Genomic DNA, 56118 nt, shown 5'->3' on the forward strand with positions numbered 1-56118 from the left:
CCCGACGCAAAACCGAGCAAGTCATACACTCCCCCGACGCAAAACCGAGCAAGTCATACACTCCAGGCCCGAAAGCACCAGAATCCGACTCAAACCCGCAGGCGAGAAGAAGAAGAGGCAAGTGTCAATCTTAGGCGTGAAACCCCGGCACCGCAAACGCGGCAACCAGAAGATTTATGGCTAAGATCCTGTTCCCGCTTGAGGCCGGCCTGCGTTTCCGCTTCCAAACCTGTGGGGCAACAAGGAAGACATTACGCGGGAATCCCCGCACCCCGCAAAACGGTGACCACGCCGGGCGTGTCGCGGAGCGTGACGCGCAGCGTCACGAAAGGCGGCAGCCCCTAGCCCGGCAGACTCAGCAACCGCCACCGCTGCTGGAACAGCCCCGACAAAGGACCCCGGCCGCGCGAAGGCTCAGACCGGGGCCTTCAGTACAGGGGTTTCGACAGGCTCAACCAACGGGGTAGGGCTCAACCAACGAAGTAGGGCTCAACCAGCGGAGCAAGCGCCACTACGACGAAGGCCCCGGCCCGAGCAGATGCTCAGACCGAGGCCTTCCTCAGTACAGCGGTTTCGACAGGCTCAACCAACGGGTACGGCCAACCAGCGGAGGGTTCAAGCAGCGGAGTCGCGCCGGTGCGTGTGGCCCCTCAGTTGACGTCGTCGGGGTGCGAGGCGACGCGGCCCTCACGCTCGAGCGCAGTGATCGCGGTCTGCTCGGCATCCGTCAGCTCGAAGTCGAAGACGTCGAAGTTCTCTGCCATGCGTTCGCGGCGGTTGGACTTGGGGAAGACGATGTTGCCCTGCTGCAGGTGCCAGCGGATGACGACCTGTGCAGGAGTCTTGCCGTGCGCCTCGGCCGGCGCAGTGACCTCCGGCAGCTCGAAGAGGTTGTACTTGCCCTGGCCGAGCGGGCCCCATGCCTCGATCTTGATGCCGTGCTTCGCGCTGAGCGCGGTGGTGGCCGGCTGCTGGTGAGCGGGGTGCAGTTCGATCTGGTTGACGGCCGGCACGACATCCGTCTCGGCAAGAAGGCGGCTGAGGTAGGGCACCGTGAAGTTGGAGACGCCGATGCTGCGGGCACGGCCGCTCTCGCGGATCTTCTCCAGCGCCTTCCACGCCTCGACGAAGCGGTCGTTCGCCGGGGCCGGCCAGTGGATCAGGTACAGGTCAACCTCGTCGAGACCGAGCTGTTCGAGGCTGCGGTCGAAGGCGTCGAAGGCCGACTGCGTGCCCTGGTCGTCGTTCCACAGCTTGGTCGTGATGAAGAGCTCGTCGCGGGCGATGCCCGAATCGGCGATGGCCTTGCCGACGCCGGCCTCGTTGCCGTAGATGCGGGCGGTGTCGATGTGGCGGTAGCCCACCTCGAGGGCGTCCGTGACGATGCGCTCGGTCTCGACCGGATCGACCTTGAAGACGCCGAAGCCGAGCTGCGGGATGGTGTGGCCGTCGTTCAGCGTGACGGTGGGGACTGTCGTGTTCTCAGCTGCGATGCTCATTGCTTCATCCCATCACGGATGCCGCGGCCGCGGCCCAGCATTGCGAACCGTTTCGCCACCGGCGAAGTCGATTCCGCGGCATCCGGCACCAACCGACGATGCCGCTAGTGGTAGCGGCGCCCCTCGTCCCGGCGGAACAGCAGGAGGGCTGTGGCGAAGCCGAGCACCGTCCAGACGAGGATCCCGACCCAGACCCACCATTCCAGTTCCCCGCCCTGCACGGCCCAGATCACGAACTCGCGCGCCTGGCGAGACGGGGTGAACTTGGAGAGTGTGTTGAGCCAGTCGGCGAAGAGGATCGGCGGCAGGAACAAGCCGCCGGCGAAGGCGAGGGCGAACATCACGACCTGCACCACGGCGATCGCCGCTTTCGACGGCATCGAGTAGCCGATGCTGATACCGATGAGCATGAATGGCAGGGCGGAGACCGCGAGTGCCGCGAATCCGGCGAGGATACGCGCCGGTGACGCCTCGGCCGCGGTGAAGATGCCGCCGATCACGATGACGGGAATGATCGCGGCGAGCCCGAGCATGCCGGTGGAGAACACCTGGGCCAGCACGCGGGAGAGGCCGGGAGCCGGCAGGGTGCGCAGGTACGGATCCCACGGCTTCTCCCGGTTCTCGGCGATCGTCAGCCCGAAGCTGAACAGCGCGTTCGACATCACGGCGAACACGGCGAGCGAGATGACGGCCTGGGTGGCGAAGAGCGGATCGTTGGCGACGGTGCGCTGCGGCACGACGAAGAACAGCAGCGCCAGCGCGGGGAAGACGAGTGCGCCGATCAGTGCGATGGGGATGCGCGCGGTCTCGATCAGGTTGTACTTCGCGTGCAGCATGGCGAGTGACATGGTGCTCATCGGGCGACCTCCTCTGAATTCGTGGCGTGGGCGGCGGACGCCAGGCTCGAATGAGCCCTGTCCGATTCGGTGAGGGTGAGGAATGCCTCCTCCAGCGATGCTCCGCGCACGGAGAGGTCGGCGAAGCGGATGCCGGAGGTCACCAGTTCGCGGATCAGCTGATCGGAGTCGGCCGTGTAGAGCAGCAGCTCGCCGGCATCCGTCGCATCGGCACCGACCGTCTCGGCCCGCGCCACGCCGGGCAACGCACCGACGGCGATCGGCTCCGGGGTGCGGAGCCTGATCTGGCGCACGCCGACCTTGCCGACGATGGCCTGCAGCGTGTCGTCTGCGATGACCCGACCACCCGCCATCACCACGACCCGTTCGGCCAGCGCCTCGATCTCTTCGAGGTAGTGGCTCGTGACGACGACCGTCGCACCGGAATCGTGCTGGCGGCGCACCGCCTGCCAGAGCGTGTGTCTGGCGTCGATGTCGAGACCCGTCGTCGGCTCATCGAGCAACACAAGCTTCGGCCGCCCGACGAAGGCGAGGGCAACGCTGAGGCGACGCTTCTGCCCGCCGGAGAGTGCGCCGGCCTGGCGCTTGAGCAGCGGGGTGAGACCGAACTCCTCGGCGAGCGTCTCCGTGCGCATGGGCTGCTCGAAGTGCTTGCCGACGAAGTCGATGACCTCTCCGACGCGCAGGGTCGGCGGCAGCGCCGTCTCCTGCGGCGTGCTGCCGAGGCTCTGCCGCGAGCGCACGTCCTGCGGCGAGCGGCCGAGCAGGGTGACGGTGCCGGATGTCGGGCGGCGCAGTCCGTTCAGCAGCGAGATGAGCGTCGTCTTGCCCGCCCCGTTCGGGCCGAGCAGGCCGAGCATGCTGCCGGCTTCGATCTCGAGGGTGACGTCGTCGACGGCGAGCACGTCGCCGAAGCGGCGGCTGGCGTGTTCGAGCTGGGCGAGGGCGGTCATGCTGTACCTCCAAGGAGTTGCTTGAGAGCGTCGGTGTAATCCTCGAAGGCGCGGCGGCCGGCCTTGCTGAGGGAGATGTACGTGACGGGCGTCCGGCCCTGGTGCGTCTTCTCCACCTCCACATACGCGGCATCTTCGAGCTTGCGGAGGTGGGTGGAAAGGTTGCCCGGCGTCATGTCGAGCAGTTCCTGCAACCGCGGGAAGGCGATCCGGTCCCCGGGCGGAATCGTGGCGAGAGTCGCAGTGATCTTGAGGCGGGCGGCGGCGTGGATAACCGGGTCGAGTTCGCCCTGCTGCACGGGACTCATCGCTCAGCGCACCTGACGGAGTCGAACGGCGAAGACGACGGCGGCAATGAGCAACGCTCCCCCACCGAAGATCGCCATCACGAGGTTGTTCGTCGGCGCTCCGAAGAAGGGGGCGACCGCCCCGACGACGAGCATGATGATGCCGAGCACGAGCTGACTCACCTGGCGCCAGAGCGCGGCGCCGGCCAGGTAGAGCGTTCCGCACATCAGCGAGAACGCCGAGGGGAAGTAGATGCTCGCGAGCTCCTGCGAGAGGCCGTTCGCGATGAGGCCGACACCGAGGGCGGCGAAGGCGATGCCGCAGAGCGACCACGAGATTCCGTAGACGGCCCCCGCGAAATTCGACTCCCCTTTGACTCCCCGGCTGAGGCGGGCTCCGATGATGGCGGATGCCGCGATCGCGCCGGCGATCAGGAGGGCGAACACCGGGGCGGCGACGGCCATCGGGATCGTGAACATCGGGTTCCCGTCCGGGTATGCCGACCAGAGCAGGAGGAAGCCGACGAGCCACGCTGCGCCCCAGATGCCGAGCATCCACGGAATCGGACGCAGCATCAGCTGGTCGACCTTGCGCTGCTGCGTGGTGATCAGCGCGAGCATCTCGGCCGCGTCGTCGTGGGGTTCAACCGTGTTCGTCATAGTTACTTTGTAACGCAAAGTACTCTGCCAAGTCAACACCTTTGCAAGATCTCGTTCCGCTCAACCGACAGGCACTGTCGGGCAGCGGCGCAGGAAGACCGGCGGGGTGTCGAGTTATGGCGCTTTCGCCCGGGCCCACCCGCACGGAAACGCAAGCCAACCTCACCTCCGGGCCCGGGCGAAAGCGCCATTGTTTGAGCTGAGGAGCCGGTCTTCTTGCGCCGCGTGGAAACCGCGGGGTTTCGACAAGCTCAACCAGCGGGGGCGCTCAACCAGCGCGGGGAGGAGCCGACCCTCCCGCGCCGCAGACACCGGAGAGCCAAGTACGATGGAGGGCTGATGACTGACACCGCCGCCATCCCCGTGATCACCTACCCGCCCGAGCTGCCGGTGAGTGCGATGCGCGACGAGATCGCCGACGCCATTCGCGATAACCAGGTCGTGATTGTGGCCGGCGCGACCGGCTCGGGCAAGACCACGCAGATCCCCAAGATCTGCCTCGAGCTCGGTCGCACGAGCATCGGCCACACCCAGCCGCGCAGGCTCGCCGCGCGCACCATCGCCGAGCGCATCGCCGAAGAACTCGGCGAGGAGGTCGGCGGCGTCGTCGGCTATCAGGTGCGCTTCACCGACAAGGCGACGGCGAGCACCAAGATCAAGCTGATGACCGACGGCATCCTGTTGAACGAGATGCACCGCGACCGGTTGCTGCGCCGTTACGACACGATCATCATCGACGAGGCGCACGAGCGCAGCCTCAACATCGACTTCCTGCTCGGCTACCTCAAGGAGCTGCTGCCCAAGCGCCCCGACCTCAAGGTCATCGTCACCTCGGCGACGATCGACCCGGAGAGTTTCGCCAAGCATTTCGCCTCTGACAAGCAGGGTGCGGATGCCGCAGGCACCCCGGCGAAGATCATCGAGGTCTCCGGCCGCACCTACCCGGTCGAGATCCGCTACCGGCCGCTGGTGGCCGAGGAGTCCCTGGACGAGGACGACGAGGAGCAGACGGGCGCGGCGAACCCGGCCGACGACAAGGATTACCTGCAGGGCATCATCGAGGCGCTCGACGAGCTGAACCGCGAGTCGAGCGGCGACGTGCTCGTCTTCCTCTCCGGCGAGAACGAGATCCGGGATGCCGAGGAGGCCGTGCGCTCGCACTACGGGGCCGCGGGCGGAGGCCGCGGGGGCGTCACCGAGGTGCTCCCCCTCTACGGCCGGCTCTCGGCCGCCGACCAGCACCGGGTGTTCCAGCCGTCGACGATCGCCGGCGTGCGCCGCCGCGTCGTGCTGGCGACGAACGTGGCCGAGACCAGCCTCACGGTTCCCGGCATCAAGTACGTGATCGATGCAGGCACCGCCCGCATCAGCCGGTACAGCGTGCGCTCCAAGGTGCAGCGGCTGCCGATCGAGGCGATCTCACAGGCGAGCGCCAACCAGCGCTCCGGCCGCTCCGGCCGCACCAGCGACGGCATCGCCATCCGGCTGTACTCGGAGGAGGACTTCAACCGCCGCCCCGAGTTCACCGAGCCGGAGGTGCTGCGCACCAACCTCGCCGCCGTCATCCTGCAGATGATCGCATTGGACCTCGGCGACATCGCCAAGTTCCCCTTCCTCACCCCGCCGGACTCGCGCGGCGTGAAGGACGGCCTCGACCTGCTCTCGGAACTCGGCGCAATCCGTTCCGGGTCTCCTCGGTCTCGATACGGCGCTAGCGCGCCTACTCGACCGGCGGAGGGCTTGCCGCGCAGCGGCAAGCAAGGCGGCATCCAAAGTGCCGCGGCAGACTCACAAACCGGCCAGCAAAGCAACGATCGCGATGCAGCAGCGGAGACAGAGCCAGACGCTGAAACTCCCGCTGGTCGAGTAGCGAGGAACGAGCGTATCGAGACCAAGCGCGCGGCGACATCCGCCACCCCGAAGCTCACCCGCATCGGGCAGCAGCTCGCCAAGCTGCCGATCGACCCGCGCTTCGGGCGCATGGTGATCGAGTCCAAGACGCAGGGCGTGAGCCGGGACGTGCTGGCGATCGTCGCCGGACTCACGATTCAGGACCCGCGCGAGCGCCCGCTCGAGCGCCGCCAGCAGGCCGACGAGCAGCACGCCCGTTTCGCCGATCCGACGAGCGACTTCCTCAGCCTGCTCAACCTCTGGAACTACCTCGAGAAGCAGCAGCGCGAACTCGGTTCGAGCGCCTTCCGCCGACTCTGCAAGAACGAGTACCTCAATTACCTCCGCGTGCGCGAGTGGAATGACGTGTACCGGCAGCTGCGCCAGCTGGCGAAACCGCTCGGACTGTCGGTGCAGGATGGCGGCGGCCGCGGTGACGCGGCGTCTGACCCTTCGACAGGCTCAGGGAGCGGGGCAGGCTCAGGGAGCGGGGCAGGCTCAGGGAGCGGGGCAGGCTCAGGGAGCGGGGCGCCGAACCCCGACGGCATTCACCGGGCGCTGCTCAGCGGGCTCCTCAGCCACATCGGGCTGAAGGATCAGGCGCAGGCGGCGAAGGCGAGCGGCCCGCGTGGGTCGAAAGAGGCGGCATCCGCCCGCCGCGGCAAGGGCGAGTACATCGGCGCCAGGCAGGCCCGCTTCACGCTCTTCCCCGGCTCTGCGCTGGCGAAGAAGCAGCCGGATGCCGTGATGAGCGCCGAGCTGGTCGAGACCAGTCGGCTCTTCGCCCGCACCAACGCGGCGATCGACCCCGCCTGGGCCGAGCCGCTGGCCGGGGACCTCTGCAAGCGCAGCTACTCCGAACCGCACTGGTCCAAAACCCAGGGCTCGGTCGTCGCCTACGAGAAGGTCACGCTCTACGGCGTGCCGATCGTGCCGAAGCGACGCGTGCAGTTCGGCAACATCGACCCGCACTACGCCCGCGAGCTCTTCATCCGCCATGCCCTCGTCCAGGGCGAGTGGGACGTGTCACGGCTGAACGCCGGGCTCACCGCCTTCGACCGCACCAACAAGCGCTTGCGCGCCGAGCTGGAACAGCTCGAGGAGCGCACCCGGCGCCGCGACATCCTGGTCGACGACGAGGCCGTGTTCGAGTTCTACCACCGCCGGATCCCGGCGGAGATCAACTCAACCCGCAGCTTCGAGACCTGGTGGCGCACCGCCAACAAGGAGACACCCGATCTGCTCACGATGACGGCAGAGGCCCTTGTTCCCGAGGACGTCGCGAGCGAGGCGGACAGCACACTCTTCCCGCCGAGCTGGCGGCAGGACGACCAGGTCTTCACGCTCCGTTACAAGTTCGAGCCCGGCGCGCCGGACGACGGCGTGAGCGTCGTCGTGCCGTTGACCCTGCTCGCGCGGCTGCGCCCGGAGGGCTTCGACTGGCAGGTCGACGGGCTGCGCGGCGAGCTGATCACCGCACTGCTGAAGAGCCTGCCCAAGGTGATCCGCCGCAACGTCGTGCCGGCGGCCGACTGGGCGGCGAAGATCGCCGCAGAACTGCCGGAGCGCCCGGAGGGCACCGGCAGCGCCTCGCGCAGCACGGCCCCGATGACGGTCACGCCGTTCACGGAGGCCGTTGCCGCCGTGATCAAGAAGCTCGTCTACATCCCGGTGGCCGCAGACGACTTCGACCTCGATCGGGTCCCGCCGCACCTGCGCGTGACCTTCCGCGTGGTCGATGGCCGCGGGCGCGAGATCGACAGCGACAAGGACCTGCGCGCACTGCAGGGCCGGCTCAGCGAACGCGCCCGCGATGCCGTCGCGAGCACCTTCGCCGACCCGGATGCCGGGGGCGGCCGCGGCCGCCGCGGTGGCCGTCAGGGCGACGCCGACGGCGCACCGACCGGCGACTTCAGCATGCAGCCGCGCGGCGGAACGCCTTGGCGCCCCGGAGCCCCGGGCGGGCCGAGCGCTGGCGCCAGTGCCTTTGTCGAACGCACCGGGCTCACGACGTTCCCCACCGGGCTCCCGTCGATTCCCGGCAATGGGCCGGACCAGCAGGGAACGGAGATCCCCCGTTTCGTCGACCTCAAGCAGGGCGGCAACACGATCCGCGCCTACCCGGCGCTGGTCGACGAGGGTCAGAGCGTCGCGCTGCGGCTGCTCACGACCGCGGAGGAACAAGCCAGGGCGATGCCGGACGGCATCCGTCGCCTGCTGCTCCTGGCCATCCCCTCGCCGCTCGGCTATGTGCAACAGCATCTGACGAGCACCGAGAAGCTGACCCTGGCCGCGAGCCCGTACCGCGGCGCGCAAGCACTGTTCGAGGACTGCCTCGCGGCCTGCGTCGACGACGTGCTGTTCCGTGTGAAGCCCGACGGACTCGTGTTCAGCAAGGCCGAGTTCGAGACGGTGCGCGACCGCGTCTCCGGCGTCGTGATGGACACCATGTTCGACACGGTCAAACTCGTGACGAGCATCCTGACCGCCGCACGCAAGGCCGACAAGGCGCTCAAGGCGGCGAGCAGCATCACGATCATGGCGGCGCTGGCCGACGCCAGGCAGCAGCTGGACGGCCTGATCTACTCCGGCTTCGTCTCGCAGACCGGGCTGGAGCGGCTGCGGCACCTGCCGCGCTACCTCGGCGGCATCACCGTGCGGGTCGAGAAGCTCGTGGCGAATCCCGGGCGCGACCGCGTCGGGCTCACCGAGGTGGAGTCGGCGCTGACCGCCTTCCGCAACGCCGGTGGCACGATCCCGCTGGAGCAGCACGCCCCCGCGAATCTCGTGAAGGCCCGCTGGATGATCGAGGAGCTGCGGATCAGCCTGTTCGCCCAGGAGCTGCGCACCGCCGAGAGCGTCTCGCTGCAGCGCATCGCGAAGGTGCTCGCGGGCTGAGTACGCCGGGGGTGCTGCGTCGGCATGGGCTCAGGGCTTCGGGAGCGGGCCTCCTCGTTCCTCGTCGGCTCGTTCCCTCGAGCCAACGGGAGACTCGACCAGTGCGGTTTCGACAAGCTCAACCAACGGGAGACTCGACCAGCGGGGTTTCGACAAGCTCAACCAACGGGAGACTCGACCAGTGCGGTTTCGACAAGCTCAACCAACAAGGAAGGCCCCGCTCTCGCGGGGCCTTCCTTCGTACCGAGTGACGCTTTCGCGCTAGAGCACCTTCGAGAGGAAGTCCTTGGTGCGCTGGCGCTGCGGGTTCGAGAGCACCTCGCGCGGATCGCCGGACTCGACGACGACGCCGCCGTCCATGAACACGAGCTTGTCTGCCACCTCGCGGGCGAAGCCCATCTCGTGCGTGACGACGATCATGGTCATGCCGGACCTGGCCAGCTCCTTCATCACGTCGAGCACTTCGCCGACGAGCTCGGGGTCGAGCGCGCTGGTCGGCTCGTCGAAGAGCATGAGCTTGGGATCCATGGCGAGAGCCCTGGCGATCGCCACGCGCTGCTGCTGACCGCCGGAGAGGTGCGCCGGGTAGTAGTCGGCACGGTCGGCGAGACCGACACGGTCCAGCAGATCACGGGCGCGCTTCTCGACAATCGACTTCTTCTGCCCCTTGACCCGAATCGGCGCTTCCATGATGTTCTCGAGCGCTGTCATGTGTGGGAACAGGTTGAAGCGCTGGAACACCATGCCGATCTCGCGGCGCTGCTTGGCTGCCTCCTTGGGGTGCAGCTCGTACAGCTTGCCGTTGGCCTCACGGAAGCCGACGAGTTCGCCGTCGACGCTGAGCCGGCCGGCCGAGAGCACCTCGAGGTGGTTGATGCAGCGCAGGAAGGTCGACTTTCCCGAGCCACTCGGGCCGACGAGGCAGAGCACCTCGCCGCGCTTGACCTCGAGCGAGATCGACTTGAGCACCTCGTTGGAGCCGAAGCTCTTCGAGACCGCCTCCGCCAACACCATGGGGGTCGTGGATGCCGCGGCGCCAGTGGTCTGGCCTGTGCTGAGCGTGTCGCTCATCGCCCCTGCCCTCCGTGTCCTGGGTTGATGGGTGGGTCGCCGGCGCCGCTCGGCTCGACCGAGGCCGGGCCGCCGAGCACGGTCGGCTGGTTGCCGCCGATGACGGGGATGGTGCCGGTCGGGCCGGCGGCCTTGTCCGGACGACGGTCACCGATGCCGCGGGCGAAGCGCTTCTCCAGGAAGTACTGTCCGACCATCAGGATCGAGGTGAAGAACAGGTACCAGATCGAGGCGACGATCAGCAGCGGGATCGGGTTGAACGTCTCGGCAGAGATGTCACGCGTGCGGTTGTAGAGGTCGAAGCTGAATGGCACCGCTGTGACGAGCGATGTGGTCTTCAGCATCGAGATGACCTCGTTGCCGGTCGGCGGGATGATCACGCGCATCGACTGCGGGATGACGATGCGGAGCATCGTCTGCGACCAGCTCATGCCGAGTGCCGTCGCAGCCTCGTCCTGACCCTTGTCGACAGAGAGCAGGCCGGCGCGCACGATTTCCGCCATGTAGGCGGCCTCGTTGAGCGCCAGACCGATCACGGCGAGCCAGAAGGTGCTGATCGCCGCGGTCGTCGGGATGGAGACCCACGGATCCGTGAACGGGATGCCGATGTCGATCGTCTGGTAGATGATCGCGATGAGACCCCAGAAGACGAGCTGAACGTAGACAGGCGTTCCGCGGAAGATCCAGAGGTAGAACCACGCGACGCTCTTCACGACGGGGTTCGGCGAGAGCCGCATGACGGCGAGCAGGATGCCGAGGATGATGGCGATCACCATCGAGAGCACGGTGAGCTCGAGTGTCACGAGTGCTGCTTGCGTCACTCGCACGTCAAAGACGTACTTGCCGACGGCTTCCCAGTCGAAGGCCGGCCGCTGGGACGCGTCGACGATGAACAGAACGAAGACGCCGATGAGCACGACGGCGAAGACGTTGCGCCACGGATGCCGGAGCCTGATCGCCTTGATCGCCTCCGGCCGCGTGTCGCCGCCTGCCGTATCAACGCCGTTCGGCGACAGGGAAGCCCCCGTCGCCGAACGGTTTGGTTCAGAATGTGACACGTCTAGCCCTTCGAGGCGGCGTTGATCGTGATCTCGCTGATGCCGCCGTCCGCAACGCCCCAGGCGTCGAGGATCTCGTCATAGCTGCCGTCATCGACCATCGACTGCAGGGCGGCCTGCACGGCCTCGGCCATGCCGGAGTCCTTGGCGACCGCGACGCCGTACGGCGCGATGTCGAAGGTCTCGCCTGCGGCCTGCAGCTTGCCATCGGTCTGTGCGATCGCGTACAGGGTGACGGGCGAGTCGGCGCTCATGGCGTCGACCTGGCCGAGCGCGACGGCGTTGGTCGCGGCATCCTGCGTGTCGAACTGCACCTTCTCGATCTCCGGCTTGCCGGCTGCGACACAGGCCTCGCTCTTGGCGGGGACCTCGTCGGTGTCTTCGTAGGTGGTTGCCTGCACGGCGACCTTGAGCCCGCAGGCGTTCTCGGGGTCGACCTCGTTACCGGCGGCCGAGGCCCACTGGATTCCGGCGTTGTAGTAGTTGACGAAGTCGACCTGCTCCTGGCGCTCGATGGTGTCGGTGAAGCTCGACATTCCGATGTCGGCCTTGCCGCCGGTGACGCTCGGGATGATGTTGTCGAACTTGGAGACCTGGAACTCCGGAGTCAGACCGAACTTCGCGGCGATGCCCTCTGCCAGCTCAGCACCCCAGCCGATGGGGTTGCCGTCGGCATCCTTGAACTCGTTCGGCGCGTAGGTCGGGTCGATGCCGATGACCAGCTTGCCGTCGTCGCCGACGCCCTCTGGGAGCAGGGCGATCGCGGCGTCGTCCGCGGCGATGGCCGGGGCGCTCGCCTCGTCGCTGCCGCCAGCGGATGGCGTGGAGTTGTCGACACAGCCGGAGAGCAGCAGAACGGCTGCGGCGGCGAGGGCCGGAACGGCGTAGCGAATACGCATTGTGGATCCTTACTCTCGGATTCGGAACCCGCCTCGGTGAGGGTTCCGCCCATTCGGGTGACATTGAGCCTAATGCACAGCTTCGCGGACGAAAACGAGGATTGATAACGTTTTGGTCGCACGTTTACGCACAAAGCTCCGTCGTTTGACGGTGGTTACCTGCAAGAATACCCATTCTTGCGCAACTTTATTGCGAATGCCCCGGCGGTGACGGCCTCAGGGCATCGCTCCGGTGGCCACGGGTAGCTCATTGTGGTTCGCCCACGACGACCAGGAGCCCGGGAACAACGCCGGGCGGAACCCGGCGATCGTCAGCGCGAGCGCGTCGTGAGCGGCCGTCACCCCCGAGCCGCAGTAGACGCCGACGGGTGTGGCGTCGCTGACGCCGAGCGCTTCGTAACGCGCACGCAGCTCGGCCGCACCGAGAAAGCGGCCGTCCTCGTCGAGATTCCCGGCCGTCGGCGCGCTCAGCGCACCGGGGATGTGCCCGGCACGCGGGTCGATCGGCTCGACCTCGCCGCGGTAGCGCTCGGCGGCGCGTGCGTCGAGCAGGACACCGGATGCCGGCAGCGCGCCGGCCTGCTCGATGCTGAGCACCGGCAGCTGTCCGGGGCGGAGGGTGATGTCACCGGGAACGGTGTTCTCGGCATCCGCCGTGCCGGTGGACAGCGCGCGGCCCGAGGCGGTCCAGGCCGGCAGCGCCCCGTCGAGCACCCGCACATCCGCGACTCCGCCGTAGCCGAGCAGCCACCAGGCCCGCACGGCGGCGTGGCTCTTCCAGTCGTCGTAGACCACGACGATGTCGCCGTCGTTCAGGCCCCAGCCGCGGGCCGCGGCCTGCAGATCTCCCATGTCGGGCAGCGGATGACGGCCGTCCCGCGGTTCCCCGTGGCCGGCCAGTTCGCGATCCAGGTCGACGTAGACGGCTCCGGGGATGTGCCCGGACTCGTACAGCGGCCGGCCGGCCGGCCCGCCAAGGGTCCAGCGCACATCGAGCACCCGCAGCGGTGTGCCTCCGGTGGCGGCTGCGCTCTGCAGTGCGGCGAGTTCGTCGGCGGTCACGAGCGGATGCGGCATCCGGTTTCTCCAATCGGTGACGGGCACGGTTCTGCTCGGCCCAAGCGTGGCCAGTCGGCCAGCGCAGATCGTTGCGACTAGCGCGGGGGCGCGCCCTCTGCCACGCTATATGCTGCGACGACGCGCAGTGCGACGGGGCCGTCTCGCTCGGTAGAATCGAGGACTTGTGAGCACCTACTCGGACCTTCTCAAGACGCCGGGCGTTGCGCGCATCATCTCGGCTCAGCTCGTCGCCCGGTTCCCGTTCGGGATGCTCTCGCTGGCCTTCCTGCTGCACATCGAGCAGATCACCGGCAGCTACGGCGCGGCCGGTCTGGTGCTCGCGGCGACGAGCGTCGGGCAGGCCATCGCCGGGCCCCTCACGAGCCGCCTGATGGGCCTCTGGGGCATGCGCCGGGTGATCTCGATCACTCTCATCATCTGCGCGCTCATGGTCAGCACCATCGCGCTCGTGCCCATGTCGGTGCTGATGTACATGATCGTCGGCGCCCTCGCCGGACTCAGCATGCCGCCGATCCAGCCGGCCGTGCGCACGATCTACCCGAAGATGGTCAACTCCCGCCAGCTCACCCCGCTGTTCTCGCTCGATGCCACCGCGCAGGAGATCATCTGGGTGGTCGGCCCCGTTGTGACGACCTTCGTGGCGATCCAGATCAGCACCGTCTGGGGCATCATGCTGGCCGTGATCTTCATGGTCGGCGGCGGAATCTGGTTCCTCTCCTCCCCCGAACTCGGCCGTGTGCGGATCCCGCGCAGCAAGCGCAAGCTGGGCGCCGTACTGCGCCGCCCACCCGTGCTGCTGGCGACCGGCGTCGGCTTCCTGCTCGTCGGTGCCTGCGCCGCCGTCGAGGCCGCGGTCGTCGCCACCTTCGGACACGATGGCGCGGAGGCCGGCATCGTTCTGGCCATCTTCTCGATCGGTTCCATCGCCGGTGGCCTCGGCCTCGGCCACGTGCCGATCGGCCCGTGGTCGACCGCCAGGCGCATGCTCGTCGTCTTCATCGGCATGGGGCTCGCCGCCGTCGTGATGGCCATGGTCACCGAGAATGACGTGTTCTGGTGGCTCTCCGGAGCGCTTTTCATCTCCGGCCTCGGCATCGCGCCGGCCCTCGCCGTGCTGTTCGCCATCGTCTCGGCCAGCGTGAAGTTCAGCGATACCGCCGAGGCGTACGGCTGGGTCGGCACCGGTCAGCTGATCGGGGCGGCCCTCGGCTCCGCCGCGGCCGGCTTCCTGATCGACAGCAACGGCGCCGTCGGCGGCTTCTGGGCCGCCGCGATCTTCGCGCTCGTCGGCTTCATCGTGCCGGTGCTCGCCGTGCGCTACCACCCCGATCTGCGCGGCCGCGACGCGAGCCCGCTGCCGGACACGGAGGCGGTCCCCGTCCAGAACAGCTGATCGGGGCTGGCGCAGGCGCGCCCGGATTGGGATGATGGGGCGAGCCACCGCGCAACGAGGTGTCGGGGCGTGAACGCCGAGACGGAGCGCTGATACGCGTGGGCACGACTGTTTTCGAACGACGACGGCCGGCGGCATCCGTCGTCGCACATGCACTGGCCGACACCAAGCAGGCCGCCTTCTGGCTCGACGACGTCGAGCGCCCGCGCTACCCGCGTCTGGACGGTGAGCTCACCGCGGACCTCGCCATCGTCGGCGGCGGGTACACCGGGCTGTGGAGCGCCGTGCTCGCCAAGCAACGCAACCCGGGTGCGAGCGTCGTGCTGCTCGAGGGCAAGCGGATCGGCTGGGCGGCGTCCGGCCGCAACGGTGGCTTCTGCGAGGCCAGCCTGACCCACGGCCGGGAGAACGGCGAGAACAGGTGGCCGGAGGAGCTCGAGCAGCTGGAGCGCCTCGGGCTCGAGAACCTCGACGAGATCGAGGCCGCCAGCACCGAACTCGGCCTGGACTTCGAGTTCGAGCGCAACGGCGCGATCGACCTTGCGCTGGAACCGCACCAGGTGCAGTGGCTGCGCGAGGCGGCCGCCGACGCCGACGCCGACACGGTGCTCCTCGAGGGCGCTGCGCTGCGCGCGGAGGTCAACTCACCCAGTTACCTCGCCGGCCTCTGGCACAAGCGAAGCTCGGCGATTCTGCACCCGGCCAAGCTCGCCATCGAGCTGGCCCGGGTCGCAACCGAGATGGGCGTGCGCATCATCGAGAACAGCCCCGTGAAGCACCTCGAGACGGGCAGGGGCGGGGCGGATGCCGCCGGCGTCACCCTCCACGGGGATCGCGGCCGGGTCCACGCCCGACAGGCGATCCTCGCCACCAACGCGTTCCCATCGCTGCTCAAGCGCAACTCTCTCATGACGGTGCCCGTCTACGACTACGCGCTGATGACCGAACCGCTCGGCCCCGAGCAGATGGACGCGATCGGCTGGAAGAACCGGCAGGGCCTCGGTGACGTCGCCAACCAGTTCCACTACTACCGGCTCTCCCGGGACAACCGGGTGCTGTTCGGCGGCTACGACGCCGTCTACCACTACGGCAGCAGGGTGCGCGAGCGCTATGAGGACCGCCCGGCCGCCTTCGAACTCCTCGCCAATCACTTCTTCACGACGTTCCCGCAGCTCGAAGGCGCCCAGTTCACGCACAAGTGGGCCGGCGCGATCGACACCTGCACCCGCTTCGCCGCCTTCTACGGGACGGCCCGCGGCGGCCGCATCGCCTATGCGGCCGGATACACCGGCCTCGGCGTCGCGGCGACCCGCTTCGCGGCCAACGTGATGCTCGACCAGCTCGCCGGGCTCGAGACCGAGCGCACCCAGCTGCGCATGGTGCGGGAGCGCCCGCTGCCGTTCCCCCCTGAGCCCGCGGCTGCGCTCGGCATCAATGCGACGCGGTGGTCGCTCGACCGCGCCGATCACAACCTCGGCAGGCGCAACATCCTGCTCAAGACCCTCGACGCGCTCGGGCTAGGATTCGACTCATGAGCATTCTGGTCCCCGGTATCGTCACCGCCGCCGCATCCGTCACCATCACCCACGAGGCCGTGCCGGCAGAGCAGGTCGTGGCCGGCACCCCGAGCACCGGCGTTGTCGAGCTCGGTGGCTTCGGCGACGCCGAGATCGGCGTCTGGGAGATGACCGTCGGGGCGATGAGCGATGTGGAGGCCGACGAGGTCTTCGTGGTCATCGCCGGCCGGGCGAGCGTCGTGCTCGAGCCCGGCGGCGACGATGCCGAGACCATCGAGCTCACCCCCGGTGCCGTCGTGCGCCTCGCCGCAGGCACCCGCACGGTGTGGACCGTCACAGAGACGCTGCGCAAGGTCTACTTCGCCTGAGCGTCTCCTGCTAGACCCATCCCGGGCTCGACCGCCGCGCTGGTGGGCGCTCCGGCCTCACGTCAGAAGGCGGAGAGCCCGGTGAGTGCGCGCCCCAGCACGAGGGCGTGGATCTCGTCGGTGCCCTCGTAGGTGCGCACCGCCTCCAGATTGGCGGCGTGCCGCATCACGGGGAAGGCACTCGTGATGCCGTCGCCGGCGAGGATCGATCGCGCCTCGTGCGCGATCTGCAGTGCCTCCCGCACGCTGTTGAGCTTGCCGACGCTGATCTGCGCCGCGGTGAGTGCGCCACGCTCCTTGAGCCGGCCGAGGTGCAGCGCGAGCAGCACCCCCTTCTCGTACTCGAGCAGCATGTCGGCGAGCTTCGCCTGCACCAGCTGGCGTGATCCGATCGGGCTTCCGAACACCTCCCGTGACTTCGCGCGCCCCAGCGCCGCCTCGAGGCAGGATCGCGCCGCGCCCATCGCGCCCCAGACGATCCCGTAGCGCGCCTCGTTCAGGCAGCCGAACGGGCCGGAGAGCCCCCGCGCGCCCGGCAGCATTGCGGATGCCGGCAGCCGCACCCCGTCGAAGCGCACGTCGCATTGGATCGATGCGCGCATCGAGAGCTTGCCGTCGATGGCGGTGGCGCTGAAGCCAGGGGTGTCGGTCGGCACGAGGAAGCCGCGCACCCGGGTGCCGGGATTGGTTGACTGCCCGGACGAGTCATCGTCAACGCGCGCCCAGACGATGGCGACATCCGCGATGCTGGCCAGCCCGATCCACCGCTTCGCGCCGTCGAGCACCCACTCCTCGCCCTCACGCCTGGCCGTGGTGGTCATGGCTGCAGGGTCGCTGCCGCCCGCCGCCTCGGTGAGCGCGAAACAGCCGATGAGCTCACCGGCCGCCATGCCGGGCAACCAGCGCTGCTTCTGCTCCTCGGAGCCGTACTGGTGGATCGCCGACATGGCGAGGGAACCCTGCACAGACACGAAGGTCCGCCAGCCGCTGTCGGCGGCCTCGAGTTCGAGGCAGACCAGTCCGTAGCTCACCGCGCCGGCCCCCGCGCAGCCGTAACCGTCGAGGTGCATTCCGAGCACGCCGAGCTCGCCGAGCTCACGCACGAACTCGCGCCGGAAGTGCTTGTTCTCGAAGTCCTCCTCGATCACGGGCAGGATGCGCCGGGTGGCGTACGCCCTGGCCTTCAGCTGCCAGGCGCGTTCCTCGTCGCTGAGGAGGGCATCGAGGTCGAAGACGGCATCGACCTGGGGTGCGGGAACAGTCACGGGTGTTCTTCCTTTCCGGAGTGCTGCGGCAGCCAGTCGACGCCGTCGTGCTCGCCGAGCCGGGGCGGCAGGGCGCGGTAGCTCGGCGGAGTCGCGTCCAGCTGGATCGGGTTGGCCACGAAGCGCCCGCTGCGGGTGTGCGTCGGATCGCTGATGTCGACAGCGGTCGGCAGCCCGATGGCGGCGGCGAACTCAAGCGCCTCGGCGATGGAGTTCACGAGACCGGCCGGCACGCCGGCATCCGAGAGCAGCCGCACCCAGTGTGCGGCGGATGCCCCCTCCAGATGCCCCTCGATGATGACGCGCAGCTCTGCGCGGTGGGTGACACGGCTCGCGTTGTCGAGGAAGCGCTCATCGTCGGTGAACTCGGCCGCTCCGAGCAGCCGGAGCAGGGTGCGGAACTGCCGGTCGTTGCCGACGGCGATCACGAGCTCACGGTCTGCCGCCCGGAACAACTCGTACGGGGCGATGCTGGGGTGTGCGTTGCCGAGGCGCTGCGGAGGCTCGCCGGTCAGCAGGGTGCCGGCGGCCTGGTTGGTGAGCGCGGCGAGGAGGCTGCTGAGCAGATTCACCCGCACGTGCTGGCCGGGGCCGCCCGCCTCCCGACTGCGCAGCGCGAGCAGGATCCCGGCGAACGCATTCTGCCCACTGAGCACATCGACGAGCGCGACGCCGACCTTGCTCGGTGCGCCGTCCGCCGGCCCGGTGATGCTCATCAGCCCGCCGACGGCCTGCACGATCAGGTCGTAGCCGGCGAGCGCCGCACCGGCACCGTCGCCGAAGCCGGTGATGGAGCAGTAGACCACGCCGGGGTTGCCTGCGCGCACACTGGGCTCGTCGAGCCCGAATCGCTCCATCACGCCCGGCCGGAAGTTCTGCACGACGACGTCTGCGCTCGCGGCCAGCCGCCTGGCCTCGGCGAGGCCGGCATCCGTCGTGAAATCACAGACGACGGCCCGCTTGTTCCGGTTGACGCTGCCGAAATAGGTGGAGTCACCCTCTGCGTCGACCGGCGGCAGCCAGCCCCGCGTCTCGTCGCCCTCCGGGCTCTCAATCTTGATCACGTCTGCGCCGAAGTCGGCGAGCATCATGGTGGCGTACGGGCCGGCCAGCACGCGGGAGAAGTCGGCCACGCGCACACCGGCCAGGGGGGAACGGTGCAGAGGGGAACGGTGCAGAGGGGAACGGTGCAGCGGGGCACGCTCCGAATCGCTCCTCGGCTGCTCCATCTGATCCGCCCTCGCTCCGCCTAGGAGCGAGCGGTCCCCGCGACGGCCTCGGCCGGGCCAGGCACGTTGCCGACGCCCCAGCCGTACGCGAGCTTGTGCGCCTCGAGTACGAAGAAGGACTCGGTCGACACGACGCCGTCGATGGCCTGCATCCGGTCGTTCACGACCTCGGTGAAGTGCTCGATGTCGCGGCAGATCACCTCGGCCATCACATCGAACTGTCCGGTCGTCAGGATGACGTAGCTCGTCTCGGGCAATTCGGCGAGCGCGCTGCACACGGCGCGCGCCTTTCCCGCTGCCGTGCGGATGCCGATCATGGCCAGCCGATCGAAGCCGATCGCGAGTGGGTTGGCGATGCCGACGACCTGCAGGATCCCCAGCTCCTCGAGCCGGCGGGTGCGATATCTGACCGATGAGGCCGGGATGCCGAGATCCTCCGCGATCTGCTTGAACGCGCGCCGACCATCGGCCTGTAGCGCCGTGATGATTTGCCGATCCGTGTCGTCCATGCTCACCGGTGAGGTCATGGCTCCCACGTTACCGCCGTCGGCGCGGCCGACGTTACGAGTCAAAACCGAGACCGAGCGCGTCCATCACGCGCAGCCACAGATTGCGCCGACCGGTCTCGTCCTGCCTGGCCATCGACCAGCGGGTGATTTGGACGCCGACATAGCGCACCGGCTCCGGCGGGAAGGGCACGGGCTTCCGGCTGATCATGGTGAGCCGGGTGCGCTCGGTTGACCGGCCCGCCAGCAGGTCGAGCATGACCTGGGCGGCGAAGCGGGTTGCCGTGACACCGAGCCCCGTGAAGCCCAGCGCATACGCGATGCGGCCGTTCGCCGCGGTCCCCGCTGTGAGGCAGAAGCGTGTCGAGGAATCGACGACACCGCCCCACTGGTGGCTGAACCGCACGTGGGCCAGCTGCGGGTACGTCTCGTAGAACTGCGCCGCGAGCTTGTCGAAGGTCTCCTGGCGCTGGGTCTTCGACTCATCGCGCGCGGAGCCGTAGTGATAGATGGCGTCGTAGCCGCCCCAGAGGATTCGTCCGTCGTGCGTCTTGCGGTAGTAGTGGAACTGGTTGCCGGCATCGGTGAGGCCGAAGTCGCCCGTCCAGCCGATGTCGGCGAACTCCGCCTCGCTGAGCGGCTCGGTCATGATCGCGTAGTCGTAGACGGGGATGGTGACGAGACTCAGCCGGCGCAGCAACGGCTGGAACACGTTCGTGGCGAGCGCGACCCTGGCCGCGCGCACGGAGCCTCCCGCCGTGCGGACGATCACCCGGGTGCGATCGCCGGTGTCGAGGCCGAGCGCGGCCGAGTCCTCGTAGATCTGCACGCCGAGCTCGAGGCACACGCGGCGGAGGCCGAGCACCAACTTGTACGGATCGACGAGTGCGTAGTTCGGCGAGTGCATCCCGGCGATATAGGAGCCCGACGTGGTCCACCGACCGATCTCCGCGGCGGAGATGAAGTGCGCCGGGTCGCCATGTGCGGTGCTGGCCCGCGCCGCCTCCTCGAGGCCCGCCGCCTCCCAGGGGGTGCGTGCGAAGGCCACCTTTCCCGCCATCACGAAGTCCGCCTCAATGCCGTAGCGCTCAAGCGTCGCCTGCATCTCGTAGAGGTTCTCGATCCCGAGCCGGACGAGTGTGTCGATCTCCGCCGGCCAGCGCTCGATGCCGTTGGCGAAGCCATGCGTCAGGCTGGGCGAGCAGAATCCGCCGTTGCGACCGCTGGCCGCAGCTCCAAGGCCATCCGCCTCGAGCAGCACCACCCGCGCATCCGGATCGGCTTCCTTGGCCAGCAGCGCGGTCCAGAGACCGGTGTATCCGCCGCCGACGACGAGGAGATCGGCTTCGACGGTGCCGCGCAGGCCGGGGAGGCGCGCAGGGGCCTGCGCATGATCGATCCAGAAGGGAACGGGACGGGCCTGCTGCAGGCCCGGAATGGTCGCGGATGACGGCATGGTGCGACTCCTCGCAGTAGGGGTGGGTGGGCCGCGTGGTGCCTCGACGGGTTCGGCGAGGCACCACGCAGCTGCTCGGCACCGCTCGGCGCGGCGCCCGGGCTCAGCGGTTGAGGTGGATGACGCCGGTGCGCAGATCGCTCATGTCGATCAACGTGTGCTTGCCACCGATCCGACCCCAGCCGGTGTTCTTGCCGCCGGCCCCTCCGAATGGCATGTTGATGTCCCAGAAGCCGTTGCTGTCGTTCACGATCACCTGGCCCGTCTCGATCTCCTCGACGAAGCGGTAGGCCTTCGAGAGATCATTCGTGAACACGGCCGACTGCAGGCCGAGCGCGTCGGCGTTCGCGATGCGCAGCAGCTCGTCGTCCGAGGCACCCGTGATCACAGGGACGACCGGGCCGAACGATTCCTCGACGCTGAGCAGGCTGTCCTCACTGACTCCGTCGACGATCGTGAACTCGTAGTACAGCTCGGTGGGCTGACCCGACCGCCGCCCGCCGCCGGCCAGCACGTCGAAGCCGCGCGTGCGGGCATCCTCCATGTGCCTGTCCATCTTCGACGCGACGCCTTCGTTGTTGAGCGGGCCGAGGTTGACGGCCGCGTCGAACGGGTTGCCAAGTGTGACGCCGTCGACCGTCTTCAGCAACTGCTCGATGAAGGCGTCGTGCACATTGGCATGCACGAGCACCCGCTCGGTCGCGCAGCAGACCTGGCCGGCGCAGAAGTAGGCGCCGTCCGCCGCAGCCTGAGCAGCGCGTTGCAGGTCGGCGTCTTCGAGCACGATCAGGGGGCCGTTGCCGGAGAGCTCCATGATCGAGCGCTTGAGCCCGGAGGTGGCGTGGATCTTCGCCCCGGTCGCCGAGGATCCGATGAAGCCGATCGCGTCGATACCGTCGTGGGAGACGAGCTTGGCGCCGAAGTCGCCCTCGCCGGGGAGAACGTTGACGAGGCCCTTCGGAACGCCGGCGGCCTCGAATGCCTCCAGCGCGGCGAGCACGGTCAGCGAGGTGTGGGTCGGTGGCTTCACCACGTGGGCGTTGCCGGTGGCAAGGCCGGGGGCGACGAACTCGGCCAGCATGAGGAGCGGGAAGTTCCAGGGGGTGATGATCGCCCAGGTGCCGACCGGCTTGTAGAACGACCACATCCGCTTGTTCGTGTCGTTCGAGGGGAACGTCTCGCCGTGGAGGCGAACCGCGTCTTCTGCGTGCAGGTGGAACAGCTGCGCCGCTTCCTTGATGTCGGCAACGGACTCCGCAAGCGGCTTGCCCTGCTCCAGGGTCTGCAACCGCGCGAGCTCGTCGACCCGCTTCTCCAGCTCGTCACCGACGCGGTGGCAGATGGCGGCGCGCTGCCAGACGCCGACCTGGCGCCATTCGCGCTGAGCGGCGCGTGCTGCGGTCACCGCCCGGTCGAGATCTGCCGAACTCGGCAGGGGCAGGGTGGCGATGCGCTCGCCGGTGACGGGACTGATTACGTCGAATGATTCACCGGATGTTCCGTCGGTGAACTGCCCGTCGATGTAGAGCTGCTGCTTCGGGGGCGTTGGCATGAAATTCACGAGCTACCTCTCTCTCAACAGCGGTGCCTCATTGCCCCACTGTCGGCCGACACCCTGCGGTGCCGTAGGCCGGGATTTCACACTATCCATTCCGGCCGAGAAGTCAACGCATATGAGCAAGCTTGCTCGCAGTTATTTGCTCGATGCGCAAAACCGTTACATAAAAACTGTTGATCACACCGCGCGTCGCGCCCATACTTTACTCACACGCCACGACGCACCGCTGGCGCGGGTCGCGATCAACGTGGACGCGACGCATTCCCGACACTGTGGAGGCACCATGCATTACAGGAAAGCTTCGCTGCTTGCGATGGCAACCGTCGCAACGCTGGCTCTCGCTTCATGCTCCGCCGGATCCGAGAGCGCCGAGCTCGACCCGGACGCCGACGTCACCGAGCAGAGTCTCGTCGTCAGCGTGTGGGCCGACTACTATCCCGAAGACCTCGCCGAGACCTTCGAGGCAGCCACCGGCATCCCGATCACGATCGTCAACCACGCGACCAATGAGGAGGTCATGGGCAAGCTCACCGCCGGTGGCGACTCCGGCATCGACGTCGCCTTCGTCTCCGGACAGTATGCACAGGCCCTGAACGAGGCCGGGCTGCTGCAGCCGCTCGACGAGGAGCTCATCCCGAACGAGGAGAACCTGTACGCAGAGGCCCAAGAACTCGCCTACGACCCGGGCAACACCTTCTCGATGCCGTACGCGTGGGGCACGACGGGCCTCTGCTACCGATCCGACCTTGTCCCGACCGCTCCGACGTCATGGAACGACCTGCTCGAGCCGGCACCGGAGCTCGTCGGAAAGACGACCATGCTCTCGACGGAGCGTTGGATGGCGTTGCCTGCACTGAAGGCGATGGGCCTCTCGGTCAACTCGACGAACCCCGACGACCTTGAAGCGGTCAAGGAGCAGATGCTGAGCACCAAGGACACCCTGCTCGCCTTCGACGACACGACCTTCTACACGAAGCTCGTCTCCGGGGAGGCGTCGATGACGGAGGCGTGGGACGGATGGTGCAACTACGGCATCGCCGAGGACCCGAACATCGAGTTCGTCGTGCCGGAGGAGGGCAGCGACCTCTGGGTCGACACCATGACCGTGCTGAAGAGCTCGAAGAACAAGGAGGCCGCGATGGCCTTCGTGAACTACATCCTCGAGGCCGACGTGCAGTCCTGGGTGGCCGAGAACATCCTGTACAAGGTTCCCAACGAGGCCGCAATGGCCCTCGTCGACCCGGCCGTGATCGCCGCCTACCCGAACCTCGGCATGTCCCCCGCCGAGCTGCTCGAGCAGGAGACCATCGTGGACCTCGGGGAGTTCAGCCCGGAGTACACGAAGCTGGCCACCGAGATCATGGCCGCCGGCTAGGAACGGGCACGGCTTCGTGACGTCCGACACCGCCCCCTCCGGCGCCGCCCCTCGCGGGTCGCGCCGGAGGTGGGCGCCCACGCCCTTTCTCGCCCCCGGCATGCTCATGCTCGGCCTCTTCGTGGCCGTGCCGATCCTGCTGATCACCAGCTACGCCTTCTTCACCCGCGGCCGCTTCGGCGGAGTGCAGTTCATCTTCACCCTCGACAACTTCGCCCGTCTCGCCGACCCGCTCTACCTCAAGGTCATCGCCACCTCGGTGGGGATCGGCCTGATCGTCACACTGTTGGCGCTGCTTCTCGGCTACCCGACGGCCCTCGTGATCACGCGCCTGCCCGCGAAGTGGCGCACCATCGCCCTGGTCGCGGTGTTGCTGCCGTTCTGGACGAACTTCCTGATCCGCACCTACGCCTGGATCCTGCTGCTGAACAACGCGGGCTGGATCAACCAGGGCCTGCAAGCGGTCGGCATCATCGACGAACCGCTCACACTGCTCTATACGCAGCCGGCCGTCGTCGTCGGCCTGCTCTACATGTATCTTCCGCTCATGGTTCTGCCGCTCTACTCCTCGCTGTCTGCGCAAGATGCCCAGCTGGCCGAGGCGGCGACGAATCTCGGAGCGAGTCCGTGGCGGGTGTTCCGCACGGTCACCTTCCCACTCTCGATCCCCGGCGTGCTCACCGGTTGCGTATTCGTGTTCGTGCCGGCGATGGGCAACTTCGTCATCCCCGAGCTGCTCGGTGGAGGAAAGACGGTGCTCATCGGCAACCTCGTACGCGATCAATTCCTGAAGGCGCGCGACTGGCCGTTCGGCGCTGCGATCGCCCTCGTTCTGACGATCATGCTGTTGCTGTTGCTCTTCGCGCAGCAGCGGGCATCCCGTCGGCTGACAGAGGGTCCGGCCGAGAGGAAGGTGGCGAAGCGTGCGTAACTCCCGGCTGATCAAACTGCCGTTCTGGCTCACCTACCTCTTCCTCTATCTGCCGATCCTCGTCGTCGTGATCATGTCCTTCAACTCCTCGTCGAACCTCTTCGTCTGGCGCGGATTCTCGCTGGAGTGGTACCCGGCCGTCTTCGCCGACGAGGCGATCATGACGGGCCTGCGCAATACGCTCATCGTCGCGACCCTGGTGACCCTGCTCGCGACCGCGCTCGGCACGCTGCTGGCGGTCGGCATCCACCGCTACACGCGCGGCGGCCTGGTGCGCGCATTCGCGATCGCTCCGGCGCTGCTGCCGGATCTACTGCTCGCGATCGGCCTGCTCAGCCTGTTCTCGCTGCTCGGTGTCACGCTCGGGCTGCACTCGGTCGTGATCGCGCACGTCACCTTCGCCATGGCGTTCGTCACGGCGATCGTGTTGGCCCGCCTGGCCAATATGGACCCGAATCTGGAGGAGGCCTCGCAGGATCTCGGCGCCGGAGCGGTGCGGACGTTCATGAGGGTCACCCTGCCCCAGCTCGCGCCGGGCATCGTGGCCGGCGCCCTGCTCTCGTTCACGCTCTCGCTGGACGAGTTCGTGATGGCGTTCTTCACGGCGGCGCCGACCACGCCGACCCTGCCCATCGCCATCTATTCCATGGTCCGCTTCGGCGTCACCCCCGAGGTCAACGCCCTCGCGACCATGTTGCTGTTCGTGAGCGTTCTCACCGTGATCGGTGCGCAACGCCTGACCCGAGTGACGGATTCCCTATGAGCACGACCACGACCACCGCGCCCCTCCTCGACATCCGTGGCCTCAGCCACAGTTATGGAGAGGTGGCCGCTCTGAGAGACATCTCGCTGTCGATCGCCGACAACGAGTTCTTCGCCCTGCTCGGCCCCTCCGGCTGCGGCAAGACAACCCTGCTGCGCGCGATCGCCGGCTTCGAAACGCCGAGTGCGGGGAGCATCCTGCTCGACGGCGACGATCTGACCTCGCGCCCGGCGCACCGCCGGCCGATCAACATGATGTTCCAGTCCTACGCCCTGTTCCCGCACATGACCGTCGCCCAGAACATCGCATACGGGCTCGAGGCCGACGGTGTCGAGAAGGCCGAGATCCGACGTCGGGTCGGCGAGATGCTCGACATCATCGGGCTCTCCGAGTTCGAGCGACGCCGCCCGGCGAAACTCTCCGGCGGTCAACGCCAGCGGGTCGCTTTGGCCAGGGCGCTCGTGAAACGCCCCCGACTTCTCCTGCTCGACGAGCCTCTGTCTGCACTCGACCGCAAGGTGCGCGCAGAGATGCAGCTCGAGCTCAAGCGGATGCAGCACGAGGTCGGCATGACCTTCGTCGTCGTCACCCACGATCAGGAGGAGGCGATGTCGATGGCCGACCGTGTCGCCGTCCTGAATCGGGGCGCGATCGAGCAGCTCGACAGCCCGGTCGGGCTCTACTCGAGCCCCTCGACACGCTTCGTCGCCAATTTCATCGGCTCGGCGAATCTGATCGACGGAACGGCGGTGGCCGGCGGCATCACGACGCCGGAGATCGGCTTCCTGCCCGCCGCGCACGCCTTCGCCTCCGGTGACCCGGTGACCCTCGTCCTCCGCCCGGAGGATGTGCGGATCGCGGGCACCGACGGGGCGATCGAGGGAACCGTCGTCGACACCTTCTTCCTCGGCGGTTCCTCCACCGTCTCGGTCACGGTGCCCGGGCTCCCCCGCCCGATCAGCTGCACCGTGCACGCGGCCCATGTCGCGGAGCGGGGCGAGCGGGTCGGGCTCAGCTACGACCGGATTCGGGCGGTCGTCGTCGCGAACCCCGGGTCCGCAGAGGCACCCGTCGCCTGAGCGTTCCACCGCGCGGCAGCATCGCCCGGCTGTCGAATTCGGGGCTGCAATCTGCCACCATGTCCATTCACCCCGGCGCACCTTGCCCATAAGCTGGACGCACGTGTGCATCGCTGCTCGCCTCGAGTCGTGCGATGCCGTAGCGGTTGAGAGGAACCCATGAGCGCGTATGCAGTAATCAACCCGGCGACGGGCGAGACCGTCAAGAGCTACCCGACCATCACGGACGCGGACCTTGCGGCCGCGATCGACAGTGCGGATGCCGCGCACCGCGGTTGGTCACGGAGTTCGACTGTCGCCGAGCGCGCGGCGCTGGTCCGCCGTGTCGCCGAGTTGCACCTCGAGCGTCGCGACACCCTCGCCGAGATCATCGTGCGCGAGATGGGCAAGCCGCTCGAGCAGGCGCTCGGCGAGGTGGACTTCGCCGCCTACATCTTCGAGTACTACGCCGACAACGCCGAATCACTGATGGCCGACGAGCCGATCACTCTGCTCGCCGGCGAGGGCTCCGCCCTGATTCGTCGCCGCTCGCTCGGTGTGCTGCTCGGCATCATGCCGTGGAACTTCCCGTACTACCAGGTCGCCCGCTTCGCCGCTCCGAATCTGATCGTCGGCAACACCATCCTGCTCAAGCACGCAGAGCAGTGCCCGGAATCCGCCGCGGCCATCGAGCAGATCTTCCTCGACGCGGGCTTCCCCGTCGGCGCCTACGTGAACGTCTATGCCTCGCACGAGCAGATCGCCACCATCATTGCGGACCCGCGCGTCCAGGGTGTCTCGCTGACCGGCTCTGAGCGCGCCGGGGCCGCAGTGGCAGAGATCGCCGGCCGCCACCTGAAGAAGGTCGTGCTCGAACTCGGCGGGTCCGACCCGTTCATCCTGCTCAGCACCGACGACCTCGATGCCACCGTCGAGGCCGCCGTCCTCGCCCGCATCGACAACAACGGCCAGGCCTGCAACGCCGCCAAGCGTTTCATCGTCATCGACGAGCTCTACGACGAGTTCCTCACCAAGTTCACGGCGGCGTTCACGGCATCCGCGCCCGGCGACCCCATGGCGGAGGGCACGAATCTCGGTCCGCTCTCCTCGGCCAAGGCCGCCGACGGTCTGCAGGACCAGCTCGACCGTGCCGTCGCCCAGGGCGCGACTCTCGTGGCGGGGGCCCCGCGCAACGGCACCTACTTCCCGGCGACCGTGCTCACCGACATCACCCCCGGCAACGACGTCTACCACGAGGAGTTCTTCGGCCCCGTCGCCTCGGTCTACCGCGTCGCCACCGAGGCCGAGGCGATCGAGCTCGCCAACGACACCCCATTCGGGCTCGGCTCCTTCGTCTTCACCACCGACCCGGAGCAGGCGCTCCGCGTGGCTGACGGCATCGAGGCCGGCATGGTGTTCATCAACGTCGTCGCGGCCGACGGCGCCGAGTTGCCATTCGGCGGCGTCAAGCGTTCCGGTTCCGGCCGCGAGCTCGGCCGCTTCGGGGCCGACGAGTTCGTCAACAAGAAGATGATCCGCATCGGCTGAGCTGGCGCAGCGAGTCAGCGGATACGCGGCCCCGAGACTCCGGAATCCCGGCGTCCCGGGGCCGTTTTCGTGCCGGCATCCGCAAACGCGCTGCCGGCTGACGGGCTGCGGTGCGCCCGCACGAAGAGATAGCGCGGCGTCCGCTCCGCATACTCCTCATACTCGCGGCCGAACATCCTGACCAGTTCGCGTTCCTCCGAGAGCACGCCACGGTGGTCCGCCAGAGCTGCCAGCGGCACCGTGGCGAATATCCACGCTGACCCCCGGGTCATCCCGAGTCCGAGGTGGGCGAGCCACCAACCGGCGTACATCGGATGACGGCTGAAGGCGTACGGACCCGTCGTCACCAACGATTGCGGTCGTTCCATCTCGAACGCGCCGTCGGTCCGCCGCCGCCGCTCCGTCAGCGCCATCAGGATCACAGTGCACCCCATCGCCACGAGGGCCAGTCCTGTCGCCCTGTGCAGTGGCGACGGCCCGGGCAGCCGCGCCGGCCGGAGGCGCTCAAGGGCGACGCCGGCCACGAGCCCGACGGCCTGAGCCGGCGGGACGGGCACGTTCTGCAGGAGACGAACTAGGCCCATTGCGACTCCCGCGCGGCCACTCGCCGATGCTCAGGCGAGCGCGCTCCGGCGGCGAGCTGCCGGGCCAGGTAGGCGGCATCCCGACCGATCCCGGGGAGGGTCGCCGACACCGCGGCGAAGAGAAGCTCCTGACCGAGGACGTACAGCCCCGGCACCGACCGGACAACGCCGCGGTGGTGGCGCGGCCGGCCCTCCTCATCGAACGCCGGAACCTCCACCCAGTCGAACTCGTTGCGGTAACCCGTGCACCAGATCACGCTCGACACCTCACACACCCGCCCGTCTGCGAGCACTGGCCTGCCGTCCCGCACTCCCGTCACACGCGGGACAAGGGAGACCCCGGCATCTGCGAGATCCCTCACTTTGGTGCGAATGAGCGGATCGGCATGAACGCCCAGCGTTGCCAGGGCCTGACGCCCGAGCGGCGTGCGGAGGGTCAACACGTGCAGGCCGAGGAAGCGCACAACCGGCAAGGCGAAACGCGCCGCCGCCCGACCGTGGTGAATCGGGAGCTCGCCGGCGGCCTTGCCTGCGAGCGAGGTCGGGAGGGTCTGGATGAGCTCCCGTGCAATCTCGGCTCCGGAGTTGCCGACTCCGACGACGAGGGTCGGGCCGGTTGGCAGCTGCGCCGGATTCCGATAGCCACTGGAGTGCAACTGGACGATGTCGGGGGCAAGCCGCGCGGCGAACTCCGGCACCTTCGGCGCGTGCTGTCCGCCGGTCGTCAACACAACGTTGTTCGACTCCCATCGATGGCCGTCCGCGGTCGCGATGAAGCAGCCGTCTTCGAATCGGACTCGGTCCACCCGCACGCCGGTTTGCACCGGCAGCTGAAACCGTGCGGCGTACGACTCGAGGTAGTCGGCGACCTCGTCCTTGGTGGGGAATCCCAGCCGGTCACCGGGGAACCGCATCCCGGGGAGCCCGTCGTACTTCGCCGGAGTGAACAGCCTCAGCGAGTCCCAGCGCAGCCGCCACGCGTCGCCGATGCGCTCGTGAGTGTCCAGAATGACGAAGTCCCGACCCTGTTTCGCCAGGAAGTAGCCGATCGCCAGCCCCGCCTGCCCTCCCCCGATGACGACTGTGTCGACGGTGGTGACGTCAGCGGACCGGGTGGCGTTCATGCCAGTGCCCGCACGTCGATCCCGCGGCTGCGGTCGACGATGAAGCCTCGATTATCGGAGGCCCGGAAGCGGATGAACCAGACGAGCATCAACGCGGATGCAAGGAGGTAGAAGCCGTGCAGGAACCAGATCGGACCGATGGGGAGGCTGAACACGTAGACGGAGTACAGGCCATTGGCAACGTTCGTGGTCGCGATGTTGACCAGGCTGTATGACGAGAGATCCCGGGTGTGCACCGCCTTCGCCAGCATGGGCAGGTAGCTCACGGCGAAGAGCACGGTGGAGATTGCTCCGGCAAGCAGTGGAAGGTTCATGTGGCCAACGCTACGAAGGTCGGCCGGCCGTGCTCGTCGGACGAACTGTCCATTTCGCGGGGTGCGGCATGGGTAATTCTGTTCAGAGAGCACTCGCACTAGGGGAGCCGGTGCTCGACGAGGCCCTGCTCGTAGGCGTACGCCGTCGCGGCCGCCCGTGACGAGATGCCGAGTTTCGCAAACACATTGCTGAGGTGCCTGGCCACCGTCTTCTCGCTGAGGAAGAGCGCTGCGGCGATGGCGCGATTGGTCAGCCCGTCGGCCACGAGGCGCACAACCTCGACTTCCCGCACGGTCAGGGGGCTGGCGGCCGCTCCGTGCTCGACCCCGGACAACGCGTCCAGCGCGGCGAGCTCCGACAGTGCCCCGAGCTCCATGAAGACGATCTGAGCTGCTTCGAACTCCATCGCAGCGAGTTCCTCGTCGCCGAGGGCCCGGCACGCAGACGCGGCGAGCACCCGACAGCGCGCCGCTTCATATGGCGCATCGAGCTGCTGCCACTGCATCCATGCGCGGCGGAGCTGCGGCAACGCGGCTGCGGCGTCTCCCTCCGCGATGAGCACGGCACCATCGCACTGACTCGCGATGGCCTCGAGCATGGGCATGGCCCCGCTCGGTGTGACGACCGCGAACTCGTCCGCAATCATTCTGGCGGCGGCGACGTCTCCGGCCGCGAGTTCGATCTCGACGAGTGCAGCCAGCATGCCGCGTCGGGACGCCGGGTCTGCGAGACTGGCCGCACGTCGGAGCAGGGATTGTGCCTGCCGCGGCTTGCCCTGCGCCAGGCGAAGCAGCGCAAGCCCCGGCTCTGGCTCGAAGCCCGTCTGATGGGCGAGCCGGTAGGACTCCTCGGCGGCATCGAGTTCGCCGCGGAGGCGCTGCACTTCGCCCTGCTCGTACAGCGCGTCGAATGTGGCGTTCCAGTCCCCCCGCTGCGCACGGTCTTGGGCTGCTCGCGCGGCTTCGAAGGCATCGCTCCACGCGCCGTGCAGCGCATAGAGCTGCGCGCGATGCACGTGGCACATCCCGCTGAAGAGGATCATGTCCGGCCGATCATTGCACCAGTGGTCGAGCGCCATCGTCCACTCTTGTGCCCGCCGCAGGTCGAATGCCAGCCGGCAGCTTCCAATCACCGCGCAGTAGATGATGCCGGAGGCGACAGGCGAGATCTCCCCCGCTGTCACCGCCACCATCGCCTCGTCGAAAAGCGCCAATCCGTCGCCCAGTTGTCCGAGGCAGATCTTCACCTGTCCCTGCCCGAGTTGGGAGAGAGCGAGAACATCGTGGTCGTGGAATCCGACAGCCACGTCCCAGGCTGCCTGGAACGCACGCCCCGCCCCGTCGATGTCTCCGGATTCGAGCGCACCGAAACCCTCGGGAACCAGCAGAAGGCCGGCGACAGGGTTTGCCACCCCGCTCTCCCGAACCAGCCGCTGAGCTCGTGCCAACCAGCCGCCGCCGCGCGCGACATCACCGCGCGTCGTGAGGAACATCCCAATCCACGCGGCCGAACGGGCGGCATCGACAACCTCGTCATGCGCAAGGAATTCCTCGTGGGCCCTCGTAGCCGCGTCGATTCCGACGGTTTCCTGCCCCGTGAGCAGTGCCGCGGTCGACAGGCGTTCGAGGTCGTGCGCGGGCAACGAGCCGTCCCGGTCCGCCTCCGCCAGGGCGGTGAACGCATCGCTCCATCGGTGGGCGCCGAATGCGGTGCGCCCCCGCTCCACGGCGACGGAGGAACTCATGATGCCTTCCGGCCACGAGCGCATGCGGCACCGAGTGGCGCTCAGCGCCCGTCAGCCACTCTCCACGCTAGCTCTGTGATTTCGTGCGCACAAGCGGCCTGAGCCCGTGAGGCGCGCTAGCGTTTGCGGGCGAGCTGGGCGTCAATCTGCTCTTTGCGCAGCTCGAAGATGCGCCGCAGAAGATCGGCCGGAACCGGGGTCGTCGCCCCGAATCGAAGGGCGCTGATGCTGTGCGAGAAATCGGAAAGATCGGCCTCGAACGCCGGCAGCACGCTCCCGCTGAACGGGTAGAGCGCCAGGTGCGCCTTGGTCTGCATGGCGGCGGCGTAACCCTTGCCGCGGTACAGCAGCGTCGGCATCCCGTAGCTCATGCCCTGGGTCACCTCGGGCGCCACGTCGCGTGCGATGTCGAGCACGCGCTCAAGGGCGGCGCGATCGGCGTCGTTGTCGATGGATGCGAGGTAGTCGGTGACGGTGGTGGCGTTCTCGTCCGTGCTCATGGGTTTCATCGTCGCACAGGCGGCGGCATGCAAAAAGGGCCCGTGCGAACACGGGCCCTTTTCGAGAAACGCAGAACTAGATGGCGTTGACGTCCAGCGGGATGCCGGGGCCGAACGTGGTCGACACTGCACCCTTCTGGATGTAGCGGCCCTTCGAGCTCGACGGCTTCAGGCGGACGATCTCTTCGAGAGCGGCCTTGATGTTCTCGTCGAGCTGCTCGGCGGTGAAGCCGGCCTTGCCCACGACGAAGTGCACGTTGGAGTGCTTGTCGACGCGGAACTCGATCTTTCCACCCTTGATGTCGGAGACGGCCTTGGCCACGTCCGGCGTCACGGTTCCGGTCTTCGGGTTCGGCATGAGGCCACGCGGTCCGAGGACCTTACCGAGACGACCGACCTTGCCCATGAGCTCGGGGGTGGAGACGGCGGAGTCGAAGTTGGTGTAACCAGCGGCCACCTTCTCGATCAGCTCGTCGCCGCCGACCTCGTCAGCGCCGGCAGCAAGAGCTGCCTCGGCTGCGGGGCCCGTTGCGAACACGATGACGCGGGCGGTCTTGCCGGTACCGTGGGGCAGGATGACGGTGCCGCGCACCATCTGGTCTGCCTTGCGGGGGTCAACACCAAGCTTGAGGGCAACCTCAACCGTGCTGTTGAACTTGGCGGAACCGGTCTCCTTGGCGAGCGTGACTGCCTCGGTGGGGGTGTAGAACTTGTCGGCTTCGATCTTCTCGGCCGCGGCCCGGTAGGCCTTTGACTTCTGTGCCATGTTTTTCTCCTTGAGAGAATGTGGTCATCTGCGCCTGGCGGGCGCTGCCACGGGTGAAAGTGTTGGAGGGCCCCTGCTTAGGAGACCGTGATGCCCATCGAGCGAGCGGTGCCGGCGATGATCTTCGAGGCAGCCTCGATGTCGTTGGCGTTGAGGTCAACCATCTTGGCCTCAGCGATCTCACGAACCTGTGCCTGCGAGAGGTTGGCAACCTTGACGGTGTGGGGGGTACCCGAACCCTTCGCGACGCCGGCGGCCTTCTTGATGAGCTCCGCGGCGGGCGGGGTCTTCAGGATGAAGGTGAACGAGCGGTCCTCGTACACGGTGATCTCAACGGGGATGACGTTGCCGCGCTGGGCCTCGGTCGCCGCGTTGTACGCCTTGCAGAACTCCATGATGTTCACGCCGTGCTGACCCAGGGCCGGGCCGATGGGCGGGGCGGGGTTTGCGGCGCCGGCCTTGATCTGAAGCTTGATCAGACCAGTAACCTTCTTCTTCGGTGCCATTGTCTTCCTTCTTTCTTATCGAACGCTCCGGTAGCCGGAGCACTCTCCCGTTCGCCCGGACTGTCCGAGCGACGGTGGTTTGTTGGGGCCGTGAGGCCAGAGGTGTTAGAGCTTGGTGACCTGGTCGAAGCTGAGCTCGACCGGGGTCTCACGCTCGAAGAGGGAGACGAGCACGGTGAGCTTGCCGCTCTCCGGCTTGATCTCGCTGATCGAACCGGGCAGGCCCGCGAAGGAGCCTTCCTTGATGGTGATCGTCTCGCCGATCTCGAAGTCGACCTCGGCCTGCAGCACGCGCTGCGCGCCCTTGACCGCGCCGCCCTTGCCACCCTTGGCGGCGGGAACGTCCTTGATCTCAACCAGGCTCTTCAGCATGCCGAAGGCCTCTTCGAAGCGCAGCGGCGTCGGGTTGTGGGCGTTGCCGACGAAGCCGGTGACACCGGGGGTGTGACGGACGACAGACCAGCTGTCCTCGTTCAGATCCATGCGCACCAGCACGTAGCCGGGGATGCGAACACGGGTGACCATCTTGCGCTGGCCGTTCTTGATCTCGACGACATCTTCCATCGGCACCTCGACCTGGTAGATGTAATCTTCCATGGCCATCGACGCCTTGCGGTTCTCGATGTTCTGCTTTACGCGGCGCTCGAAGCCGGCGTAGGAGTGGATGACGTACCACTTGCCTGGCAGGAAGCGCAGGTCCTGACGGAACTCCTCGTACGGGTCGGCCTCGGCCTCTTCGTCTTCGACGGCTTCCGCGGCGGCCTCGGCCTCGTCGGCGGAGTCGATGTCGAGTGCGTCATCCACGATGGCGTCGGCCTCTGGATCGATCGACTCGGCGAGAGCGTCGAGGGCGGCATCGAGGTCGACGACAACGTCGCCGTCGTCGACAACGTGAACGGCGAGGTGCTCAGCAGACTCGACAGACTCCTCGGCCTCGGCGAGCGTGTTGCCCTCCTGCGCCTCGTCTTCCTCGGCGGACTGCTCGGCAGCCGTCGCCCAGTCGGCGTCTTCGTACTCAGTCTTAGACACTAAATCTCAATCCTTCGTGTATTGCGTTGCTCGCTGTTGCCCGATGTTCAGGCGGATGCGGCAGAACCGCGTTCGCAAAGGCACCAGGCGCCCATCGGAACTATCCCGCCGGTGAACCGAAGACCCACGTGACACCGAGTGCGAACACCCAGTCAAGGCCAGACACCAGAGCCATCATGATGACGACGAACACCAGCACGACACCGGTGTAGCTGAGCAATTCCTTACGGGTCGGAGTGACGACCTTCTTGAGCTCAGCGATGACCTGCTTGATGAAGAGGCTGACCCGCGCGAAAGGTCCGCGTTTGGTCTCGCGGTCTTTCTTGGCGTTCGCGACGACATCCTCACTGGGTTGTTCGTCGATAACTTTTCGGGCCACCTGATCTCACCTTTCCCAGCCCGCTCTCGCCAGCTGGTTTTCGTGGGCCGGTGCATGAACACCGACTTGCAGGGCGGACAGGACTCGAACCTGCAACCTGCGGTTTTGGAGACCGCTGCTCTACCAATTGAGCCACCGCCCTAAGGGCTTTCCTGCTGTACGCCACCCGCATTCCTGCGAGCGACCACATCAGCCATTCTACCGGTCGCAGCCACGAAGCGCGTTCGCACCGAATCACGCCGACCAGGGATCGGCACGAAAATAGGCGCAAAAAAGCTTGGCGGATTCAACAACCTCACCAAGTGTAGGTCACCGCGACGGCACTGTAAAGCTGAGCGGATCGGGGCCTGTGGAGTAGCGTTGTGAGCGTGCGCCGCCGCCACACCAGTACACCGTGCAGCACGGGCGAGTCGGCTCGCATCAGGCTAAGGAGAGGAGCGCGCCAGCGGCGCCCACCGATGAAACGTCGCAGCTTTCTGATCGCCTCCGCATCCGGCATCACCCTGCTGGCCCTCACCGCGTGCTTCCCGACCCAGCCGAGCCCCACCCTCTCGCCGAGTCACACACCCACTCCGACGCCGCCGAGCGGCGTGCCCCAGCCGCTGCGGATGGCCCGCTCGAATTGGGGCGGCGACCCGTTCTCGCGCGGCGCGCTCAGCTTTCCGTCCGTCGACAGTGGCGATGAGCAGCGCACGCTGCTGCGCCGCTCGCTCAGCGACCGGCTCTACTTCGCGGGCGAGGCGACGGCCAGCGATGCGCCGGGAACAGTGCACGGTGCCCTCGGCTCCGGCCTGCGCGCCGCTCTGGAGATCACGGATGCCGCAGAACGCGGCGAACGCATCGCGGTGATCGGCGCGGGAATCGCCGGGCTGACGGCGGCACGGGCGCTGCGTGAGGCGGGCTTCGAGGTCGTTGTCGTCGAGGCGCGGGACCGGATCGGCGGGCGCATTCAGAGCGTGACCGACCCGAAGTGGCCGATCCCGCTCGAGCTCGGCTCGCTGTTCGTGAGCGAGAGCTCCAGCGTGCTCGCCGGGCAGCTGTCGCTGGCGGGTGTGAGCACCGAACCGTTCACGCAGACCCCGGAGGTGCGTGCGGCCGGCGGCGACGTCATCCCACCCTCCGATGCCGGGGCGAACGCGGTGACGAGCGCGAGCGCGTGGGCCGCGCAGCAGCCGGAGGACAGCTCGCTCGCGGCGGCACTGATCGACTCCGGGGCAGCCGCGGTGCTGTCGGGCGAGCCAGCCGCCGACGGCATCGCCCAGACCGACTGGCTCGCGCATGAACTCACCGTGGCACTGGAACCCTCCGCCGGCGCAGCGGCCGGTCTCGTGTCGGCCCGTCTGAGCGAGCGCCTCCTCGCCGGCAGCGCCGCGGAGGCCGCGATCGTGACCGGATCACCGGATGGCCTCGGCGGCCTCGTCGATGCCACGGCCGATGGCCTCGACATCCTGATCGGCAGCCCGGTCGCCACGGTGATCTGGGGCGACGACGGGGTGAGCCTGCGTCTGGCGCAGGGTGAGTCGATGAGCGCCGACCGCGTGCTCGTGACGATCCCGCTCGGGGTGCTGCAGCAGGAGAGCACGCTGTTCGAGCCGCCACTGCCCGGGTGGAAACTCGACGCGATCGCCGGCATCGGAATGGGCACCGTCGACAGCGTGTGGCTGCAGTTCGACGAGGCGTTCTGGGCGACGGATGCCACAACGCTCAGCACGATCGCCACCGACAGCCCCATCGCCTACTGGACGAATCTGCAGCCGCTCACCGGCGAGGCGATCCTGGTCGGCACGATTGCGGCTGAGCGCGCGGCCGAGCTCGCCGCCCTCAGCGATGCCGAGTTCAGCGCTGTGGTGTTGGAGAGCCTGCGCCCGTTCGCGCCGGATCCGATGGCTCCCGGCCCGGGTGCTCCCGCCGCAACCGACGGGCCGACGCCCGCGCCGTGATCGTGCGGCTCACCGCGACGAGCAGCGCGGTCACGGCCAGGAAGATGCCGAGCACGAGCGCGCAGTAGAGGGCTATGCCGACGGCGCCACCGACCTGCGCCGGGTCGAGGAAGAAGTACGGGTACCAGCCGACATCCGCCCCACGGATCAGCGTGAACACGAGCCAGAGCGTCGGGAATGGCAACACCCAGCCGAGCGTCGACCACGGCATCGGCGAGGTGCGGGGGCTGATCACCGCGTCGACGACCCAGGCGATCAGGGCCAACACCGGCACCACGAAGTGCAGCAGCGTGTCTGACCAGGGAACGTCGACGCGGTAGGCACGGGTCGAGGCCTGCGCCACGATCACGGCGAAGACGATGCCGGAGACCAGCAGGTAACACATGACGACCGTGCGCACGATGCCGAGCCACTGCGGGTCCCGCGGCCGGGTGAGCGCCGTCACACCGGCGGCGGTGAGCATGATGACCGCGAGGATCGCCGACTGGATCGTGAAGTAGCTGAAGAAGTTGACGGTCGCGAACGATGAGAAGCCGAGCACGTAATTGAAGTTGCCGTAGAGGGCGATGAGCTCGAGCGCGGCAATGGCCAGGCGGTAGACGCCGAGCCCCCTGCGCAGGCGGTGCGGAGCGCTCACTCCGGCGCTCTGCGGCTCGGATGCCGGTGCCTCCGGGCCCAGCCGACCCGCTGTGGGGTTCGGGGGCGCAGAAGCACGGGGGTGCATGCTTCAACGCTACGCCGTGCCGGGCGGTGGCGTGGACGGGGAGGGCACGTCGCGCTCTGTCATGGGACTGCGCCACCCTTTAGGCTATGGCTGTGACCGAAAAAGCGCGTATCTCAGCCCGTATTGCCGCCATCGCCGAATCGGCGACCCTCAACGTTGACGCCAAGGCCAAGGCCCTGCAGGCCGAGGGCCGCCCGGTGATCAGCTACGCCGCCGGTGAGCCCGATTTCGCCACCCCCGAGCACATCGTCGAGGCCGCACTGGCCGCGGTGCGCGACCCCAAGAACTACCGCTACACGCCGGCGGCCGGTCTGCCGGAACTGCGTGAGGCGATCGCAGCGAAGACGCTGCGCGACTCGGGTCTCGCCGTGAACGCCAGCCAGGTGATCGTGACCAACGGCGGCAAGCAGGCCGTCTACCAGGCCTTCCAGACCCTCCTCGATGACGGCGACGAGGTGCTCGTTCCCACGCCGTACTGGACCACGTACCCGGAGGCCATCAAGCTGGCCGGTGGCCGTCAGGTCGACGTCTTCGCCGGCAGCGAGCAGAACTACCTCGTGACCGTCGAGCAGCTCGAGGCCGCGCGCACCCCGCGCACCAAGGTGCTGCTCTTCGTCTCGCCCTCCAACCCGACCGGCGCCGTCTACTCGCCGGAGCAGACCCGCGAGATCGGCCAGTGGGCGCTGGAGAACGACCTCTGGGTGATCAGCGATGAGATCTACCAGAACCTCACCTACGACGGCGTCAAGGCGGTGTCGATCGTCGAGGCCGTGCCGGAGCTCGCCGACCGCACCATCCTCGTCAACGGTGTCGCCAAGACCTACGCCATGACGGGCTGGCGCGTGGGATGGATGGTCGGCCCGGCCGACGCCATCAAGGGCGCGGGCAACCTGCAGTCGCACCTCAGCTCGAATGTGTCGAACATCTCCCAGCGCGCAGCCATCGAGGCGCTGACCGGGCCGCAGGATGCCGTCGCCTCCATGCGCGAGGCCTTCGACCGCCGCCGCAAGCTGATCGTCGCCGAGCTGTCGAAGATCGACGGCATGCACGTGCCGACGCCGGAGGGCGCCTTCTACGTGTACCCCGACGTGACCGGCCTGCTCGGTCGCACCTGGGGCGGCGTCACGCCGACGACCTCGCTCGAGCTGGCCGATCTGATCCTGGACCAGGCCGAGGTCGCCGTCGTTCCCGGTGAGGCCTTCGGCCCGAGCGGTTTCGTGCGCCTGAGCTATGCGCTCGGCGACGCACCGCTGCTCGAGGGCGTGCAGCGCCTGCAGCGACTCTTCGCGTCGTAGCATCCGCATCTCGTAGAGTCCGAATAAGGAACTAGCGAGGTTGCAAGGACGAGTTCCCCAGAACCGTCCTTGCAACCTCGCTTTTTCCTTTTAGCGTGCGGATGGCGCTTGGCTCAGCGTGTCGCGGGCGGCGGCCTCGATCGCGTCGGCAACGCGGGTGAGCAGCCCGGACGCCAGCCGCCACTGCTGCCAGTACAGCGGGATCCCGAGGCTGCCGGCCTGGTCGAGTTCGACGAGCGCACCGGATGCCACGCGCTCCCCCACCTGCAGCGGCGGCAGCATCCCCCAGCCCAGTCCGAGCTCGATGGCACGGGCGAAGTCAGCCGTCGACGGCACGTAGTGGCTCGGCGGGCGGAGTGGCCCGCCGGCGTCCGCGGAGGCGTCGGACACGTCACCGGCACCCGGGTCGCGGAGTGCCCGCTCGCGCAGATAGCTGTGCTGCATGTGGTCGGCGCGGTCGAAGTTGACCATCGGCGCGACGGCCAGTTCGGCGAGCGTCATCCCGTTCGGGAACCAGCGGGCGACGAACTCCGGCGACGCCATCGGGCGATACTCCATCACGCCGAGCGGCCGCACGACGCAGCCGGGGATGGCGCGCGCCACCGAGGTGACCGCCGCGACGACCGTGCCGGCCTCGAGCAGGGCGACCGTGTCGTCCTCTCCCTCACGGTGCAGCTCGAAGCGCACATTCTCGGTGTGGCCGAGCTCCGCCAGCGCCGGCAGGATCCAGGTGCCGAGGGAGTCGGCGTTGACGGCGAGCGGCACGGTCACCGGCGTGACGGCGCTGCTCTCGACGCCCAACGTCGCCAGCGTCTCGTGTTCGAGCTGCTCGAGCTGCCTGGCCAGCCGCATGACGAGCTCGCCGGACTCCGTGGCCCTGATGGGCTTCGAGCGCACCAGCAGCACCCGGCCGAGCTGTTGCTCGAGGGCCTTGATGCGTTGGCTCACCGCCGACGGCGTGACGTGGAGCGCGCGGGCGGCGGACTCCAGGCTGCCCTCGTCGAGCACGGCGGCGAGGGTGCGCAGGTGGTCAGATTGCAGCTGCATAGGGCAAGGCTAGTGCGGCGTCGGCGAGGGGCGCCCTTCAGCTGCGGATGCTGCAGCTCTCCTCTGCCCGCTGATTCCGGGGCGGATGCCGCGCTCTGCAAGAATGAGGTCATGATGTCGAATCGCGCAGCGCGGACCCTGAAGGGTCTCGCCGCCGCCTCGTTCTCGACATTCGTCGCGCTGTTCTCGCACGTCTCCGGTGGCGGCGCCATGCCGGGGCTGCTCGGCGTACTCGTTCCGCTCATCCTCGCGCTGCCGTTCTGCGTCGCACTCGCCGGCCGCCGCCTCTCGGTGCCCCGGCTCACCGCATCGGTCGCCGTCAGCCAGTTCTTGTTCCACACCCTGTTCAGCATGGGAGCGACGTCCGCCCCGGCGGCCGGCTCGATGTCTGGACATGCCGGCCACGGGATGCCGATTGTGCTCGACGCAGCAGCGCTCCCCGCCGCGCAGCTGGGGCACTCAGACACCCAGATGTGGGCCGCCCACCTCGTTGCCGGCATCCTGACCGTCGCCGCGTTGTACTCGGGCGAGGCCGTTCTCGCACGGCTGGCCGCGTTCACCTGCTTCCTTCTCCGGCGCATCGTTCCGGCGCTGGTCGGCGGGACGCCGCCGCGGCTCAGCCTCACGCTGCGCGCCTTCGACGTCACGACTCAGATGCGATTCGGCGTCTTCCCCAGCTCGGCCCCGCGCAGAGGGCCACCCGCGATCGCTTTCAGTTAGCCACTGCGCGGCACCCTCGGCGGTGCATCGGCCGCCTGTCTGACTCCGCCGACGTGAGCGACCACTCCGCCGCCTGAGCGGCTGCGGGTGAAGGCCGCGCCGACCGTGCCCTCCCGACGCTGCGTATGCCGCGTTGCGTCGGCGCGTGCCGGTGCTCCGATTGCGCGCGCCTCGGCGCCGCTGCGGCCCTGTCGCACCGCCCCACCGTCGCGCTGTTGCGCTTTCCCACGTGCCCACGTGCCCACGCACGTTCCTCTGCCGCGCCCGCGCTCCGTCGCGCGCCACTCCGCGGCACGCATCGGCGAACCACTCTCGAAAGGAACACTCCCCGTGAAACTCTCACGATCCCGACAGCGGGGTGCCGGCATCGCGCTTGCTTCCCTGCTGCTCGGCCTGCTCGGCATCACTGTCGGCGCCGCTCCCGCCTTCGCCCACGACCAACTGGCGGCAAGCGACCCACCTGCCGGGGCGGCGCTGGAATCCGCACCGGAACAGGTGTCGCTGCAGTTCACCGACAATGTCCTCACGATCGGCGCCATCGTCGTGGTCGTGGATGCCGACGGCACCTCGTGGGCGGACGGGGACGCGATCCTCGACGGCCCAACCGTGTCCGCGAGGCTGGCCGGTGACATGCCGGTCGGCGCCTACGAGATTCGCTGGCGCGTCGTGTCAGCGGACGGCCATCCGATCAGCGGCGTCATCCCATTCACCGTCGGAGACGCCGTCCAGCCGGTGGACGCGCCGGGAGCCGCGGAGGCCACTGAGCCTCCCGCAGCGACCGCGGCACCGGTGGCCGGCGAATCGCCCGCTGAGACGGGGTCCGCCATGCGACCCATCCTCATCGGCGGTGGAGGAGCAGCCGCCGCGCTGCTGGTCCTCGCCGCCGTGGCCGTCTGGAAGCGGCGCCGCGCCCCATCCCAGCCATACGACCATGGCACGCCGTCGTCCTAACGGCGGCCAGACACACAACGACAACAACCAGAAAGGCACCACCATGAATGCACGCACCACATCACGAGTCGCGGTCCTCGCCGCAGCAGCCCTCATCGCCCTGACCGGCTGCGCCACCGGCGCCGCGCCGGCATCCGACGCGCAGGCGACCGCCGCCGAGACCGTCTCCGTTCACAACGCCTGGGTCAAGGCCGCCGACTCCGGCATGTCCGCCGCGTTCGCCGAGCTTGAGAACTCCGGTTCGGAGGACGTCACCGTCACTGCGGCGACCTCCGCCGCGTCGAGCGATCTGCAGCTGCACGAGACGGTCGAGAACGAGGCGGGCGAGATGACGATGCGCGAGAAGGACGGCGGATTCGTCATCCCGGCCGGGGAGAGCCTCAGCCTGGAGCCCGGCGGGAACCACATCATGCTGATGGGCCTGGCGAACCCGATCAAGGCGGGAGACGAGCTCAGCTTCACGCTCACCTTCTCCGACGGGTCCACGGCCGACTTCACCGCACCGGCCAAGGATTACTCCGGCGCGAACGAGAGCTACGAGGGTGACGACATGGAGATGGACATGGAGATGGACGGCGATCACTGATGGCTGACGACCAGAACTCAGGCTCTGGTCGCAGCGGGCTGAGCCGGCGTCGACTCCTCCTCGGAGGGGTCGTCGCCGGCCTCGGCGCCGCCACCGCGATCGGTGCCGACCTCGCGCTCAACCCCGGTGCCGATGGGCCAGCGCCAGAACCCGCCGCGTCAGTGAACGGCTCGGCGACCGTCCCGTTCTACGGCGTGCATCAAGCGGGCATCACGACGGCTCCACAGGCGCATGCGACCTTCATCGCGCTGGACCTGCAGCACGGAGTCGATCGCGACGCCCTGCAGCGGATGATGCGCATCCTCAGCGATGACGCCGCACGGCTGACGCAAGGGCGGGCGGCACTGGCCGATTCCGAGCCCGAGCTCGGAACGGTGCCTGCACGCCTGACCGTCACGTTCGGATTCGGACCGGAATTCGTCGCCCGGGCCGGGGCCGGTGACACGCGACCGGGCTGGCTCCGCCCCCTGCCCGCATTCACGATCGACCGACTCGATCCCGTCTGGAACGACGGCGACCTGCTGCTGCAGATCGCCGCCGACGATGCGTTCACGGTGGCGCACGCGGCGCGAATGCTCCTGAAAGACTCCCGCAGCTTCGCCACCGTGCGCTGGACCCAGACCGGGTTCCGCCGTGCGCACGGGTCCGAGAAGCCCGGCACGACGATGCGCAACCTCTTCGGCCAGGTGGACGGCACCGTCAACCTGACTCCGGGCACAGCCGACTTCGACCGTCTCGTGTGGAACGAGCGGGGCTGGCTCGCCGGGGGGAGCGGCCTCGTGATCCGCCGAATCCGGATGGATCTCGACAAGTGGGATCGGCTCGATCGTGGAGGGCGCGAGCAGTCCGTCGGACGGACGCTCGCCACCGGCGCGCCACTGACGGGAACGAGCGAGCACGACGAACCGGACTTCGCGGCGACGACGAGCATCGGCTTTCCCGTGATCCCGGAGTTCTCCCACATCCGCCGTGCCCGCTCCGAGAACACCGATGAGCGCATCTTCCGTCGCGGCTACAACTACGACGCCGCCCCGACAGGCGGCGAGATCTCCAACAGCGGGCTGCTGTTCGTCTCCTATCAGGCCGACGTCGACCGACAGTTCGTGCCGGTGCAACGCCGGCTCGATGAGTTGGATCTCCTCAACGAGTGGACGACCCCGATCGGCTCGGCGGTGTTCGCCATCCCACCCGGATGCCGGGAGTCCGGATTCGTCGGCGACACCCTGCTGTCGTGACGACCGCGCCGACCGCGAACGGAGGGAAAGATAAGCCTGGCTAATGCACCGTAAGAATCATGAGCTGGATTGAATGACGATCGCGATCTACCGTTGATCCGTGACTCCTTCCCTCGCTCCCCTTCTCGCCGGACTCGGCCTCGGCCTGTCGCTGATCATCGCCATCGGCGCTCAGAACGTCTTCGTATTGCGCCAGGGGATCCGCCGGGAGCACGTTCTCGCGGTCGTGATTCTCTGCGCGGTGTCCGATGCCGCTCTGATCGCCGTCGGCATCAGCGGCATCGGCGCCGTGCTCGAACAGCTGCCGTGGCTGTTGCCTGTCGCACGCTGGGCGGGCGCTGCGTTCCTGATCGGCTACGGGCTGCTCGCCGCGCGGCGCGCGCTGCGGCCGGGAGCGACCGGCCTGCTGGCCGACACCGCAGGCGGCAGAGACGAGGCCGAGCTGGAGGCCGTCGCGGTCTCGACGAGCGCCGCGTCGGTTGGCACAGCTTCGGCGAGCGCCGGTGGATCAGAGCCCACCGGCGCAGCGACATCCGCACAGCGACAGGGCAGGACCGGTCGGCGCGCGGGAACCCTCGGCGCAGCGTTGGCGACAGCCTTCGCGCTGACGTGGCTGAACCCGCACGTCTACCTCGACACCGTCTTCCTGCTCGGCTCCGTGGCGAACGGCTACGGCGAGGCGCGTTGGCTGTTCGGGGCCGGGGCGATCATCGCCAGCGTCCTCTGGTTCACGAGCCTCGGATTCGGCGCCCGCTACCTGGGCCGCTGGCTCGCCACCCCGCGGGCATGGCGCATCGTCGACGGCGCGATCGCCGTCGTCATGGTGGTGCTCGGGGTGCTGCTCGTGCTTCCCCGCTAGCCCGCGGAAGCCGGGTTGATGGTGATCGCCTCGAGGCCCCCGGCGCGCACGCCCCAGGTGTCGAGGATTGCACCGTAGCTTCCGTCGTCGACCATGCCTTGCAGGGCCAGCTGAACGGCTTCGGCCATGCCGGAGCCCTTCGCGACGGCGAAGCCATATGGCGCGACGTCGAAGGTCTCACCGGCCGGCTGCAGCTTGCCCTCCAGCTTGGAGAGCGCGTAGAGCGCCACCGGCGAATCGGCGCTGAAGGCGTCGGCCTGACCGAGCACGACGGCGTTGACCGCGTTCCCCTGCGTGTCGAACGGCATCTTGACGATCGCCGGTTTGCCCGCGGCGACGCACGCCGCGCTCTTGGCAGGCACCTCGCTCGTGTCTTGATAGGTGGTCGCCTGAACCGCGACCTTCAAGCCGCACGCATCCGCCGGATCGACGGTGCGCCCGACCGGCGCGGCCCACTGCACGCCGGCGTCGTAGTAGTGCACGAAGTCGAGTTGCTTCTCGCGCTCGACCGTGTCGGTGAACGACGATGCTCCCAGGTCGAACTTGTTGCCACGAACGGAGGGGATGATGTTGTCGAAATTCGAGTCCGCGACGACGGCTTCCAGCCCGAGGGCACGCGCGACCCCCCTCGCAAGCTCGAGGTCCCACCCGATCGGCTCCCCCTCGCTATCTTTGAACTCGTTGGGCGCGTAGTTGGGCGCGGTGCCGATGGCGAGCACACCGGAATCTGCGACGGCCTGCGGCAGCAGCGCGGCGGCGTCCGCATTCACCGTGACCGCCGCCACCCGCTCGGCCGCCCCGGTCATCTCGGGCATCGAGTTGTCGACGCAGCCGGTCAGCAGCAGCACCGACGCGACGACGGGCGGGAGAACGAACCGGGCGCGCATGGGAATCCTTTGAATAGGGGCTTCAGATATCTTCAGCCCGTGCCCATGATGCTGACGCGGCGCTGAGGCGCGTGAACGTCGGCTACAACGGGCGACTGGTTTTCCACGCGGTCGACCCGACTATGGGTGCCAGGAAAGTCTAGGTGAGACTCCTGCGTGAACCCCGAGTCGACCCGGCATCCACCGATCGGGGGATGCCGAAATCCGCCGGTCCACCGCTGGCGCGGCATCCATTCGCACGCCACGCTGGAATCATGACAAATCCGAATGGCACAGACTCGGTCGTGCGGGTGCGCGGCCTCGAGAAGCGCTACGGCGCCCTCAGCGCCGTCGACGGCGTGAGCTTCGACATCCACCGCGGCGAGACCTTCGCGCTGCTCGGCCCGAACGGCGCCGGCAAGTCGACGACGATCGAGATTCTCGAGGGATACCGCAACCGCACGGCCGGCGAGGTGAGCGTGCTCGGCACCGACCCCGCCAGGGGCGGGCTGGACTGGAAGGCGCGGCTCGGAATCGTGCTGCAGTCCACCGGTGAGACCGGCAACGCCACCGTGCTCGAGCAGCTGCGCCACTTCGCCGCCTTCTACCCGAACCCCCGCGACGTCGACGAGGTGATCGCGGCCGTCGGCTTGCAGGCCAAGGCGAAGACCCGCATCAGCAAGCTCAGTGGCGGGCAGCGCCGCCGCGTCGACGTGGCCCTCGGCATCATCGGCCGGCCGGAGCTGCTCTTCCTCGACGAGCCGACGACGGGCTTCGACCCGGAATCGCGCCGCGACTTCTGGACCTTGATCCGGCTGCTGAAGTCCGAGGGCACCACGATCCTGCTCACCACCCACTACCTCGACGAGGCGGCGCAACTCAGCGACCGGGCCGGTGTGATCGCCGGCGGCCGGCTCATCGAGATCGCGGCCATCGGCGAGATCGGCGGGGCGGAGGCCAGGGTGCCCGTCGTGCGCTGGCGCGATGCGGCAGGCACCCTGCGCTCCGAGCGCAGCGAACGCCCGGCGGCCACCGTCGCAGCCATCGCCCTGCAGCAGGGCGGCGAGCCGCGCGAACTCGAGGTGATCCGGCCGAGCCTGGAGGACGTGTACCTGGAGTTGGTGCGCACGCACGATGCCGCCGCGGCATCCGACACGACGATCGGCGCAGACCAGACGGAGGTGCTCTCGTGAGCGCAACACTCGATACCCAGACCCGCCGCCCGGCGGCGCCCCGCCCCGGGGCGCTGCGCCTCGGCATCAACCAGATCGGCTACGAGGTACGCGGCTACTTCCGCACCCCGGATGCCGTGTTCTTCACCTTCCTGTTCCCGGTGATCATGCTCGGCATCTTCACCGCGGCGTTCAGCGCTGCCGGCAACATCGGCACGGCGCCGGACGGCAGCGGAGGCATCAGCGTCGGCGCCTACTACCTGCCGGGCATGATTGCGGCGGGCATGCTGCTCTCCGGCGTGCAGAACCTCGCCGTCGACATCGCCGGGGAGAAGAGCGACGGCACGCTGAAACGCCTCGGCGGCACGCCCCTCTCCCCCACCGCGTACTTCATCGGCAAGATCGGTCAGGTGCTCGTCACCGGCACGCTGCAGGCGGCACTGCTGCTGGCCGTCGCAGCACTCGTCTTCAGCATCGAGCTTCCGACGGAGCCATCGGCCTGGGGCACCTTCGCCTGGGTGTTCCTGCTCGGCATCATCACCTCGGCGCTGCTCGGCATCGCGCTCTCGTCGGTGCCCCGCTCCGGCAAGAGCGCGACGGCCGTCGTCATCCCGATCGTGCTGGTCCTGCAGTTCATCTCTGGCGTCTACCTGCAGTTCGACCAGCTGCCCGGCTGGATGCAGGCGATCGCCAGCCTGTTCCCCCTCAAGTGGATGGCGCAGGGCATGCGTTCGGTGTTCCTCCCGGAGAGCTTCGCCGCTCAGGAGCCGAGTGGCGCCTGGGATCTCGGCCTCGTCGCGCTCGTCCTGTTGCTCTGGCTCATCGTGGGTCTGGTGCTCAGCCGGCTCACCTTCCGCTGGATCCGGCGCGACGCGTGAGCATGTCCCTCGCCTCGGCGAGACTGGCGGCGGGCGTGATGAGTGGAAGAGTAGGCGCATGACCGCAGGGCCCTGGACAGTACGACGCATGACACCGCAACGCTGGTGGGATGCCGCGATGATCGCGGTCTCGGTGATGCTCACCGGGATCATGACGCTGCTCGACCCGCCCGTGAGCGGCGACGAATGGGGCGTCGTCGGCGTCATCGCCGTCGTGCTGGCCGCCTACTTCGCGTGGGGCCGGCGCACGCTCGACGGCAGCGGCTCGGTGGGCGGCCTGCTCTACGCCGGTGTGCTTCTCGTCTCGCTCGCCGTCGGCATCGGCCTGGACCCGACCTTCTCCTTCATGCAGGTCATCGTGTTCCCGACGCTCTGGGTTATCTCCCGCAGCACCCGCCAGGCCGTTGCACTGAACCTCATGGCGATCGTGCCGGTGGCGATCGGCTACACCCTGTACTTCGGCGCGGACGGGCTGCCGAGCGGCATCGCCGTCGGCGTGCTCTCCGTTGCGTTCAGCCTCGCGTTCGGCTCCTGGATCGCGGGCATTGAGAAGGCGGGTGCCGAACGGGCCCGGCTGCTGGATGAGCTGATGGCCGTGCAGGGTGAGCTCGCCGCGGCGAACCGCGAGGCCGGCGTCGACAGCGAGAGGGCCCGCCTGGCCCGTGAGATCCACGACACGATCGCGCAGAGCCTCACCGGCCTCGTCATGGTGGCGCAGCGGGCGCACGGCGATCTCGAGCGGGCGGCGGATGCCGCGGGCGACCCAGCCGCTTCCGAGCACCTCGTGCGGGCGACCGCCGACGTCGAGCTGATCGAGTCGATGGCCCGCGACGCGCTCACCGAAGCGCGGGGGCTCGTGGCGGCCATCTCCCCCGTGCGCGTCGAGTCGACGCTCGCCGAAGCACTCGGGCGCCTCGCCGAGCGGTTCCAGCGCGAGACCGGCGTCGTCGTGCGGAGCGAGCTGGCCGCACTCGGTGTCGGCGCGAGCGGGACCGCCTCGGCACCGCCGCTGCGCGCCGAACTCGAGGTCGTGCTGCTGCGCTGCGCGCAGGAGGGGCTCGCCAACGTGCGCAAGCACGCGCGGGCGACGGCGGCATCCGTGCAGGTCAGCAGGCGAGAGAACGCCATCAGCCTCGTGATCAGCGACGACGGTGTCGGCCCCGGCGGGGCGGCGACTGCGCCGAGCGGCAGCAGGCGCGCCACGGCCGGCGACGGCTTCGGTCTCGCCGGCATGGCCGACCGACTCGCCCTCGTCGGTGGGTCGGCGCGGCTGGAGCCGGCGCTGCCGCGTGGCAGCCGGCTCACCGTCACCGTGCCGCTGGCCCCCGAGCACGCACCCTCCCCCGAGAGTCCGCTCGACGCGGCGAAGGGGGTGCAGGCGTGATCCGGGTCGTGGTGGCCGATGACCACCCGATCGTGCGCAGCGGCATCGTCGGTTTGCTGCGCGGCGCGAGCGACATCGAGGTCGTCGGCGAGGCGCGCGACGGCGCGGAGGCCGTGCGGCTGGTCGCCGAACTCACACCGGAGCTCGTGCTGATGGACCTGCGGATGCCGGTGCTCGACGGCGTCGCGGCGACCGCTCAGATCATGGAGACTCTGCCGGGCACCCGCGTGCTCATCCTCACCACCTACGAGAGCGACGAGCTCATCCTCGGCGCAATCGAGGCCGGCGCCGGCGGCTACCTGCTCAAGGCCGCCCCGCAGGAGGAGATCCTCGCCGGAGTGCGCGCCGTGGCGGCCGGCGAGACGGTGCTCGCGCCATCGATCGCGGCCAAGCTCGTGCAGCGGGTGCGGGCGGATGCCGCGGGTTCCGGCGTTGCGGCATCCGCTGCCCCGGCCCTCTCGCCCCGCGAGCTCGAGGTGCTGCGCCTCGTCGCCGCCGGGCAGAGCAACCCGCGCATCGCCCGAGCGCTGTTCATCGGGGAGGCAACCGTGAAGACGCACCTCCAGCACGTCTTCGAGAAGCTCGAGGTCAGCGACCGCACCCGCGCCGTCACCCGCGCGATGGAGCTCGGCCTGCTCTAGCCGGCACCCCGCCGCTTAAGCCTGTGCTCCGGTGATTGAGCCTCCGCCCGATGACTGAGCCTCCGCCCGTTGACTGAGCCTCCGCCCGTTGATTGAGCCTGTCGAAATCACTGTCCTGCGGTTTCGACAAGCTCAACCAACGGGGCCCGGTCATCAGGTTTCGACAAGCTCAACCAACGGGGCCCGGTCATCAGGTTTCGACAAGCTCAACCAACGGGGCCCGGGGCTCGGCGCGTGCTCAGGCGCCCAGCGCCGCCGTCGGTGAGGTGTGCGCCGCACGGATGGCCGGCAGCATCCCCGCCACCGCACCGACGAGCATCGTCACGCCGACCCCGGCGAGGAGCACCCCGGGCGGGATGGCGACGAGCCAGCCGTTGCCCTGCGCGACGACCGCCGTGATTCCCCAGCCGAGCAGTGTTCCGGCGAGACCGCCGTAGGCTGCGAGCAGAATCGCCTCGACGAGGAACTGCGAGCGGATGTGGCCACGGGTCGCGCCCAGCGAGCGGCGCAGGCCGATCTCGCGCCGCCGTTCGAGCACGGAGATGACCATGGTGTTCGCCACGCCGATTCCGCCGACGAGCAGCGCGATCGAGCCGACGCCCACGAGTAGGCCCGTGAACGCCTGGTCAACCGTGTTCTTGGCGGCGAGGGCATCCGATGGTCGACTCACACCAACTTCGTTGGGTGATTGCGGGTTGATCGTGGCGGGCAGCAGCGTGCGCACATCGGCCACAGACTCTTCGGCAGAGCGCTCGTAGATCACGGTCGGGGAACCGTTGAAGGCGAAGAGCTCTGTGGCGATCGGTGCCCCAATGAGCGCGGTTGTGTCGAGCTCTGGTGCCAACGGCGACGGCTTCAGAATGCCGACGACGGTGAATTGCACCCCGCCGATCCACACTTGCGAGCCGATTGTGCGGATGCCGAGCCGCTCAGCGGTCGTCGCACCGAGCACTGCAGAGGGGTACTTCGCCGTTGCCTCGTTGAGCCACGCACCCGACTGCAGCTCGGTGCCCGTTGAGGCGAGCAATTCGAGGTCGGCTGCGTGCACCGTCATGCCGCCGGTTGCGCCCTTCGCGATGAAGGAGTTGCGGTAGACGTTCACGTCCTTGAGCTGGGCGGTCCAGCTGGCATTCTCCACGGCGTCGATTCGCCGAACACGCGAGACAGCATCTGCGGGCAACTCGGTCGCTTGGCCGAAGAAATCGTCGGTGGCCGTGGCCGTCAACAGATTGGTTCCGAGCGCCGAGAGCTTCTCCTTCACGAGCGCCTCGCTCGAGGTCGAGATGCCGATCACGGCAATCATCGCGGCAATGCCGATGGCGATGCCCAACGCCGAGAGCATGGCGCGCATGGGGTGGGCGCGCAGGCCGTGGAATCCGAGCCCCAGCAGGTCGCTCGCACGCAGGCGGGAGCGTTTCAGTTCACTCATTGCGCCCTGCCTCACCCGCACGCGACCCAGCGGTAGCGAGTTCAGCGGCCGGCCCACATTCAGACCCCGCGTCACGCTCGTCGCCCACGATTGCGCCATCCAACAGCGAGACCCTGCGCGGAATACCCTCAGCAAGCTCGCGATCGTGCGTGATCACCACGACCGTCGTGCCTGCGAGGTTCAACTCGCGCAAAATGTTCATCACTCCATCGCCTGACTTCGTATCGAGTGCACCGGTTGGTTCGTCGGCCAAAACCAACGAGGGCTCGCCCACAACGGCTCGTGCGATGGCGACACGTTGGCGTTCACCGCCAGAGAGTTCGCGTGGCTTGTGCCGTGCGCGGGCAGCCAGACCCACTCGTTCCAGAGCGCGCTCGGCGCGGGCTCGGCGCTCGCGCGCCGGCATGCCCGTGTAGAGCAGCCCGGTGGCGACGTTGTCGACAGCGGATACGCCGTCGGCCAGGTGGTACTGCTGGAAGACGAAACCGATGCTGAAAGCTCGCAGAGCAGAGAGAGCGGCATCCGACATCGAGCCCACGTCGCGGCCGGCGATCTGCACCGTGCCACTGCTGGCTCGATCGAGCGTTCCGATCAGGTTGAGCAGCGTCGACTTACCCGAGCCGCTCGGCCCGACAATCGCCACCATCTCGCCCTGCTCGATCGTGAGGCTCACGCTGGCGAGTGCGACGGTGGGCGGCGATCCGTACTCACGTGACACCTCGTTCAAGTACACGACGGGCGCCGCGGCATCCGTGTGCCCGTTCATCATTGCCCCACCACGACGGCATCGCCCTCGGCAACGTCGCCGCTGAGAATCTCGACCATGCCGTCGGCAAAGACGCCGAGTTCAACAGGCACGATGGTGCTCGTCGATGTCGATACCTTCTCGACCGCGAAGCCGCCGCCGGGCTGTGCCAAGAGTGCGAGAACGGGCACACGCACGGCGTCGACACTCTTCACGAGTGAGAGCGAGATGTTCACCGTCACGTCGGCGTAGGCTTCGGCGAGCGCCGGGTCGTTCAGGGTGACGACGATCGGCAGGCGCATGGCTTTGCCGCCCATTCCGTCGTCTTTCTCCACAGGGGCACCGACTTCTTTCACCGTTCCGTCGACCGTGGTGCCGTCGGGCAACGTCACGCTGACGGTCGCGCCAACGGTGGCCACTTCTTTGAGGTTGGGTGCGATGAAGGCGGTGACGCGCTTCTCCGTTCCGGATGCCGTCACAATGGCGTTCGACGCCGGGTCACCGACCTTCGCGCTGTGCGATGCAATGCGCACGGCGCTCGGGCTGAACTCGATACGTCCTGGCTCGATGCTGCCCGTCTCCTCGAGGCCGAGCGCCTTCTGCCACTTCTCGATGGCCGCCTCTGTACTCTCGGCGAACTCGTTGTCCGGCTCGCGGGTGAAGTAGCCGAGCTCGGCCAGGTTCTGCTCCAACTGCAGCACGTCGGGGCCGTCCTCCATCCCCAGCGCGAACTCGCGCCACATGGGCAGCCCGCCGATCAGCAGCAGCACGGGTCGATCATCGATGCGGAACAGCTCCCCACCGCGATCAACCACCGTGCCGACCGGGCTCACCGCCGTGATCGTGCCGCCGATCCCGGTGCCCAACTCTGCCGCCCCGGCAAAGCCGAGCGTGCCTTTGACGCGCATGCTCTCAACGAGGTCACCGCGCGTGACCTCGGCCGTCTCGACATCGATCGTCGTTGTCTGCTTGTCGGCCGCTGCCGTGGTGCGGGGCACGAGCAGCACCGTGGCGACCACCCCCGCGAGCACGACGCACGCTGCGCCGATGATCCACGGTGTGCGCCGTATGCGTTTCGCCGCCATCACTCTGACTCTCCGGTGGTCACGCTCGAGCTCATCGAGAAGCCCATACCGGCGTCATCTCCGCACTGTTCCATGACAGCGGGGTCGAAGTCGTCCATAGTCATGGCCTGCATCGAAATGGATCCGTCCGTGCTGACCTCGGGGTCCGGGTAGTCGTAGCCCGCCTCGCGCATGCACTTGGCGAAGGCGAGCATGTTCTTCTGCATCTCCTCCGGGCTCGGCATGCCGGGCGGTGTCGGCATCTCGCCCAGCTTCTTCACGCACTTCTTCTGTGCAGCCTCGAATCCCGCGATGTCGAGCTCGCCGATGTCGATGGCCTGCGTGCTCTGCGTCGACTGCGACGAGTCGTCGCCGGAGCTCGTTCCCTCGACCGGGGCGGGCTCGAGGTCCCCCATGTCGATCCCCTCGTCGCTGAGGCACGTGTTGAAGTCGCGCTGCCAATCGTCATAGGCGGCCTGTTCGTTGCCGGTCTTCAGTTCGCCGGAGTCGTTCGACGCTGGAGTGGCGCCGCATGCGGCGAGTGCCGCGATCACGCCCAGCGCGGCCAGTGCGGCGATGGCGTTCCGTGCGCCGCGCGGAGCGGTGCGCTTCTTCTGAATGGTCGACATGGTTGATTCCTTCCTCTCGCACCTCGTGATGAGGCACGCTCCCAGCGTGAAGCGCGCGGGGTCGCGAGAGGGTAAAGCCTGGCTTTGACGTTTTTCTAACCTTCGTTCTGTTCTACTGGGAGCTCAGGAACGGAGTTTTCAGTGCGCGTATTGATCGTCGAGGACGAGCCGTACCTTGCCGAGGCCGTACGCTCAGGGCTTGCCCTGCAGGCCATTGCCGCGGATGTCGTCGGCGACGGTGATGCGGCACTACGGGCGATCGACATCAACTCGTACGACGTTGTACTGCTCGACCGCGACATCCCCGGCACCCACGGTGACGAGGTGTGCCGCATCCTCGCCGCGCGCACCACGCGGCCGGCGATTCTCATGCTCACTGCCGCGCGACGCCTCAACGACAAGGTCGGTGGCCTGGAGCTGGGCGCAGACGACTACCTCTCGAAGCCGTTCGAGTTTCCCGAGCTGACCGCACGCGTCCGGGCTCTCGGCCGCCGCGTCTTCACCACCGTGCCGCCGCGGCTGAGCGCCGGCGGCATCACGCTCGACCCCTTCCGCCACGAGGTCTTCCGCGACGGGCGCTTCGTGCGCCTCGGTCGCAAGGAGTTCGCCGTGCTCGAGGTGCTGATGCGCGCCGACGGCGGCGTTGTGAGCGCAGAGCAGTTGCTCGAGAAGGCGTGGGATGAGAATGCCAATCCCTTCACGAACTCGGTGAAGGTCACGATCAGCACGCTGCGCCGCAAGCTCGGTGAACCGTGGTTGATCCGCACGGAATCGGGGGTCGGCTATGCCATCGACAACGCTGAACGGTAGTCGACCCGATGCCGTCGAGCTCGACGAGCTCAAGCCCAAGAAACACCGCCTCACCGTTCGAGCCCGTCTCGCACTCACCTACGCCGGTCTGGTGACGATCGCCGGGGTGGTGCTGCTCAGCATCGTCGCTTTCGTCATCGGGGTCGTTCCGACCTATGAGTTTGCCGCGCCCGTCTCACTCGCCACCACGAGTTACCCCGCGGGCACCCTTCCCCGCGACTACGCCGTGGAAATACCAGGGGCTGTGATCAGTGGCGAGGCAACACGCTCGACCGATCAGTCGATGGTCGATCAGGGCCTGATCACGATCGACTCCCTCAGCGCCGCCGTCACCGTGAGCTCGCGCGGCGACATGCTCCAGCTGCTGCTGTGGGTCTCTGCCGGGGCGCTTCTGGTGCTCGCCGCCGGTGGCGCATGGGCCGGCTGGTTCGTGGCCGGCAAGATGCTGCAGCCGCTGCAGTACGTGAATGCGGCAGCCCACCGGGCCGCGAGCGGCAAGTTCGACCACCGCATCGCCCTCACGGGACCGCGCGATGAGATCTCGGAGCTTGCAGACAACTTCGATGAGATGCTCGCCGAGATCGAGCAGTCGGTTGATGCGCACCGACGTTTCGCCGCGAACGCCTCGCACGAGCTGCGCACCCCGCTCGCCACGACCAGGACGATGCTCGACGTCGCGATCAGCACGGCGCCGGCCGATCAGCGCATCCTGCTGCAGCAGCTGCGTGAGACGAACGAGCGCAGCATCGACACCGTCGAATCCCTGCTCGACCTCGCCGAGATCGAGTCGGTGTCGACCACGCTGGAGAGCGTCGATCTCGCCCGGCTGGCGGCATCCGTTGTCGAGACGTGCAGCGATGAGGCGGCCGCGGCCGACGTGCGCGTCGAAACGCGGCTGCGCCCTGCTGTCGTCGACGGCGACCCGGTGTTGCTGCGCCAGCTGCTGAGCAACCTGGTGCAGAACGCGATTCGCCACAACGAGCGTGGCGGCACGGCGCTCGTCAGCACGAGCACCGGCGCGGACGGCATCCCCCGCATCGAGGTCACCAACGACGGCGAGCTCATCCCGGGGGCCGTCATGAGCCAGCTCGCCGATCCGTTCTTCCGCAGTCGCGGACGCACCAACGAGGCGGCGACGCGCGGCCGGGGACTCGGCCTGTCGATCGTCGCGGCGATCGCCACCCGCCACGGGGCGGTCCTCGAGCTCTCGCCCCGGCATGCCGGCGGGCTCGGTGCCGAGGTGCGATTCCCCGCGCCAGACGCCTCCCCCGTCGGAGTCCGCTGAGAGCGGTCACATGGCCACTTCGGGGCCTCACAAGCGGCCATTTGGCCGCTCTCAATGGAACTGAAGAGGGAACTGAAGCGGGCTAGAGGAGCTTGCGGGCCGTCGCCCAGGCGGTGAGCTCGTGCCGGCTGGAGAGCTGGAGCTTGCGCAGCACGGCCGAGACGTGGGTTTCGACCGTCTTGGGTGAGATGAAGAGATCGCTCGCGACCTCCTTGTACGCGTAGCCGCGGGCGATCAGCCTCATCACCTCTTGCTCGCGCACCGAGAGTCGGTCGAGCTCCTCGTCGGTGGCCGCCACCTCGCCGGAGACAACGCCGAACGCGTCGAGCACGAAACCGGCCAGGCGCGGAGAGAAGACCGCGTCGCCCCCGGCAACGGCGTGCACGGCGCGACTCACGTCGATGCCGGAGCTGCCCTTGGTGATGTAGCCGCGGGCGCCGGCCCGGATCACGCCGACCACGTCCTCGGCAGAATCCGAGACGCTGAGCGCGAGGAAGCGGGTGCCGGGCACGAGCGGGGCGGCCAGGCGGATCACCTCGGCGCCGCCGCTCGGGGCCGCCTCCCCGTGCGGTCCGGATGCCGGGGCATTCGCCCCCGCCTGCCCGGCCGCACCGGGGCCGCCAGGCAGGTGCACGTCGAGCAGCACGACGTCCGGCGCGCTGGCCGTCACGACCTGAACCGCCGATTCGACGTCGTGCGCCTCACCGACGACCTCGATGGACGCATCCAGATCGGCTTTGAGCCCGGAGCGGAAGATCGAGTGGTCGTCGACGATCACGACGCGCACGAGCG

The 56118-nt window shown here is 68.1% G+C and carries 53 protein-coding genes and 1 tRNA gene (1 of these 54 only partly in view); 22 read left to right on the forward strand and 32 right to left on the reverse strand.

Going from position 1 to position 56118, the window contains the following annotated elements; translation table 11 throughout:
- Positions 1-650: 650 nt before the first annotated feature.
- The 5 genes from ASC66_RS13300 to ASC66_RS13320 form a co-directional block, all read right to left on the reverse strand.
- Positions 651-1499 (reverse strand): aldo/keto reductase, encoded by an 849-nt coding sequence (locus ASC66_RS13300; protein ID WP_055840446.1) that lies wholly within the window; start codon positions 1497-1499, stop codon positions 651-653.
- Positions 1500-1603: 104 nt separating this feature from the next.
- Entirely contained in the window at positions 1604-2356 is a 753-nt protein-coding gene (locus ASC66_RS13305; RefSeq protein ID WP_235496921.1) for an ABC transporter permease, read from the reverse strand.
- Positions 2353-3309 (reverse strand): ABC transporter ATP-binding protein, encoded by a 957-nt coding sequence (locus ASC66_RS13310; RefSeq protein ID WP_055840448.1) that lies wholly within the window; start codon positions 3307-3309, stop codon positions 2353-2355. The genes ASC66_RS13305 and ASC66_RS13310 overlap by 4 nt, the downstream gene beginning before the upstream one ends.
- Positions 3306-3617 carry a transcriptional regulator gene (locus ASC66_RS13315; RefSeq protein WP_055840450.1) on the reverse strand — a complete coding sequence of 104 codons (312 nt, stop codon included), beginning with the start codon at positions 3615-3617 and terminating at the stop codon, positions 3306-3308. The genes ASC66_RS13310 and ASC66_RS13315 overlap by 4 nt, the downstream gene beginning before the upstream one ends.
- Before the next feature lie 3 nt (positions 3618-3620).
- A complete protein-coding gene (locus tag ASC66_RS13320; RefSeq protein WP_055840451.1) occupies positions 3621-4256 on the reverse strand; it encodes a hypothetical protein in 636 nt (211 codons plus the stop codon).
- Positions 4257-4595: 339 nt separating this feature from the next.
- Here ASC66_RS13320 and ASC66_RS13325 point away from each other — a divergent pair, with 339 nt between their 5' ends.
- The gene (locus ASC66_RS13325; protein WP_055840453.1) at positions 4596-9044 is read left to right on the forward strand and encodes a DUF3418 domain-containing protein; all 4449 of its coding nucleotides are present in this window, start codon (positions 4596-4598) and stop codon (positions 9042-9044) included.
- Positions 9045-9305: 261 nt separating this feature from the next.
- Here ASC66_RS13325 and ASC66_RS13330 read toward each other — a convergent pair whose 3' ends face one another.
- The 4 genes from ASC66_RS13330 to ASC66_RS13345 all read right to left on the reverse strand — a co-directional run bounded on the left by ASC66_RS13330 (position 9306) and on the right by ASC66_RS13345 (position 13149).
- Positions 9306-10058, reverse strand: coding sequence for an amino acid ABC transporter ATP-binding protein (locus ASC66_RS13330; protein ID WP_157509825.1), 753 nt, complete (start codon positions 10056-10058; stop codon positions 9306-9308).
- Positions 10059-10111: 53 nt separating this feature from the next.
- A complete protein-coding gene (locus ASC66_RS13335; RefSeq protein ID WP_082492333.1) occupies positions 10112-11173 on the reverse strand; it encodes an amino acid ABC transporter permease in 1062 nt (353 codons plus the stop codon).
- Positions 11174-11175: 2 nt separating this feature from the next.
- Positions 11176-12072, reverse strand: coding sequence for an ABC transporter substrate-binding protein (locus tag ASC66_RS13340; RefSeq protein ID WP_055840458.1), 897 nt, complete (start codon positions 12070-12072; stop codon positions 11176-11178).
- Between the two features lie 216 nt (positions 12073-12288).
- Positions 12289-13149 (reverse strand): sulfurtransferase, encoded by an 861-nt coding sequence (locus tag ASC66_RS13345; RefSeq protein ID WP_055840461.1) that lies wholly within the window; start codon positions 13147-13149, stop codon positions 12289-12291.
- A 166-nt stretch (positions 13150-13315) separates the two neighbouring features.
- Here ASC66_RS13345 and ASC66_RS13350 point away from each other — a divergent pair, with 166 nt between their 5' ends.
- The 3 genes from ASC66_RS13350 (at position 13316) to ASC66_RS13360 (ending at position 16430) form a co-directional block, all read left to right on the forward strand.
- Positions 13316-14545, forward strand: coding sequence for an MFS transporter (locus tag ASC66_RS13350; RefSeq protein ID WP_055840463.1), 1230 nt, complete (start codon positions 13316-13318; stop codon positions 14543-14545).
- A 98-nt stretch (positions 14546-14643) separates the two neighbouring features.
- Complete coding sequence (locus tag ASC66_RS13355) at positions 14644-16080, forward strand: NAD(P)/FAD-dependent oxidoreductase (protein ID WP_055840465.1); 1437 nt, start codon at positions 14644-14646, stop codon at positions 16078-16080.
- Positions 16077-16430: a cupin domain-containing protein gene (locus ASC66_RS13360; RefSeq protein WP_055840467.1), complete on the forward strand. Its 354-nt coding sequence runs from the start codon at positions 16077-16079 to the stop codon at positions 16428-16430. The genes ASC66_RS13355 and ASC66_RS13360 overlap by 4 nt, the downstream gene beginning before the upstream one ends.
- A 62-nt stretch (positions 16431-16492) precedes the next feature.
- Here ASC66_RS13360 and ASC66_RS13365 read toward each other — a convergent pair whose 3' ends face one another.
- The 5 genes from ASC66_RS13365 to ASC66_RS13385 form a co-directional block, all read right to left on the reverse strand.
- A complete protein-coding gene (locus tag ASC66_RS13365; protein WP_055840469.1) occupies positions 16493-17695 on the reverse strand; it encodes an acyl-CoA dehydrogenase family protein in 1203 nt (400 codons plus the stop codon).
- Positions 17692-18924 carry a CaiB/BaiF CoA transferase family protein gene (locus ASC66_RS13370; protein ID WP_082492334.1) on the reverse strand — a complete coding sequence of 411 codons (1233 nt, stop codon included), beginning with the start codon at positions 18922-18924 and terminating at the stop codon, positions 17692-17694. Before ASC66_RS13370 ends, ASC66_RS13365 begins: the two co-directional genes overlap by 4 nt.
- Before the next feature lie 20 nt (positions 18925-18944).
- Complete coding sequence (locus ASC66_RS13375) at positions 18945-19451, reverse strand: Lrp/AsnC family transcriptional regulator (protein WP_055840471.1); 507 nt, start codon at positions 19449-19451, stop codon at positions 18945-18947.
- Between the two features lie 34 nt (positions 19452-19485).
- Positions 19486-20886 carry an NAD(P)/FAD-dependent oxidoreductase gene (locus ASC66_RS13380; RefSeq protein WP_055840473.1) on the reverse strand — a complete coding sequence of 467 codons (1401 nt, stop codon included), beginning with the start codon at positions 20884-20886 and terminating at the stop codon, positions 19486-19488.
- A 103-nt stretch (positions 20887-20989) separates the two neighbouring features.
- The gene (locus ASC66_RS13385) at positions 20990-22438 is read right to left on the reverse strand and encodes an aldehyde dehydrogenase family protein (RefSeq protein ID WP_055841647.1); all 1449 of its coding nucleotides are present in this window, start codon (positions 22436-22438) and stop codon (positions 20990-20992) included.
- 319 nt (positions 22439-22757) lie between these two features.
- Here ASC66_RS13385 and ASC66_RS13390 point away from each other — a divergent pair, with 319 nt between their 5' ends.
- From ASC66_RS13390 to ASC66_RS13410, 5 genes are all read left to right on the forward strand, one after another.
- Positions 22758-23819 (forward strand): polyamine ABC transporter substrate-binding protein, encoded by a 1062-nt coding sequence (locus tag ASC66_RS13390; RefSeq protein WP_200944824.1) that lies wholly within the window; start codon positions 22758-22760, stop codon positions 23817-23819.
- Positions 23820-23835: 16 nt separating this feature from the next.
- Positions 23836-24750 (forward strand): ABC transporter permease, encoded by a 915-nt coding sequence (locus ASC66_RS13395; protein WP_200944825.1) that lies wholly within the window; start codon positions 23836-23838, stop codon positions 24748-24750.
- Positions 24743-25513 (forward strand): ABC transporter permease, encoded by a 771-nt coding sequence (locus ASC66_RS13400; RefSeq protein WP_055840475.1) that lies wholly within the window; start codon positions 24743-24745, stop codon positions 25511-25513. The genes ASC66_RS13395 and ASC66_RS13400 overlap by 8 nt, the downstream gene beginning before the upstream one ends.
- A complete protein-coding gene (locus ASC66_RS13405) occupies positions 25510-26592 on the forward strand; it encodes an ABC transporter ATP-binding protein (protein ID WP_055840477.1) in 1083 nt (360 codons plus the stop codon). Before ASC66_RS13400 ends, ASC66_RS13405 begins: the two co-directional genes overlap by 4 nt.
- A 159-nt stretch (positions 26593-26751) precedes the next feature.
- On the forward strand, positions 26752-28119 hold the full coding sequence (locus tag ASC66_RS13410) for an NAD-dependent succinate-semialdehyde dehydrogenase (RefSeq protein ID WP_055840479.1): 1368 nt from the start codon (positions 26752-26754) through the stop codon (positions 28117-28119).
- Between the two features lie 14 nt (positions 28120-28133).
- Here the strand turns inward: ASC66_RS13410 and ASC66_RS13415 are convergent, their stop codons facing one another.
- From ASC66_RS13415 to ASC66_RS13460, 10 genes are all read right to left on the reverse strand, one after another.
- Positions 28134-28703, reverse strand: coding sequence for a methyltransferase family protein (locus ASC66_RS13415; RefSeq protein WP_082492337.1), 570 nt, complete (start codon positions 28701-28703; stop codon positions 28134-28136).
- Positions 28694-29827 (reverse strand): flavin-containing monooxygenase, encoded by a 1134-nt coding sequence (locus tag ASC66_RS13420; protein WP_055840481.1) that lies wholly within the window; start codon positions 29825-29827, stop codon positions 28694-28696. The genes ASC66_RS13415 and ASC66_RS13420 overlap by 10 nt, the downstream gene beginning before the upstream one ends.
- A complete protein-coding gene (locus ASC66_RS13425) occupies positions 29824-30141 on the reverse strand; it encodes a hypothetical protein (protein ID WP_055840484.1) in 318 nt (105 codons plus the stop codon). Before ASC66_RS13425 ends, ASC66_RS13420 begins: the two co-directional genes overlap by 4 nt.
- A 98-nt stretch (positions 30142-30239) precedes the next feature.
- Positions 30240-31886, reverse strand: a complete 1647-nt coding sequence (locus ASC66_RS13430) for a LuxR family transcriptional regulator (protein WP_055841655.1) — start codon at positions 31884-31886, stop codon at positions 30240-30242.
- Positions 31887-32002: 116 nt separating this feature from the next.
- Positions 32003-32386 carry an iron chaperone gene (locus tag ASC66_RS13435; protein WP_055840486.1) on the reverse strand — a complete coding sequence of 128 codons (384 nt, stop codon included), beginning with the start codon at positions 32384-32386 and terminating at the stop codon, positions 32003-32005.
- 76 nt (positions 32387-32462) lie between these two features.
- Positions 32463-33152 carry a 50S ribosomal protein L1 gene (gene rplA, locus ASC66_RS13440; RefSeq protein WP_055840488.1) on the reverse strand — a complete coding sequence of 230 codons (690 nt, stop codon included), beginning with the start codon at positions 33150-33152 and terminating at the stop codon, positions 32463-32465.
- A gap of 77 nt (positions 33153-33229) precedes the next feature.
- Complete coding sequence (gene rplK / locus ASC66_RS13445) at positions 33230-33658, reverse strand: 50S ribosomal protein L11 (RefSeq protein WP_055840490.1); 429 nt, start codon at positions 33656-33658, stop codon at positions 33230-33232.
- 105 nt (positions 33659-33763) lie between these two features.
- A complete protein-coding gene (gene nusG / locus ASC66_RS13450; RefSeq protein WP_055840492.1) occupies positions 33764-34687 on the reverse strand; it encodes a transcription termination/antitermination protein NusG in 924 nt (307 codons plus the stop codon).
- A 100-nt stretch (positions 34688-34787) separates the two neighbouring features.
- Positions 34788-35066, reverse strand: coding sequence for a preprotein translocase subunit SecE (gene secE / locus ASC66_RS13455; RefSeq protein WP_055840494.1), 279 nt, complete (start codon positions 35064-35066; stop codon positions 34788-34790).
- 69 nt (positions 35067-35135) lie between these two features.
- Positions 35136-35208, reverse strand: a tRNA-Trp gene (locus tag ASC66_RS13460).
- 316 nt (positions 35209-35524) lie between these two features.
- Between ASC66_RS13460 and ASC66_RS13465 the strand changes: the two genes are divergently transcribed.
- Positions 35525-37006 carry a flavin monoamine oxidase family protein gene (locus ASC66_RS13465; RefSeq protein ID WP_055840496.1) on the forward strand — a complete coding sequence of 494 codons (1482 nt, stop codon included), beginning with the start codon at positions 35525-35527 and terminating at the stop codon, positions 37004-37006.
- Here the strand turns inward: ASC66_RS13465 and ASC66_RS13470 are convergent.
- The gene (locus ASC66_RS13470; RefSeq protein ID WP_157509804.1) at positions 36903-37730 is read right to left on the reverse strand and encodes a Pr6Pr family membrane protein; all 828 of its coding nucleotides are present in this window, start codon (positions 37728-37730) and stop codon (positions 36903-36905) included. The genes ASC66_RS13465 and ASC66_RS13470 overlap by 104 nt on opposite strands.
- Positions 37731-37816: 86 nt before the next feature.
- Between ASC66_RS13470 and ASC66_RS13475 the strand changes: the two genes are divergently transcribed.
- The gene (locus ASC66_RS13475; protein ID WP_055840500.1) at positions 37817-39025 is read left to right on the forward strand and encodes a pyridoxal phosphate-dependent aminotransferase; all 1209 of its coding nucleotides are present in this window, start codon (positions 37817-37819) and stop codon (positions 39023-39025) included.
- A 90-nt stretch (positions 39026-39115) separates the two neighbouring features.
- Here ASC66_RS13475 and ASC66_RS13480 read toward each other — a convergent pair whose 3' ends face one another.
- Positions 39116-40072, reverse strand: a complete 957-nt coding sequence (locus tag ASC66_RS13480; protein WP_055840503.1) for a LysR family transcriptional regulator ArgP — start codon at positions 40070-40072, stop codon at positions 39116-39118.
- A gap of 111 nt (positions 40073-40183) precedes the next feature.
- On the opposite strand from ASC66_RS13480, the gene ASC66_RS13485 reads away from it, so the two are divergent.
- From ASC66_RS13485 to ASC66_RS13505, 5 genes are all read left to right on the forward strand, one after another.
- A complete protein-coding gene (locus ASC66_RS13485) occupies positions 40184-40792 on the forward strand; it encodes a hypothetical protein (protein ID WP_055840505.1) in 609 nt (202 codons plus the stop codon).
- Positions 40793-41122: 330 nt separating this feature from the next.
- Positions 41123-41743: a copper resistance CopC family protein gene (locus tag ASC66_RS13490; protein WP_055840507.1), complete on the forward strand. Its 621-nt coding sequence runs from the start codon at positions 41123-41125 to the stop codon at positions 41741-41743.
- Between the two features lie 43 nt (positions 41744-41786).
- Positions 41787-42329 (forward strand): copper chaperone PCu(A)C, encoded by a 543-nt coding sequence (locus ASC66_RS13495; RefSeq protein ID WP_055841658.1) that lies wholly within the window; start codon positions 41787-41789, stop codon positions 42327-42329.
- Positions 42329-43564: a Dyp-type peroxidase gene (locus tag ASC66_RS13500; RefSeq protein ID WP_055840509.1), complete on the forward strand. Its 1236-nt coding sequence runs from the start codon at positions 42329-42331 to the stop codon at positions 43562-43564. Before ASC66_RS13495 ends, ASC66_RS13500 begins: the two co-directional genes overlap by 1 nt.
- Before the next feature lie 100 nt (positions 43565-43664).
- Positions 43665-44423 carry a LysE/ArgO family amino acid transporter gene (locus tag ASC66_RS13505; protein WP_055840511.1) on the forward strand — a complete coding sequence of 253 codons (759 nt, stop codon included), beginning with the start codon at positions 43665-43667 and terminating at the stop codon, positions 44421-44423.
- Here the strand turns inward: ASC66_RS13505 and ASC66_RS13510 are convergent.
- Positions 44420-45310 carry an ABC transporter substrate-binding protein gene (locus ASC66_RS13510; RefSeq protein WP_055840513.1) on the reverse strand — a complete coding sequence of 297 codons (891 nt, stop codon included), beginning with the start codon at positions 45308-45310 and terminating at the stop codon, positions 44420-44422. The two genes, ASC66_RS13505 and ASC66_RS13510, sit on opposite strands and share 4 nt — an antisense overlap.
- A gap of 254 nt (positions 45311-45564) precedes the next feature.
- On the opposite strand from ASC66_RS13510, the gene ASC66_RS13515 reads away from it, so the two are divergent.
- From ASC66_RS13515 to ASC66_RS13530, 4 genes are read left to right on the forward strand one after another with little or no spacing between them, the layout of a single operon-like run.
- Positions 45565-46482, forward strand: coding sequence for an ABC transporter ATP-binding protein (locus tag ASC66_RS13515; protein ID WP_055840515.1), 918 nt, complete (start codon positions 45565-45567; stop codon positions 46480-46482).
- Positions 46479-47339, forward strand: coding sequence for an ABC transporter permease (locus ASC66_RS13520; RefSeq protein WP_055840517.1), 861 nt, complete (start codon positions 46479-46481; stop codon positions 47337-47339). The genes ASC66_RS13515 and ASC66_RS13520 overlap by 4 nt, the downstream gene beginning before the upstream one ends.
- A gap of 58 nt (positions 47340-47397) precedes the next feature.
- The gene (locus tag ASC66_RS13525) at positions 47398-48723 is read left to right on the forward strand and encodes a sensor histidine kinase (protein WP_082492339.1); all 1326 of its coding nucleotides are present in this window, start codon (positions 47398-47400) and stop codon (positions 48721-48723) included.
- Positions 48720-49364 carry a response regulator transcription factor gene (locus ASC66_RS13530; protein ID WP_055840522.1) on the forward strand — a complete coding sequence of 215 codons (645 nt, stop codon included), beginning with the start codon at positions 48720-48722 and terminating at the stop codon, positions 49362-49364. Before ASC66_RS13525 ends, ASC66_RS13530 begins: the two co-directional genes overlap by 4 nt.
- 238 nt (positions 49365-49602) lie before the next feature.
- Here ASC66_RS13530 and ASC66_RS13535 read toward each other — a convergent pair whose 3' ends face one another.
- From ASC66_RS13535 to ASC66_RS13550, 4 genes are read right to left on the reverse strand one after another with little or no spacing between them, the layout of a single operon-like run.
- Positions 49603-50793, reverse strand: a complete 1191-nt coding sequence (locus tag ASC66_RS13535) for an ABC transporter permease (protein WP_055840525.1) — start codon at positions 50791-50793, stop codon at positions 49603-49605.
- Positions 50786-51562: an ABC transporter ATP-binding protein gene (locus ASC66_RS13540; RefSeq protein WP_235496925.1), complete on the reverse strand. Its 777-nt coding sequence runs from the start codon at positions 51560-51562 to the stop codon at positions 50786-50788. Before ASC66_RS13540 ends, ASC66_RS13535 begins: the two co-directional genes overlap by 8 nt.
- Positions 51559-52623, reverse strand: coding sequence for a peptidoglycan-binding protein (locus tag ASC66_RS13545; RefSeq protein ID WP_055840528.1), 1065 nt, complete (start codon positions 52621-52623; stop codon positions 51559-51561). Before ASC66_RS13545 ends, ASC66_RS13540 begins: the two co-directional genes overlap by 4 nt.
- Complete coding sequence (locus tag ASC66_RS13550) at positions 52623-53231, reverse strand: hypothetical protein (protein ID WP_055840531.1); 609 nt, start codon at positions 53229-53231, stop codon at positions 52623-52625. Before ASC66_RS13550 ends, ASC66_RS13545 begins: the two co-directional genes overlap by 1 nt.
- Positions 53232-53372: 141 nt before the next feature.
- Here ASC66_RS13550 and ASC66_RS13555 point away from each other — a divergent pair, with 141 nt between their 5' ends.
- Complete coding sequence (locus tag ASC66_RS13555) at positions 53373-54041, forward strand: response regulator transcription factor (RefSeq protein WP_055840533.1); 669 nt, start codon at positions 53373-53375, stop codon at positions 54039-54041.
- The gene (locus ASC66_RS13560; RefSeq protein ID WP_055840537.1) at positions 54016-55326 is read left to right on the forward strand and encodes a sensor histidine kinase; all 1311 of its coding nucleotides are present in this window, start codon (positions 54016-54018) and stop codon (positions 55324-55326) included. Before ASC66_RS13555 ends, ASC66_RS13560 begins: the two co-directional genes overlap by 26 nt.
- Before the next feature lie 82 nt (positions 55327-55408).
- Here ASC66_RS13560 and ASC66_RS13565 read toward each other — a convergent pair whose 3' ends face one another.
- On the reverse strand, positions 55409-56118 hold the 3' portion of the coding sequence (locus tag ASC66_RS13565) for a LuxR C-terminal-related transcriptional regulator (RefSeq protein ID WP_055840540.1). The gene runs 22 nt beyond the window's last position; only the last 710 of its 732 coding nucleotides appear in the window; its start codon lies beyond the right edge, outside the window — the gene reads right to left on this strand; its stop codon occupies positions 55409-55411.

The organism is Leifsonia sp. Root4 (assembly GCF_001425085.1).
Lineage (GTDB): Bacteria > Actinomycetota > Actinomycetes > Actinomycetales > Microbacteriaceae > Microterricola.

What these genes read in the sequence shown, in the direction of transcription:
- ASC66_RS13300 (WP_055840446.1), bottom strand. Translation starts at nt 1,499, where the DNA reads ATGAGCATCGCAGCTGAGAACACGACAGTCCCCACCGTCACGCTGAAC.
- ASC66_RS13305 (WP_235496921.1), bottom strand. Translation starts at nt 2,356, where the DNA reads ATGAGCACCATGTCACTCGCCATGCTGCACGCGAAGTACAACCTGATC.
- ASC66_RS13310 (WP_055840448.1), bottom strand. Translation starts at nt 3,309, where the DNA reads ATGACCGCCCTCGCCCAGCTCGAACACGCCAGCCGCCGCTTCGGCGAC.
- ASC66_RS13315 (WP_055840450.1), bottom strand. Translation starts at nt 3,617, where the DNA reads ATGAGTCCCGTGCAGCAGGGCGAACTCGACCCGGTTATCCACGCCGCC.
- ASC66_RS13320 (WP_055840451.1), bottom strand. Translation starts at nt 4,256, where the DNA reads ATGACGAACACGGTTGAACCCCACGACGACGCGGCCGAGATGCTCGCG.
- ASC66_RS13325 (WP_055840453.1), top strand. Translation starts at nt 4,596, where the DNA reads ATGACTGACACCGCCGCCATCCCCGTGATCACCTACCCGCCCGAGCTG.
- ASC66_RS13330 (WP_157509825.1), bottom strand. Translation starts at nt 10,058, where the DNA reads ATGGTGTTGGCGGAGGCGGTCTCGAAGAGCTTCGGCTCCAACGAGGTG.
- ASC66_RS13340 (WP_055840458.1), bottom strand. Translation starts at nt 12,072, where the DNA reads ATGCGTATTCGCTACGCCGTTCCGGCCCTCGCCGCCGCAGCCGTTCTG.
- ASC66_RS13345 (WP_055840461.1), bottom strand. Translation starts at nt 13,149, where the DNA reads ATGCCGCATCCGCTCGTGACCGCCGACGAACTCGCCGCACTGCAGAGC.
- ASC66_RS13360 (WP_055840467.1), top strand. Translation starts at nt 16,077, where the DNA reads ATGAGCATTCTGGTCCCCGGTATCGTCACCGCCGCCGCATCCGTCACC.
- ASC66_RS13370 (WP_082492334.1), bottom strand. Translation starts at nt 18,924, where the DNA reads ATGGAGCAGCCGAGGAGCGATTCGGAGCGTGCCCCGCTGCACCGTTCC.
- ASC66_RS13375 (WP_055840471.1), bottom strand. Translation starts at nt 19,451, where the DNA reads ATGACCTCACCGGTGAGCATGGACGACACGGATCGGCAAATCATCACG.
- ASC66_RS13380 (WP_055840473.1), bottom strand. Translation starts at nt 20,886, where the DNA reads ATGCCGTCATCCGCGACCATTCCGGGCCTGCAGCAGGCCCGTCCCGTT.
- ASC66_RS13385 (WP_055841647.1), bottom strand. Translation starts at nt 22,438, where the DNA reads ATGCCAACGCCCCCGAAGCAGCAGCTCTACATCGACGGGCAGTTCACC.
- ASC66_RS13390 (WP_200944824.1), top strand. Translation starts at nt 22,758, where the DNA reads ATGGCAACCGTCGCAACGCTGGCTCTCGCTTCATGCTCCGCCGGATCC.
- ASC66_RS13405 (WP_055840477.1), top strand. Translation starts at nt 25,510, where the DNA reads ATGAGCACGACCACGACCACCGCGCCCCTCCTCGACATCCGTGGCCTC.
- ASC66_RS13410 (WP_055840479.1), top strand. Translation starts at nt 26,752, where the DNA reads ATGAGCGCGTATGCAGTAATCAACCCGGCGACGGGCGAGACCGTCAAG.
- ASC66_RS13415 (WP_082492337.1), bottom strand. Translation starts at nt 28,703, where the DNA reads ATGGGCCTAGTTCGTCTCCTGCAGAACGTGCCCGTCCCGCCGGCTCAG.
- ASC66_RS13420 (WP_055840481.1), bottom strand. Translation starts at nt 29,827, where the DNA reads ATGAACGCCACCCGGTCCGCTGACGTCACCACCGTCGACACAGTCGTC.
- ASC66_RS13425 (WP_055840484.1), bottom strand. Translation starts at nt 30,141, where the DNA reads ATGAACCTTCCACTGCTTGCCGGAGCAATCTCCACCGTGCTCTTCGCC.
- ASC66_RS13430 (WP_055841655.1), bottom strand. Translation starts at nt 31,886, where the DNA reads ATGAGTTCCTCCGTCGCCGTGGAGCGGGGGCGCACCGCATTCGGCGCC.
- ASC66_RS13435 (WP_055840486.1), bottom strand. Translation starts at nt 32,386, where the DNA reads ATGAGCACGGACGAGAACGCCACCACCGTCACCGACTACCTCGCATCC.
- rplA (WP_055840488.1), bottom strand. Translation starts at nt 33,152, where the DNA reads ATGGCACAGAAGTCAAAGGCCTACCGGGCCGCGGCCGAGAAGATCGAA.
- rplK (WP_055840490.1), bottom strand. Translation starts at nt 33,658, where the DNA reads ATGGCACCGAAGAAGAAGGTTACTGGTCTGATCAAGCTTCAGATCAAG.
- ASC66_RS13465 (WP_055840496.1), top strand. Translation starts at nt 35,525, where the DNA reads ATGAAACGTCGCAGCTTTCTGATCGCCTCCGCATCCGGCATCACCCTG.
- ASC66_RS13470 (WP_157509804.1), bottom strand. Translation starts at nt 37,730, where the DNA reads ATGCACCCCCGTGCTTCTGCGCCCCCGAACCCCACAGCGGGTCGGCTG.
- ASC66_RS13475 (WP_055840500.1), top strand. Translation starts at nt 37,817, where the DNA reads ATGGCTGTGACCGAAAAAGCGCGTATCTCAGCCCGTATTGCCGCCATC.
- ASC66_RS13480 (WP_055840503.1), bottom strand. Translation starts at nt 40,072, where the DNA reads ATGCAGCTGCAATCTGACCACCTGCGCACCCTCGCCGCCGTGCTCGAC.
- ASC66_RS13485 (WP_055840505.1), top strand. Translation starts at nt 40,184, where the DNA reads ATGATGTCGAATCGCGCAGCGCGGACCCTGAAGGGTCTCGCCGCCGCC.
- ASC66_RS13495 (WP_055841658.1), top strand. Translation starts at nt 41,787, where the DNA reads ATGAATGCACGCACCACATCACGAGTCGCGGTCCTCGCCGCAGCAGCC.
- ASC66_RS13500 (WP_055840509.1), top strand. Translation starts at nt 42,329, where the DNA reads ATGGCTGACGACCAGAACTCAGGCTCTGGTCGCAGCGGGCTGAGCCGG.
- ASC66_RS13510 (WP_055840513.1), bottom strand. Translation starts at nt 45,310, where the DNA reads ATGCGCGCCCGGTTCGTTCTCCCGCCCGTCGTCGCGTCGGTGCTGCTG.
- ASC66_RS13515 (WP_055840515.1), top strand. Translation starts at nt 45,565, where the DNA reads ATGACAAATCCGAATGGCACAGACTCGGTCGTGCGGGTGCGCGGCCTC.
- ASC66_RS13525 (WP_082492339.1), top strand. Translation starts at nt 47,398, where the DNA reads ATGACCGCAGGGCCCTGGACAGTACGACGCATGACACCGCAACGCTGG.
- ASC66_RS13535 (WP_055840525.1), bottom strand. Translation starts at nt 50,793, where the DNA reads ATGAGTGAACTGAAACGCTCCCGCCTGCGTGCGAGCGACCTGCTGGGG.
- ASC66_RS13540 (WP_235496925.1), bottom strand. Translation starts at nt 51,562, where the DNA reads ATGATGAACGGGCACACGGATGCCGCGGCGCCCGTCGTGTACTTGAAC.
- ASC66_RS13545 (WP_055840528.1), bottom strand. Translation starts at nt 52,623, where the DNA reads ATGGCGGCGAAACGCATACGGCGCACACCGTGGATCATCGGCGCAGCG.
- ASC66_RS13550 (WP_055840531.1), bottom strand. Translation starts at nt 53,231, where the DNA reads ATGTCGACCATTCAGAAGAAGCGCACCGCTCCGCGCGGCGCACGGAAC.
- ASC66_RS13560 (WP_055840537.1), top strand. Translation starts at nt 54,016, where the DNA reads ATGCCATCGACAACGCTGAACGGTAGTCGACCCGATGCCGTCGAGCTC.